This is a genomic window from Mesorhizobium sp. AR10, from assembly GCF_024746795.1.
Taxonomy (GTDB): domain Bacteria; phylum Pseudomonadota; class Alphaproteobacteria; order Rhizobiales; family Rhizobiaceae; genus Mesorhizobium.
In genome coordinates, this window is the sequence record NZ_CP080523.1 from 632,685 (window position 1) to 689,023 (window position 56,339).

The 56,339-nt window shown below is 60.1% G+C and carries 52 protein-coding genes and 7 pseudogenes (2 of these 59 cut by a window edge); 50 read left to right on the forward strand and 9 right to left on the reverse strand.

Features of this window, described 5'->3' with window-relative positions:
* The 3 genes from LHFGNBLO_RS02960 to LHFGNBLO_RS02970 all read right to left on the reverse strand — a co-directional run.
* Nucleotides 1-690: the beginning of an L-aspartate oxidase gene (locus tag LHFGNBLO_RS02960; protein ID WP_258600025.1), read on the reverse strand. The gene continues 852 nt to the left of window position 1, outside the view; 690 of the gene's 1,542 nt are visible here — the first part of the coding sequence; the start codon lies at nt 688-690; its stop codon lies off the left edge, out of view.
* On the reverse strand, nt 687-1,661 hold the full coding sequence (gene nadA / locus LHFGNBLO_RS02965; protein WP_183455238.1) for a quinolinate synthase NadA: 975 nt from the start codon (nt 1,659-1,661) through the stop codon (nt 687-689). Before nadA ends, LHFGNBLO_RS02960 begins: the two co-directional genes overlap by 4 nt.
* A 63-nt stretch (nt 1,662-1,724) precedes the next feature.
* A complete protein-coding gene (locus tag LHFGNBLO_RS02970) occupies nt 1,725-2,684 on the reverse strand; it encodes an NUDIX hydrolase (RefSeq protein WP_258600026.1) in 960 nt (319 codons plus the stop codon).
* A gap of 195 nt (nt 2,685-2,879) precedes the next feature.
* On the opposite strand from LHFGNBLO_RS02970, the pseudogene LHFGNBLO_RS02975 reads away from it, so the two are divergent.
* The 7 genes and pseudogenes from LHFGNBLO_RS02975 to LHFGNBLO_RS33600 form a co-directional block, all read left to right on the forward strand.
* Nucleotides 2,880-3,307: pseudogene (locus LHFGNBLO_RS02975) on the forward strand (pantoate--beta-alanine ligase); the annotation flags it as partial.
* Between the two features lie 110 nt (nt 3,308-3,417).
* The gene (locus tag LHFGNBLO_RS33440) at nt 3,418-3,810 is read left to right on the forward strand and encodes an autoinducer binding domain-containing protein (protein WP_319944156.1); all 393 of its coding nucleotides are present in this window, start codon (nt 3,418-3,420) and stop codon (nt 3,808-3,810) included.
* A gap of 163 nt (nt 3,811-3,973) precedes the next feature.
* A complete protein-coding gene (locus tag LHFGNBLO_RS33445) occupies nt 3,974-4,126 on the forward strand; it encodes a LuxR C-terminal-related transcriptional regulator (protein ID WP_280515988.1) in 153 nt (50 codons plus the stop codon).
* Between the two features lie 486 nt (nt 4,127-4,612).
* Nucleotides 4,613-5,065 carry an acyltransferase family protein gene (locus LHFGNBLO_RS02985; protein ID WP_258600027.1) on the forward strand — a complete coding sequence of 151 codons (453 nt, stop codon included), beginning with the start codon at nt 4,613-4,615 and terminating at the stop codon, nt 5,063-5,065.
* Nucleotides 5,008-5,970: pseudogene (locus LHFGNBLO_RS02990) on the forward strand (acyltransferase family protein); the annotation flags it as partial. The gene LHFGNBLO_RS02985 and the pseudogene LHFGNBLO_RS02990, both read left to right, overlap by 58 nt.
* Before the next feature lie 58 nt (nt 5,971-6,028).
* Nucleotides 6,029-6,487 (forward strand): SGNH hydrolase domain-containing protein, encoded by a 459-nt coding sequence (locus tag LHFGNBLO_RS02995; protein ID WP_258600028.1) that lies wholly within the window; start codon nt 6,029-6,031, stop codon nt 6,485-6,487.
* Between the two features lie 118 nt (nt 6,488-6,605).
* Nucleotides 6,606-6,824 carry a transposase gene (locus tag LHFGNBLO_RS33600; protein ID WP_413774624.1) on the forward strand — a complete coding sequence of 73 codons (219 nt, stop codon included), beginning with the start codon at nt 6,606-6,608 and terminating at the stop codon, nt 6,822-6,824.
* A gap of 58 nt (nt 6,825-6,882) precedes the next feature.
* Here LHFGNBLO_RS33600 and LHFGNBLO_RS03000 read toward each other — a convergent pair.
* Nucleotides 6,883-7,262, reverse strand: a pseudogene (locus tag LHFGNBLO_RS03000) (LysR family transcriptional regulator); the annotation flags it as partial.
* A gap of 324 nt (nt 7,263-7,586) precedes the next feature.
* Here LHFGNBLO_RS03000 and LHFGNBLO_RS03005 point away from each other — a divergent pair.
* The 5 genes and pseudogenes from LHFGNBLO_RS03005 (at nt 7,587) to fabG (ending at nt 10,955) form a co-directional block, all read left to right on the forward strand.
* A complete protein-coding gene (locus LHFGNBLO_RS03005) occupies nt 7,587-8,177 on the forward strand; it encodes a NodA family N-acyltransferase (RefSeq protein WP_258580999.1) in 591 nt (196 codons plus the stop codon).
* 42 nt (nt 8,178-8,219) lie between these two features.
* Nucleotides 8,220-8,339, forward strand: a pseudogene (locus tag LHFGNBLO_RS03010) (polysaccharide deacetylase family protein); the annotation flags it as partial.
* A 110-nt stretch (nt 8,340-8,449) separates the two neighbouring features.
* Nucleotides 8,450-8,731, forward strand: a complete 282-nt coding sequence (locus tag LHFGNBLO_RS03015) for an acyl carrier protein (RefSeq protein WP_183455234.1) — start codon at nt 8,450-8,452, stop codon at nt 8,729-8,731.
* Entirely contained in the window at nt 8,732-9,940 is a 1,209-nt protein-coding gene (locus LHFGNBLO_RS03020; protein WP_183465611.1) for a beta-ketoacyl-[acyl-carrier-protein] synthase family protein, read from the forward strand.
* A gap of 277 nt (nt 9,941-10,217) precedes the next feature.
* Nucleotides 10,218-10,955: a 3-oxoacyl-[acyl-carrier-protein] reductase gene (gene fabG, locus LHFGNBLO_RS03025; RefSeq protein WP_258600030.1), complete on the forward strand. Its 738-nt coding sequence runs from the start codon at nt 10,218-10,220 to the stop codon at nt 10,953-10,955.
* A 403-nt stretch (nt 10,956-11,358) separates the two neighbouring features.
* Here fabG and LHFGNBLO_RS03030 read toward each other — a convergent pair whose 3' ends face one another.
* The gene (locus LHFGNBLO_RS03030) at nt 11,359-12,117 is read right to left on the reverse strand and encodes an IS5 family transposase (protein ID WP_258600033.1); all 759 of its coding nucleotides are present in this window, start codon (nt 12,115-12,117) and stop codon (nt 11,359-11,361) included.
* Between the two features lie 194 nt (nt 12,118-12,311).
* Between LHFGNBLO_RS03030 and LHFGNBLO_RS33450 the strand changes: the two genes are divergently transcribed.
* On the forward strand, nt 12,312-12,962 hold the full coding sequence (locus tag LHFGNBLO_RS33450; protein ID WP_319944165.1) for a nitronate monooxygenase: 651 nt from the start codon (nt 12,312-12,314) through the stop codon (nt 12,960-12,962).
* Nucleotides 12,886-13,251 carry a hypothetical protein gene (locus LHFGNBLO_RS33455; protein WP_319944166.1) on the forward strand — a complete coding sequence of 122 codons (366 nt, stop codon included), beginning with the start codon at nt 12,886-12,888 and terminating at the stop codon, nt 13,249-13,251. The genes LHFGNBLO_RS33450 and LHFGNBLO_RS33455 overlap by 77 nt, the downstream gene beginning before the upstream one ends.
* A gap of 203 nt (nt 13,252-13,454) precedes the next feature.
* Here LHFGNBLO_RS33455 and LHFGNBLO_RS03040 read toward each other — a convergent pair whose 3' ends face one another.
* Both LHFGNBLO_RS03040 and LHFGNBLO_RS33605 read right to left on the reverse strand, forming a co-directional pair.
* Complete coding sequence (locus tag LHFGNBLO_RS03040; RefSeq protein ID WP_258600035.1) at nt 13,455-14,279, reverse strand: IS5 family transposase; 825 nt, start codon at nt 14,277-14,279, stop codon at nt 13,455-13,457.
* 50 nt (nt 14,280-14,329) lie between these two features.
* Nucleotides 14,330-14,493, reverse strand: a pseudogene (locus tag LHFGNBLO_RS33605) (IS630 family transposase); the annotation flags it as partial.
* A gap of 539 nt (nt 14,494-15,032) precedes the next feature.
* On the opposite strand from LHFGNBLO_RS33605, the gene nodB reads away from it, so the two are divergent.
* From nodB to LHFGNBLO_RS03120, 16 genes and pseudogenes are all read left to right on the forward strand, one after another.
* Complete coding sequence (nodB, locus tag LHFGNBLO_RS03045; protein WP_258600036.1) at nt 15,033-15,689, forward strand: chitooligosaccharide deacetylase NodB; 657 nt, start codon at nt 15,033-15,035, stop codon at nt 15,687-15,689.
* Between the two features lie 14 nt (nt 15,690-15,703).
* A complete protein-coding gene (gene nodC / locus LHFGNBLO_RS03050; RefSeq protein WP_183455229.1) occupies nt 15,704-17,056 on the forward strand; it encodes a chitooligosaccharide synthase NodC in 1,353 nt (450 codons plus the stop codon).
* Between the two features lie 232 nt (nt 17,057-17,288).
* Entirely contained in the window at nt 17,289-18,203 is a 915-nt protein-coding gene (gene nodI, locus LHFGNBLO_RS03055; protein WP_183455228.1) for a nodulation factor ABC transporter ATP-binding protein NodI, read from the forward strand.
* Nucleotides 18,204-18,206: 3 nt separating this feature from the next.
* Nucleotides 18,207-18,995 (forward strand): ABC transporter permease, encoded by a 789-nt coding sequence (locus LHFGNBLO_RS03060; protein ID WP_183455227.1) that lies wholly within the window; start codon nt 18,207-18,209, stop codon nt 18,993-18,995.
* Between the two features lie 288 nt (nt 18,996-19,283).
* Nucleotides 19,284-20,030 (forward strand): sulfotransferase, encoded by a 747-nt coding sequence (locus tag LHFGNBLO_RS03065; RefSeq protein WP_258600037.1) that lies wholly within the window; start codon nt 19,284-19,286, stop codon nt 20,028-20,030.
* 223 nt (nt 20,031-20,253) lie between these two features.
* Nucleotides 20,254-20,487 (forward strand): DUF2061 domain-containing protein, encoded by a 234-nt coding sequence (locus LHFGNBLO_RS03070; protein ID WP_183455225.1) that lies wholly within the window; start codon nt 20,254-20,256, stop codon nt 20,485-20,487.
* Nucleotides 20,488-20,682: 195 nt separating this feature from the next.
* Entirely contained in the window at nt 20,683-21,588 is a 906-nt protein-coding gene (gene cysD / locus LHFGNBLO_RS03075; protein WP_258600038.1) for a sulfate adenylyltransferase subunit CysD, read from the forward strand.
* A gap of 2 nt (nt 21,589-21,590) precedes the next feature.
* A complete protein-coding gene (cysN, locus tag LHFGNBLO_RS03080) occupies nt 21,591-23,534 on the forward strand; it encodes a sulfate adenylyltransferase subunit CysN (RefSeq protein ID WP_258600040.1) in 1,944 nt (647 codons plus the stop codon).
* A 437-nt stretch (nt 23,535-23,971) separates the two neighbouring features.
* Nucleotides 23,972-25,414, forward strand: a complete 1,443-nt coding sequence (locus LHFGNBLO_RS03085) for a methylmalonyl-CoA mutase subunit beta (protein ID WP_258600042.1) — start codon at nt 23,972-23,974, stop codon at nt 25,412-25,414.
* Nucleotides 25,411-25,578, forward strand: coding sequence for a hypothetical protein (locus LHFGNBLO_RS03090; protein ID WP_258600044.1), 168 nt, complete (start codon nt 25,411-25,413; stop codon nt 25,576-25,578). Before LHFGNBLO_RS03085 ends, LHFGNBLO_RS03090 begins: the two co-directional genes overlap by 4 nt.
* Before the next feature lie 332 nt (nt 25,579-25,910).
* The gene (locus LHFGNBLO_RS03095) at nt 25,911-26,207 is read left to right on the forward strand and encodes a hypothetical protein (protein WP_258600045.1); all 297 of its coding nucleotides are present in this window, start codon (nt 25,911-25,913) and stop codon (nt 26,205-26,207) included.
* A gap of 95 nt (nt 26,208-26,302) precedes the next feature.
* On the forward strand, nt 26,303-26,959 hold the full coding sequence (locus LHFGNBLO_RS03100) for a papain-like cysteine peptidase (RefSeq protein WP_258600046.1): 657 nt from the start codon (nt 26,303-26,305) through the stop codon (nt 26,957-26,959).
* A 440-nt stretch (nt 26,960-27,399) separates the two neighbouring features.
* On the forward strand, nt 27,400-27,699 hold the full coding sequence (locus LHFGNBLO_RS03105) for a DUF3363 domain-containing protein (protein WP_258600048.1): 300 nt from the start codon (nt 27,400-27,402) through the stop codon (nt 27,697-27,699).
* A complete protein-coding gene (locus LHFGNBLO_RS03110; protein ID WP_258600049.1) occupies nt 27,677-28,087 on the forward strand; it encodes a DUF3363 domain-containing protein in 411 nt (136 codons plus the stop codon). Before LHFGNBLO_RS03105 ends, LHFGNBLO_RS03110 begins: the two co-directional genes overlap by 23 nt.
* Nucleotides 28,088-28,617: 530 nt before the next feature.
* Nucleotides 28,618-28,962: pseudogene (locus tag LHFGNBLO_RS03115) on the forward strand (glutamine--fructose-6-phosphate aminotransferase); the annotation flags it as partial.
* Between the two features lie 267 nt (nt 28,963-29,229).
* Entirely contained in the window at nt 29,230-30,351 is a 1,122-nt protein-coding gene (locus LHFGNBLO_RS03120; protein ID WP_258600051.1) for a beta-ketoacyl-ACP synthase III, read from the forward strand.
* Between the two features lie 88 nt (nt 30,352-30,439).
* On the opposite strand, the pseudogene LHFGNBLO_RS03125 reads toward LHFGNBLO_RS03120, so the two are convergent.
* Nucleotides 30,440-30,900: pseudogene (locus LHFGNBLO_RS03125) on the reverse strand (DDE-type integrase/transposase/recombinase); the annotation flags it as partial.
* A gap of 314 nt (nt 30,901-31,214) precedes the next feature.
* Between LHFGNBLO_RS03125 and LHFGNBLO_RS03130 the strand changes: the two are divergent.
* The 20 genes from LHFGNBLO_RS03130 to scpB all read left to right on the forward strand — a co-directional run bounded on the left by LHFGNBLO_RS03130 (nt 31,215) and on the right by scpB (nt 55,408).
* Entirely contained in the window at nt 31,215-33,173 is a 1,959-nt protein-coding gene (locus LHFGNBLO_RS03130; protein WP_258600053.1) for a hypothetical protein, read from the forward strand.
* Nucleotides 33,174-33,230: 57 nt separating this feature from the next.
* The gene (locus LHFGNBLO_RS03135; protein ID WP_258600055.1) at nt 33,231-35,018 is read left to right on the forward strand and encodes a C48 family peptidase; all 1,788 of its coding nucleotides are present in this window, start codon (nt 33,231-33,233) and stop codon (nt 35,016-35,018) included.
* A gap of 1,082 nt (nt 35,019-36,100) precedes the next feature.
* Nucleotides 36,101-36,994, forward strand: coding sequence for a nitrogenase iron protein (gene nifH / locus LHFGNBLO_RS03140; RefSeq protein WP_258580985.1), 894 nt, complete (start codon nt 36,101-36,103; stop codon nt 36,992-36,994).
* 98 nt (nt 36,995-37,092) lie between these two features.
* Nucleotides 37,093-38,586 (forward strand): nitrogenase molybdenum-iron protein alpha chain, encoded by a 1,494-nt coding sequence (nifD, locus tag LHFGNBLO_RS03145; RefSeq protein WP_258600056.1) that lies wholly within the window; start codon nt 37,093-37,095, stop codon nt 38,584-38,586.
* Between the two features lie 135 nt (nt 38,587-38,721).
* Nucleotides 38,722-40,263 (forward strand): nitrogenase molybdenum-iron protein subunit beta, encoded by a 1,542-nt coding sequence (gene nifK / locus LHFGNBLO_RS03150; RefSeq protein ID WP_258600058.1) that lies wholly within the window; start codon nt 38,722-38,724, stop codon nt 40,261-40,263.
* 63 nt (nt 40,264-40,326) lie between these two features.
* Complete coding sequence (nifE, locus tag LHFGNBLO_RS03155) at nt 40,327-41,817, forward strand: nitrogenase iron-molybdenum cofactor biosynthesis protein NifE (RefSeq protein WP_258600060.1); 1,491 nt, start codon at nt 40,327-40,329, stop codon at nt 41,815-41,817.
* Between the two features lie 8 nt (nt 41,818-41,825).
* Entirely contained in the window at nt 41,826-43,208 is a 1,383-nt protein-coding gene (gene nifN, locus LHFGNBLO_RS03160) for a nitrogenase iron-molybdenum cofactor biosynthesis protein NifN (RefSeq protein WP_258600064.1), read from the forward strand.
* Nucleotides 43,174-43,668: a nitrogen fixation protein NifX gene (gene nifX, locus LHFGNBLO_RS03165; RefSeq protein WP_258600065.1), complete on the forward strand. Its 495-nt coding sequence runs from the start codon at nt 43,174-43,176 to the stop codon at nt 43,666-43,668. The genes nifN and nifX overlap by 35 nt, the downstream gene beginning before the upstream one ends.
* Nucleotides 43,669-43,685: 17 nt before the next feature.
* Nucleotides 43,686-44,165 carry a NifX-associated nitrogen fixation protein gene (locus tag LHFGNBLO_RS03170; protein ID WP_258580979.1) on the forward strand — a complete coding sequence of 160 codons (480 nt, stop codon included), beginning with the start codon at nt 43,686-43,688 and terminating at the stop codon, nt 44,163-44,165.
* Nucleotides 44,166-44,193: 28 nt separating this feature from the next.
* Nucleotides 44,194-44,982: a winged helix-turn-helix domain-containing protein gene (locus LHFGNBLO_RS03175; protein ID WP_258600066.1), complete on the forward strand. Its 789-nt coding sequence runs from the start codon at nt 44,194-44,196 to the stop codon at nt 44,980-44,982.
* A gap of 96 nt (nt 44,983-45,078) precedes the next feature.
* Nucleotides 45,079-45,966: a universal stress protein gene (locus tag LHFGNBLO_RS03180; RefSeq protein WP_258600067.1), complete on the forward strand. Its 888-nt coding sequence runs from the start codon at nt 45,079-45,081 to the stop codon at nt 45,964-45,966.
* 623 nt (nt 45,967-46,589) lie between these two features.
* The gene (locus tag LHFGNBLO_RS33610; protein ID WP_413774625.1) at nt 46,590-46,910 is read left to right on the forward strand and encodes a FixH family protein; all 321 of its coding nucleotides are present in this window, start codon (nt 46,590-46,592) and stop codon (nt 46,908-46,910) included.
* A 403-nt stretch (nt 46,911-47,313) separates the two neighbouring features.
* Entirely contained in the window at nt 47,314-48,471 is a 1,158-nt protein-coding gene (locus LHFGNBLO_RS03185; protein WP_258600068.1) for a TlpA disulfide reductase family protein, read from the forward strand.
* A 362-nt stretch (nt 48,472-48,833) separates the two neighbouring features.
* On the forward strand, nt 48,834-49,529 hold the full coding sequence (locus LHFGNBLO_RS03190; RefSeq protein WP_258580976.1) for a NifX-associated nitrogen fixation protein: 696 nt from the start codon (nt 48,834-48,836) through the stop codon (nt 49,527-49,529).
* The gene (gene fdxB / locus LHFGNBLO_RS03195) at nt 49,526-49,843 is read left to right on the forward strand and encodes a ferredoxin III, nif-specific (protein WP_258600069.1); all 318 of its coding nucleotides are present in this window, start codon (nt 49,526-49,528) and stop codon (nt 49,841-49,843) included. Before LHFGNBLO_RS03190 ends, fdxB begins: the two co-directional genes overlap by 4 nt.
* Before the next feature lie 4 nt (nt 49,844-49,847).
* Nucleotides 49,848-50,189: an exopolysaccharide production repressor protein gene (locus LHFGNBLO_RS03200; protein WP_258600499.1), complete on the forward strand. Its 342-nt coding sequence runs from the start codon at nt 49,848-49,850 to the stop codon at nt 50,187-50,189.
* Nucleotides 50,190-50,212: 23 nt separating this feature from the next.
* A protein-coding gene (locus LHFGNBLO_RS03205; RefSeq protein WP_258599977.1) for an IS3 family transposase occupies nt 50,213-51,342 on the forward strand; the annotation gives its coding sequence in 2 pieces (ribosomal slippage) (nt 50,213-50,471 and nt 50,471-51,342; 1,131 coding nt in all).
* A gap of 452 nt (nt 51,343-51,794) precedes the next feature.
* On the forward strand, nt 51,795-52,808 hold the full coding sequence (locus LHFGNBLO_RS03210; RefSeq protein WP_258600071.1) for a 1-aminocyclopropane-1-carboxylate deaminase: 1,014 nt from the start codon (nt 51,795-51,797) through the stop codon (nt 52,806-52,808).
* An 842-nt stretch (nt 52,809-53,650) separates the two neighbouring features.
* Nucleotides 53,651-54,691, forward strand: coding sequence for a DUF1403 family protein (locus LHFGNBLO_RS03215; protein WP_258600500.1), 1,041 nt, complete (start codon nt 53,651-53,653; stop codon nt 54,689-54,691).
* A gap of 6 nt (nt 54,692-54,697) precedes the next feature.
* Nucleotides 54,698-55,408 (forward strand): SMC-Scp complex subunit ScpB, encoded by a 711-nt coding sequence (scpB, locus tag LHFGNBLO_RS03220; RefSeq protein ID WP_258600073.1) that lies wholly within the window; start codon nt 54,698-54,700, stop codon nt 55,406-55,408.
* A gap of 198 nt (nt 55,409-55,606) precedes the next feature.
* On the opposite strand, the gene LHFGNBLO_RS03225 is transcribed toward scpB, so the two are convergent.
* On the reverse strand, nt 55,607-56,339 hold the 3' portion of the coding sequence (locus tag LHFGNBLO_RS03225; RefSeq protein ID WP_258600074.1) for a hypothetical protein. Its footprint extends 17 nt past the window's final position; only the last 733 of its 750 coding nucleotides appear in the window; the start codon falls outside the window, past its right edge; the stop codon is at nt 55,607-55,609.

Here is a 56,339-nt window from a genome sequence, read left to right on the forward strand (position 1 = left end):
CACGAATTCCAGGTCGGCGAGCTCTGCCCCGGCCCAGGCAGCGAGTGCCAGCCCGTGTCCCCATGAGCCAGGCGGGTTTGTCGTGTCGCAAAACAGGCCGCCGATGCCGCCGGTTGCCAGCACCGCGCGGCGCGTGGGCAAAGCGACCGCACCCGCGTACCCAACCGCGACCACGGCGATGACCGACCCGTCTTCCACGATCAGGCGGCGGACCTCCACGTTTTCGAGAATAGTGATCGAGGCTGTCCGGCGCGCTGCGGCGATGAGTGCGCGGACCAGCTCCCGACCCGTGGCGTCGCCGCCGGCATGCACGATCCGCCGTTGCGAATGTGCTGCCTCAAGCCCGAGCCGCAAAGCGCCTTCAGGGTAGCGGTCGAAGGCGACGCCGAACCGGTCCAGGGTCTTGATCGCATTGGTTGCAGCCCGGACCACTCGCCGCACCGTCGCCTCGTCGCAGAGGCCGTCGCCGGCTGCAATTGTGTCGCAAAGATGAAGTTCGGGGTCGTCGTCGCCGCCGAGACTTGCCGCAAGACCACCCTGAGCGAGCTCGCTGCAGACTCCGGTTCCAAGCGGCGCATTGGACAGAAGCACGACCGGTTCCGGCGCTAGATGAAGCGCCGTCATCAGGCCGGCAATGCCGGCGCCGATGACGACCGGCGCTCCGGCGATGTCGAGGACATCAAGGTTCATATTGAAAGCATGCGCTCGACCGCGCGGCGGGCGGGGTCGGCTATCCCGGGATCGATCCGGATCTCGTACCGGTTCTCCTCGAGCGCGGCGCGAATGTTGGCGAGCGTGATGCGCTTCATGTGTGGGCAAAGATTGCAGGGGCGAACGAACTCGACGTCGGGATGCGCGACCGCGACGTTGTCGCTCATCGAACATTCCGTCATCAACACGACCCGTGCCGGTTTCTCCCGCTCGACATAATCCGACATGGCGGCCGTCGACCCCGAGAAATCCGCCTCTCTGACAACGTCGGGCGGACATTCGGGATGGGCGAGCACGACCACGCCCGCGTGTGCAGCGCGCAGCTCGCGGATATCGGCCGGGGTGAAGCGCTCATGCACCTCGCAATGACCCTTCCAGGCGATGATCTCGACCTTCGTCTGGGCGGCGATGTTCTTCGCAAGAAATTCATCGGGCAGCATGATCACACGCGGCACGCCGAGCGATTCCACTACCGCCTTGGCGTTGCCCGAGGTGCAGCAGATGTCGGATTGGGCCTTCACGGCGGCGGACGTATTGACATAGGTGACAACCGGGACCTCCGGATAGCGCTGCCGCATCAGCTGCACATCTTGTGCCGTGATCGAATCCGCCAGTGAGCAACCGGCGCCCATGTCCGGGATGAGCACGGTCGTGTTCGGATTTAGCAGCTTTGCGGTCTCGGCCATGAAATGCACGCCGGCAACCACGATGATGTCGGCATCCACCGCCATTGCTTTACGGGCCAGTGCGAGGCTGTCGCCGACGACGTCTGCGACGCAATGGAAGATCTCAGGCGTCTGATAATTGTGCGCCAGGATGATGGCGTTGCGCTCCCGCTTCAGCGCGAGGATGGCATCAATGTCGTTTGCAAAGGCCGACCATTCGACTGGCGGGACCACGCGCCGGACGCGCTCGTACAAGGACGCGGCAGTAGGTAACGCCCCAGTCATCAGCGCCTCCGATTATATTCGATCTGATAATAAGGGGATATGTCTACCTTGACTATAAGGTTGTCAAGCCCGCGTCAGCGGCAATTTCGTCCCCGCGACAGCCCTTTCATCGAGGACCCCACGGCGGAAACGATAGAGCTTTGCTGGTCGCCCCCCCGTATCAAGGGAAGTCTCGCCAGTTTCCTCGACCAGCTCCTGCTGCTCAACAAGCCTGCGGAAGTTCGGCTTGTTGATGAGCCTGCCAGCTAAGGCTTCCACCGTTCGCTGCAGCTGCAGCAGTGTGAAAGTCGGCTGCATAAGCTCGAAGACGACCGGCCGGTATTTGATTTTGGAGCGCAGCCGCGCAATGCCGGTCGCCATGATGCGGCGATGATCGGCGACCATGGACTCGCTGGGCACCAGGGGAAGCGGGGTCGCGTCCGTTCCGCTTCCGGCCTCCTGAACCAGGCCTGCTTCGTAAAGCAACTCATAGCGTTGAAGCGCGAGTTCCTCGTTCCAATGGCGATCATCGAAGCCGAACGCTATCGCCGACCGCTGACGGCGTTCGCGTCGCGTGGCTGCGTCGCTTGCGCCATCCGCCCACTCGATCAAGCGCGGTCGCACAAAATCCAGCATCACCGGCGGCGTGCCGGAGCGGTGATCCTCCCATGGAAAATATTCGTACCAACTTCGCCAGCCGCACTCGGTCGAGCTCTGTTCCTTGCGGGTCAGTGCGAGATAGCTGATGGAGATGGCGCGCTCGCGCTCGGCGCCGATGCGGTCCCGATCCGCGAACGTGTAGAGTTGCTCGGTGTACCCAAGCGGATGGCCGGTCTGATGCTCGACCCACCCCCTCAGGCCGGATTGCAGCGATCGGTGCTCGAGCGCAAACGGTCCGGAGGGAAGGGTGTTCATCCGGCCGATTGTTAGGACACAGGGTTCACTGTCATTGACGGCGACGACAACGGCGATCAAATCGACTTTGACTTGGCCGGCCTTGATGGCGGCTCTGTCTTTCCTGGTTCCTGTTTTCTTGTGGTCCATGTCCGCGAAGTGGTTGGCCCAGAGCTAGGGGCGCCTTAATCGATTTAGTGTAAGCGTGGAGGTTTGCGCGTCAACACCGCAGATCCGCAAGTCCGCTTTTTTAGCTCTTCGCATTTGCACAAAAATATGCCAAACGCGACACCCGCAGCGGGTAACGCAAGGGAAGGAGGCGCGGGTTGAGCGCAGCTGGCTGTCGATGGTGTGGCGACGGTCGTGGCCAAGCTCTTTCCGCAGACCGGCGCTGACTTCACGTTTTTTGGCGAGAAGGATTTCCAGCAGTTTCAGACTGTCAGACGCATGGTGAGGGACCTTGATATTGCGCAACGTCCGGCTCTCGCCAGCGGAACGCGTCATCGCCCCAAAGCTGGCATCGGTCCTCTTCGATACGGCCGAGCGGCTTGAGCGCGGCTCTCCCGTCAGCCAACGCTTGATGGAGCGCGTGCAACAATTCTGGCCGCCGGCTATCGCGAGGTCGAATACCTGGAACTTCGCGCGGAAACAGATCTGCGAGCTTTGTCGCGGCTTGGCTGGGCGACACACGGCTCATCGACAATGTGTCAACGTCACCGCCTGGCAATTGGTCAGGTTCGCGGCGTTGTCTTCAAGCAGAGGCAGGAAAGTAATGGGAGCGATGATGGGGACGAGATCCTGCGCGTCGCTTCGATTCGCGATCGTTTAGCCCGAGCCCCGCGCCTGGCATCGAGGAACATCCGCGGAGTTTACGCAAAACCAGATGCATCGGCTATTTGAAAAATTCATCGAGCAACTTTCAGCAAGCGTCGATGCTGCGGATCTCCACGAGGCAATGGCCTCGGCCGCCGCCGGCTTGGAATTTCCGCTCTTCGCTTACTTCACTTACCCGCCAGCCTCCAGCGACACGCCGTTAGTGATCTCGAATTATCCTTCTTCCTGGACCTCCAATTATCTGCGACTGCGCTACCACAGCGTCGATCCGGTGATCCTGCGCGGGCTGCGAGGCTGGGATACTTTCCACTGGGGGCTGGATCGAGATCATCGGTATTTGCCAGCCTCGCAGCAAGAAGTTTTGGAAAACGCAGCTCAGTTTGGCATTCGGTGCGGCTTGACCATGTCCATGCATGATCATCGCGGCCGCTTTGCTGGCTGACCTTCGCTTCAGATGAGGCGCGTCCGCCTGTCTTGCGGTCGCTGGAATGCTACGAAAAAGCCTTGCAGTTGGTAGCGATCAACTTCCACATTCATGTCCGGCGCAGGCTCGCCGGCAATTGCGTGGTGGATGGCGCAAAGACGCGGGAGTTCGAAGCTCTGAAATGGGCGGCGCGGCGTGGGATATCAGCCAGATCCTCGGCCTCTCGAAACGCACCGTGACATTCCATCTGGAAAACGCCAAGGCAAAGCTTGGCGTGCGAACCATCAATCAGGCTGTAGCAAGGATGGCCGCTTCCGGTCACGCCACAACCTGATCGTCTCGTTCGCCTCTATCTGAACCGAGCATCGCCCGCCCCAGTCTCCTTAATTCCGGCAGTGAAGGCGCCCCGGGGGGGGCATGCATCCATCAATTGGATGGGGCCGCATAAACAAAATCGATTTGCTCAATAGCGCGAGGAGACGTTAGTCCGCCGTCGACTGAGTTTTGGTGCCGATTTTTGGAACCGACTACGCAGCATCGCAATGGATCCTCATGCTTCGAAATCACGTCAGGACACCTGGCACAGGATGTTTCTTGGTTCGGCGGGTCAATAGCAGAGAACGCCTTAACCCGAATGCCTTCCCCGAAAATGTCATTGTCCCAGCGAAGGAGGCTGGCGTCGATGACATGGTCATACACGTCCGGAGAGCTTTGCGGGCGACCGGAAGGGGAGTGGCCGCCAAGGGCTGCGGGTACCGACGCCAGCCCAAACTGTGTGCTGCCGACACTCGCCGTGGCCTGTGAACAGAGGACTAATTTAATGACATACAGGCGTGATATCGATGGCCTTCGGGCCCTTGCGGTGTTGCCGGTCGTACTGTTCCATTTCGGAATCTCGGCAATTCCCGGCGGTTTTACCGGCGTGGACATCTTCTTCGTCATATCTGGCTACCTGATCACCGGAAGCCTTCTGGACGACTTTGAACGCGGCGAGTTTTCGATCGTCAGCTTCTACTGGCGCCGTGCCCGACGCATTCTGCCGGCCCTGATCTTTGTCACTCTCCTCACCTGCATCGCGGCATTGTTCATTCTTCTGCCGTCAGATCTGCATGACTTCAGTCTCAGCGTCGTAGCGGCATCGACTTTCTGGTCAAACATCTATTTTTGGAAAAAACGTCAAATTACTTCTCCATCGATGCCGAGCTCCGACCGCTGTTGCACACGTGGTCGCTTTCGGTCGAGGAGCAGTACTATATCTTTGCCCCAATCCTGATGTTCCTGATCCGTCGCTATTTTGCGAAGCGCTGGCTGACAGCACTCCTACCGATCATTCTCGGCAGCTTCGTGCTCGCGGTCATGGCGACATGGCTGGCGCCAAGCGCTGGATTCTACCTGCTGCCGACACGAGTCTGGGAACTCATGCTGGGCGCCGTGCTCGTGCTGAAACGGCCCCCGCCGTTGAACAATCGATTTCTTATGGAAATGGTGGGGCTGGCCGGATTTGGCCTTCTCGCCATCGGGTTCTTCGCGATTTCGGAGAGCGATCCGTTCCCGGGCTACAACGCGCTGTATCCGTGCCTCGGAACGGCCCTCCTTATCTATGTCGGCCAAAATAGCCCCTCGACGATAGCTAGCCGCATACTCGAAGTCCGGCCGCTGGTCTTGATCGGCCTCATCTCCTATTCGCTGTATCTTGTTCACTGGCCGATCAATGCGTTCGCGCGCTATCTTTCGTTACAAACTCTCGACCCGTCGATGACCATTGCGATGACGGTTGCAAGCTTCGCATTGGCTGCATTCTCCTGGAAGTATATCGAGCAGCCGTTCCGGCAGAAAAGGTCCTTCACCGCCCCGTTGCCGATCTTCGCCTTTTCAGTGGGCGCAATCGCTCTTGTTTGCGTTGGCGGGGCGGCCGGGGCGCTCGGCAACGGCTTTCCGCAACGGTTCCCGGAGTATGCCCAGCAGCGGGTTCCTGTCGGGGACTGGATCGAGGGGACCTGTTTCAACGAGGGCTCAAGCCGGATCGAAAGCTGGAACATCGAGGACTGCACACGCACTCGCGGCTTCGCTACGACCGTTTTGTTGTGGGGCGACTCCTTCGCCGCCCACTATGTTTCAGGGCTGGAGGCCAACAAAAAGAAAATTCAAGCCAACGTCGTGGAATATACTTACGCAGGCTGTCCACCGATTCTCTCTTACTTCTCGTATGCACGCCCGGATTGCATACGGTTCAATCATGAAGGCCCTGGAGATCATCCGGGACGCAGGCATCAAGACGGTTGTCCTCAGCGGGCGGTGGACCGACTACGAGGCGAGAAGTTTCGACGGTCTCCAGCAAACGATCGATACGCTTCGTGGCCAGGGTGTGCGCGTGTTCGTCATCGGCCAGTCTCCGCAATTCATAACCGACGTTCGGAAAATCGCATTCTTCGCAAAGCGCAGAAATTCGGATGATACATACTGGCCAATGGCCATGGATCCCGACATCAACAATCGTGTGCGCTCATTTACCAAAGGCGCCACTTTCATCGATCCGCTGAAATTCCTCTGTAGCGCAGGACGCTGCCCCTACGCCGACGCAGGCGAGTTTCTCTATTTCGACTACGGTCATTTTTCTTCCGTCGGCGCCCTTCTGGCAATTTCGAAATACTGGCCGGTTCTAGCCACAGACAATGCCCTTGCTGTGACGAAATAAGCCCGCGGGCGGTTGGCAAAGCACGGGTGCGAGGCGCATTCGCGCGCGTAGCAAAGCTCACACATGTGTTGGGGCAAGTTTGGAGACACTGTCCTCTATTAGGCTTCGTGGACAAAGCTTGACGCTAGACTCGGTCGCTGATTCAAGGCTGTCTTTTGGAGGCAGCGTTGGGCGCGCGGATTGGGTATCGGACGAGGAATGGGCACGGATCGGGCCGCTGCTGCCAGCAGAGTGGGGTCGAGGGTGCCGTCCGGCGCAGGATAATCGGCGCTATTTCGAAGGCAGGATGTGGATGGCCCGAACCGGGGCGCAATGGCCTCATCTGCCTGATGCTTGATGAATATGGCAAGTGGAACAGCGTCTTCCGCCGATACCGGCGATAGGTCGCGACGGGGGTGTTCAAGCAAGAACCATTCCTCGATGGAGGGCTTCAGAATACGCCCGAACCTGACCGAGACGTGCCTCATCGACATGTATCTCTCGAACGTAAGCTGCCGGACAGCTGCTTGTGGTGGACAGCCATAATCGAGCACTGGATGTGCAGAGATCGTCGCGAACCGCGGGGGCAAGTGCTGCCGCACGCGGGGTCACAAAACGTTCGCGGCCGCTCGTCGTAAACAGTTCATCGCCGAAAAAATCGCGCAGCGGGGGCGACGGCCGCACTCATGGCCGGCTGACTGAGGTTGATGGGGCGGGCCGCCGCCGAGAGGCTGCGCTCCACCAGCAGCGCGTCGAGCACAACGAGGAGATTTAGGTCAATCCCTTTGAAACGCATGTCTTTAGCTATCCATAGCGTGGATGCCGTTAATCGAAACAAACGATTTTACCGATTCTGGAGAACGTCGCATAGGGAGAATTCAAGGAAGCACTAAAGGAAAATCGTCGATGTTTGCGTTAGCTCCAAGGAGCATTCTCGGCTCCGAGGAGCATCTTCTGGTGTACGCCTTCCGGCATACGCCGAAACATCAATCAACTCGCATGTCGGTTGCGGCTTGGTTCTTCGGTGATCCGCGCAAGGTCCATCGCGTCAGCTCGACGCGACAAGCTCTCCATGCGTAGGCGCTTATCTCAAAAACAGCAATCAAGATGAGGTATTTCCATGGGCTCTGACGTACGGTGGAAGTTGTGCTGGGAAAATGAATTGCAACTGGCCGACCATGTCGAACTCTCCGATTTCTTTCTAAAGACTTATGGACGGCATGGGGCCTTCCTCGCAAAGCCATTCGAAGGCGGCCGTAGCTGGGCCGGTGCAAGGCCGGAATTCCGCGCAATCGGTTACGACGCGCACGGCATAGCGGCTCATATTGGCATACTGCGCCGCTTCATCAAAGTTGGCGAGGTCGATCTACTGGTGGCCGAAATTGGCTTATACGGGGTCCGTCCGGATCTTGAGGGACTCGGAATCAGCTTTTCACTGAGCGTTGTGTACCCATTGCTGCAGCGGATGGGGGTTCCATTTGTGTTCGGCACGGTTCGGCAGGCAATGCGGAACCACGTTGAGAGGTTCTGCCGCGGCGGTCTGGCGAGCATTGTGTCGGGGGTTGAGGTACGGTCCACCCTCGCAAATATACATCCCGACCTGCCGCCCACCCGCGTCGAGGACTTGATCGTCTTCGTTGCGCCAATTGGACGCTCGATGGACGAGTGGCCGTCCGGCACCCTGATCGACCGAAACGGTCCAGAATTGTAAGCAGGACTACACATGTGAGTGCCGGGTGATGCGCTGACGCCGACCTTTGAGGACTGGCCCAACCCACATTGCATACCGCAGATCCGTCATGTGCTGGCGCCACATCGGGTGCCGGCGACCTTCTTCGTCATCGGAGCCTACGCCGCAGATCGGCCGGAACTCAGCCCGCCCTTATGAGCATGAGCTTTGTCGGTGGCTATTTTCGCAACGCGGCCCGTAGGAGTTGAGCCGCGTCCACGTCAAACCAGCTGAAATCGAAAGGAACAGACAGAATGGCTGATCAACTCGCAACGGAAATCATTACCATAATCAAGAAACGCGTCGAATCTGAGAACTTTGCCGGAGCGTTTCGACCCATAGTCGGCGAAATAACGACCGAGACGGAAGTGACCGCGCTCGGCATCGATTCGCTGGGACTGGCGGACGTGCTCTGGGACCTCGAGCAAGCCTATGGCATTAAGATCGAAATGAACACATCGGAGGCGTGGTCGGATCTCCAGAATGTTGGCGACATCGTGAAAGCCATCCGCGGCTTGCTTGCTGAGGCAGCTTGAATGGACAGGCGGGTCGTCATCACCGGAATAGGCGGGCTGTGCGGGCTGGGCACTGATGCCCCCTCCATCTGGAAAGAGATGCGCGAAGGTCGCTCAGCAATCGGCCCGATTGTCACTTCAGAGCTTCATGGGTTGACCGGCACGATCGGTGCCGAGATCAAGACGCTTCCTGAGCACGACATCGACCGCAAGCAGCTCGTCACCATGGACCGCTTCAGCCTGCTTGCCGTGCTTGCAGCGCGGGAAGCCATGCGACAGGCCGGACTTTCCTGCGATGAACGAAATGCCTATCGCTTCGGTGCGATAGTGGGCGTCGGCGGCAGCGGCTGGGAAGCGATCGAGGCAAGCTACCGCGCTCTCCTTTTGAACGGCGCGCGCCGTGCTGGCGTCATGGACGTACCCAAGGCGATGCCGAGTGCCGCTGCCGGCCAGGTCAGCATGAGCCTCGGCCTGCGCGGGCCGGTCTTCGGCGTCACCTCCGCCTGCGCCTCTGCCAACCATGCGATTGCCTCAGCCGTAGACCAGATAAGGTGCGGCCGGGCCGACGTGATGCTTGCCGGAGGCAGCGACGCGCCATTCGTATTTTGTGTGGTGAAAGCGTGGGAAGCAATGCGCGTGATTGCGCCAGATACCTGCAGGCCCTTCTCCTCCGACAGGAGGGGCTTGGTGCTGGGCGAGGGTGCGGGGATGGCAGTGCTGGAAAGCTATGAACATGCCACTGCTCGCGGCGCAACGATTATTGCCGAGATCGCCGGCATCGGCCTTTCCGCTGATGCCTTCAACCTCGTCGCGCCGGCTGTCGAAGGGCCGGAGGCGGCGATGCGCGCCTGCCTTGCCGATGCCGGGCTGAATGCCCAGGATGTCGACTACATCAATGCGCACGGCACCGGCACCAAGGCCAATGATCGGATGGAGACGGAGGCGATCAAGCGAGTCTTCGGTGGCCACGCCAACTCGATGTCCATCTCTTCCACCAAGTCCATGCACGCGCATTGCCTCGGCGCCGCGAGCGCGCTTGAAATGATCGCCTGCGTGATGGCAATCCAAGAGGGTGTCGTGCCGCCGACCGCCAATTATCGCGAGCCAGACCCGGATTGCGATCTCGATGTCACGCCCAACGTCGCGCGCGAGCGCAAGGTCCGCGTGGCACTGAGCAACGCCTTCGCCATGGCCGGCATGAACGCAGTTCTGGCATTCAGGCAGGTGTAGGACGACATGCCGGCAAGGTCACCTTCCGTATCCCGATGTTTGCGGAATCCCCGATCGGTCCGTAGCGGCCTCCTTGCTCAGGTGGGCTGAAGGGTTGGAGTGCAAGTACTTGCAGTAGCTCAGTGAAGCAGCAGATTGAGGTGATCACGTCGGTCATCCGGCGCCTGGAATTATCGTGGCCGAGACCTCTGCGCTGCGCGAGTTCGCGGCGAGGAAGCTGCCACGAACCGAGACTTCTGGCGCGGCGATGCTGCAGCATTTGAAAAGAGCATAATAAATGTTGAAACTGACTGGCCGCAAGGCACTCGTCACCGGCGCATCCGGGGGCATCGGCGAGGCGATCGCCAGGGTGCTGCATGCGCAAGGCGCCGTCGTCGGCCTGCACGGCACGCGCGTCGAGAAACTGGAAACGCTGGCCGCTGAACTTGGCGACCGGGTCAAGCTGTTCCCGGCCAACCTGTCGAACCGCGACGAGGTCAAGGCGCTTGGCCAGAAGGCGGAGGCCGACCTCGAAGGTGTCGACATCCTGGTCAACAACGCCGGCATCACCAAGGACGGGCTGTTCGTGCGCATGTCGGATGCCGACTGGGACACCGTGCTCGAAGTCAACCTGACAGCCGTGTTCAGGCTGACCCGCGAACTCACCCATCCAATGATGCGCCGCCGCCACGGCCGCATCATCAACATCACCTCGGTGGTCGGCGTCACCGGCAATCCCGGTCAGACCAATTACTGCGCCTCCAAGGCCGGCATGATCGGTTTTTCCAAATCGCTGGCGCAAGAGATCGCCACCCGCAACATCACCGTCAACTGCGTCGCCCCGGGCTTCATCGAATCGGCGATGACCGACAAGCTCAACGACAAGCAGAAAGAGGCGATCATGGCGGCGATCCCGACGCGCCGTATGGGCACCAGCGTTGAAGTCGCGTCCGCCGTCGCCTATCTCGCCTCCAACGAAGCCGCCTACGTCACCGGCCAGACCATCCATGTGAATGGCGGCATGGCGATGATCTGAGCACGGGCTGACCGGAGCTTACCTGTTCCAAAACGCCCTTGCGTCACGGTCCGCGACCTGCGCAACCAGCTATCTGCCACGAAGATCTGGGATTCATCCAGCATCACCGAAGGGGCAGCAATATGCGTGATTTCAGATAGCCCAGCATAGCGGCGTGATCACCCTTGGCCGTCGGCCGCCCCGATGGCCGAGAGCCACAGGTAGTGGCGGCCGAGATTACGCGGGAGATGGGCCACCGTGCGGGTAGGCATCATGCGAGAGGTCTCCACTCTAACGAACTTAGGGGGCGAGTGCTTCCGCACGCGGTATTAGAATACGTTCGCGGCTGTTCATGGCAATATTTCATCGTGGAAAGAATCGTGCAGCCGCACGACGACATGGCCGGTTGGCTTAGGGTCCGGACTCATAACCAGTAGCTGACGATTGCCGCGAGGCAGACGGCGGCGAGGAAGCTCGTCGCCGATCGATCGTATCGTGTGGCAATGCGGCGGAAATCCTTGAGCCGTCCAAACATCCGCTCGATGGCGTTGCGATCGCGGTATAGGAATGGCGAGAAGCAGTTCTTCCAGCGTCGGTTAGCTTTCGGCGGAATGTTCGGCATCGTCCCTTTGCCCTCGACCTTGTGCCGGATGGCATTGGTGTCATAGCCCTTGTCGGCGTGCAGGATCGGGCTCTTCGGCATCTGCTCCAGAAGCAAATCCGCGGCACTGCAATCGGCGACCTGGCCACCGGTCAAAAGGAAAGCGATTGGGCGGCACAGGCCGTCGGTCAGGGCGTGGATTTTCGTGGTTCGACCACCGCGCGATCGGCCGATCGCCTGATTTTGTTCCCCTCCTTTGCCGCCTGAGGCACATCGATGCGCCTTCACCGCCGAGGAGTCGATAAGCACCTCCGCGGGTGGTCCGCTAGCCGAGACCAAGGCATGGAAGATGTCGACCCAGACGCCCTTGGCCGCCCATCGGACGAAGCGATTGTAGAGCGTCTTGCGCGGGCCGTAGGCATCCGGTGCGTCGACCCAACGACCACCTGACCTCAGGACATGCACGATACCGCTGATCACCCGGCGATCATCAACCCGCGGTTTCCCGCGTGTGTCGGTTGGCAAGAGCGCCACGAGCCGCCCAAACTGCTCCTCGGTCAGCCAGAAATAATCGCGATTCATCCGTGTGTCTCCCTTTGGAGACCGTGAATCACGAAGCACATTCCGACGAAATCCCTGTTGATTCCATGCCCCCTTTGGACCACGATCCTTAGATCGGGCAAAGGCCGCGACCGGATGGTGGACTCAGGGGGATCGCAATGCCCAACGCTTTCACTACTCTCGTCGGCATAGAGATCCCGATTGTCCAGGCGCCAATGGGTGGAGCTACGTCTCCGCAATTCGCGGCCGCGGTTAGCAATGCAGGCGGTCTCGGGATGCTCGCCCTCGGCTGGAGTCCGCCCGAAGCGGTACGCGCAGAAATTCGGGCCACCAAGGCCCTGACCGAGCGACCATTCGGCGTCAATCTCGTGTTGACTTATCCGCAGGAGGAGCGCCTCGCGATCTGCTTAGAAGAAGGCGTGGCGGTAGTCTCATTTTTCTGGGGCCAGGCAGGCTCGCTGACGGTTGCGGCGCATCGTGGCGGGGCAACGGTGCTGCATACGGCAGGAAGCGCGGAACAGGCTCGGATATCAGCCGAGGATGGCGCGGACGCAATCGTCGCGCAAGGCTGGGAGGCCGGTGGCCACGTTTACGGTAGAGTTGCCACGATGGCGTTGGTTCCGGCAGTTGTTGACCAGGTCGCGCCGGTCCCCGTTCTTGCCGCCGGTGGCATTGCGGATGGACGCGGTCTAGCCGCGGCGATGGCACTTGGTGCCGCGGGCGCCCTGGATCGGTACCCGCTTTCTCGCGAGCATCGAAGCTCCAATCCATCCGCGCTATCGCGACCGCATCCTCACAGCCAAGGAGACGGACACAGAATACGGGACTGTTTTCAGCGTCGGCTGGCCCGACGCTCCGCACCGTAGCCTCCGCAACAAAACGATTGAAGCTTGGGAGGCGGCCGGACGCCCGCCGGTGGGTGGGCGTCCCAACGAAGGCGCGGTCGTTGCAAAGTCGCCACATGGTGATGTGGTTTCATACCAATCTCACACGCCGGGATCGGGTGACGAGGGCGATATTGATGCCCTTGCCCTATGGTCGGGCCAAGGCGTCAGCCTCGTCCGCCACGCCCAGCCCGCCGCTGAGATTGTCCGCGAAATGAGCGACGAGGCGCGGGCAATACTCGCACGGCTTGGGAACGATCCATCTTTCTAACGTGGGAAGTACCGCCGATTTCAATCCCGGACTTATGGGTCCGGACCCTAGAGCATTTTGATAGAAGCATGCCCACGAGGGTTTGCGAGGTAGTTTGCGCATTCGGTGGATGTGGTTGTGTGGATGAGCTGGCGCATCTCAACCGCTCGCGCCTGAGAAACTGCCAAACCGCATTACGGGACACTAAGAGTCGGTTTGGAAAATCACGGATGGGCGTTTCTGCGTAGCATGATGCCGCCCATGGCGACGAGGATCATGGCCTGCGAGACATCGATGCGCTGCTCGTAATCGCGCACGAGGCGTCGCCACCGGATCATCCATCCGAACGTCCGTTCGACGACCCAGCGACGCGGTAGAACCTTGAAGCCTTTCTGGTCGTCGGAGCGGCGGATGATCTCGACGATGAAGTCGAGATAGCAGGCCTTATCCATCAGCTTGAGCCGGTCATAGGCCCCGTCGGCGAAGAGATACTTGACCCACGGCCAGCGTTTGCGGATGCCGTCGAGTATCGCCTGCGCACCCGCGCTGTCGGAGATGTCAGCGGTGGTCAGGTTGACCATCAGGAGCCGTCCGTCCGTATCGACCGCAATATGGCGCTTGCGCCCGACGATCTTCTTACCCGCGTCGTAGCCTCGTGCTTTTGCATGGGGTGCCTTGATCGACTGACTATCAATCACACCAGCGCTGGGTGAAGGTTCGCGGCCCTGCCGCTCGCGGTCGAGCATCAGTTCCACGTCGTGGATCGTCTGAAACAGGAAGCGCCGTGCCAACTCGCGGAACCAGCTATAGACCGTCTGCCACGGCCCAAAATGAATGGGCAACATCCGCCACCCACAGCCTGAGCGCACCAGATAGCGCACCGCGTTGATTACCTCCCGAAAATCCACCTCGCGGGGACGCCCACGCCGACCAGGAACCGGCATCAGTGGCGCGATCCGCTCCCATTCCTCATCTGTCAGATCACACGGATAACGCTTCGTCTTACGCGCGATCTTGGCAACACGGCCACGGCTCTGTTCGGTCCACATCCACGCTCTGAATCAGACTTCATGCGCAAACGAAACCCCTCAAATCCGATTTTCCAAACAGCCTCTAAGATACCGCGTGCGGCCAGCTTCTGCCGATGCAGCGTCAGATTCGAGGTCTGCTCGATCCGCTCGATGATGATGAACGCCCGATGCTCCAGAACGCTGTGGCGATGGCCACCCCAGGCCGAGCGCTACCCGTAGCTCGATAGCGCTGGACCACACAATGCGACGCCAAAGCGCGCCGCAAGCTGGCGGGCTAGTCCCGAAGATTGTTCGAAAGGGCTCGTGTCATCCGATGCTTCGGCTTACCGCGGCAGTGAGGCCGCGCCCGGCGAGCGCGCGTCGTACACCACGAGGAGATTTACATCGAGCCGTTTGAAAACGCATGTCATCAGCTATCCAAAGCGTGGATGCATCTGATCGAAACAAACGATTTTACCGATTTTGCAGAACGTCGCATAGGGAGAATTCAAGGAAGTCCTAAAGGAACGTTGTCGATGTTTGCGTTAGCTCCGAGGAGCATTTTCTGGTGTACGCCTTCCGGCATACGCCCAACATCAATCAAGTCGCATGTCGATTGCGGCTTGGTTCTTCGGTGACCCGTGCACGGTCCATCGCGTCGACACGACGCGACAACCTCCCCATTCCATCCGGCACGGTTCGGCAGGCGATGCCGAACCATGTTGCGCCAATTCGATGCTCGATGGGCGAGTGGCCGCCCGGCACCCTAATCGATCGGAGCGTTCCGAACCTATGAAAAATGTGGACTACATGTGCGAAGTGCCCAGTGACTGCGCTGACGGCACTCAAGATCGCAGCGTCTATTTGACGTTTGACGACGGGCCCAATCCAGTTTGCACACCGCAGATCCTCGATTTGTTGGCGCAACATCGGGTGCCGGCGACGTTCTTCGTTATCGGTGCCCACGCAGCAGACCAGCCGGAACTCATCCGACGAATGATTACAGAAGGGCACGAGGTAGCCAATCACACGATGACTCATCCGGACCTGTCCAGATGCGAACCCGGCGAAGTCGAACGTGAAATAGTCGAGGCAAGCAACGCCATCAGGATGGCGTGTCCCCAGGCCACGGTGCGGCGCATGCGCGCGCCGTATGGGGTCTGGACCGAGGACGTGCTCACTACGTCGGCGCGCGCTGGATTGGCATGCGTCCATTGGTCAGTTGACCCGCGAGACTGGGCTCGCCCTGGCGTCGACGCGATTGTCGATGAGGTGCTCACCGGTGTTGGGCCGGGCGCAATTGTGCTCTTGCACGACGGGTGGCCCGAGGAGTTGAAATCGGCCACTTACGCCAGTCTGCGTGACCAGACTGTCACGGCGCTATCCCGTCTGATTCCAGCGCTGCATCACCGCGGTTTTGTAATCCGCCCGCTCCCTCAACATCACTGAACATACGAGATCCCATGGACCTGCTTACCACGACCAGTACTGTCGCCGTCGCGTGCTATGCACTGCTCTCGACTGTTTATAAGGGCATGCAGGCGGTTTATTCCCTGCCGCCAACCGTTGCACCGGCGTCGGAAGACCTGGTCGGCTCCGACCTCTGGCCGAGCGTGGATGTCATCATCCCCTGCTACAACGAAGGCCCGCTTACGCTCTCGGCGTGCCTAGATTCCATTGCAAACCAGGAATACGCCGGAAAGCTACGTGTCTACGTGGTTGATGACGGTTCTGGAAATCGCGACGCCGTCATTCCCGTTCACGACAATTACGCCGGCGACCCGCGATTCGACTTCATTCTGCTCCCAGAGAATGTCGGCAAGCGCAAAGCGCAGATCGCCGCGATACGTCGCTCATCTGGAGATTTGGTGCTCAACGTCGACTCGGACACGACACTTGCGTCCGACGTCATCAGGAAGCTTGCACGGAAGATGCAGGATCCAGCAATCGGCGCTGCCATGGGCCAGTTGACGGCAAGCAACCGGAGCGACACTTGGCTGACCCGATTGATCGATATGGAGTACTGGCTGGCCTGCAACGAGGAGAGGGCGGCGCAAGCCCGCTTCGGTGCCGTCATGTGCTGTTGCGGCCCCTGTGCTATGTACCGCCGATCTTCGCTGCTTTCGCTGCTAGACCAGTACGAGACGCAGATGTTCCGGGGCAAGCCAAGCGACTTCGGTGAGGATCGCCATCTTACGATCCTCATGCTGGAGGCAGGCTTTCGAACCGAGTACGTTCCGGACGCTATTGCTGTAACGGTGGTTCCCGATAGGTTAGGACCTTATCTGCGCCAACAACTGCGCTGGGCACGGAGCACTTTCCGCGACACGCTGCTTGCGCTGCGCCTGTTGCCCGGCCTCGATCGCTATCTTACATTGGACGTCGTCGGACAGAATCTTGGCCCGCTACTTCTTGCCCTGTCGGTAATAGCCGGGATTGCGCAGTTTGCACTGACAGCCACGCTGCCGTGGCCGACAATCCTGGTTATTGCAGCAATGACCATCATTCGGTGCACCGTGACAGCATGTCGAGCTCGGCAAGCTCGATTTATCGGCTTTTCTCTGCACACTTTTATCAACATCTTTCTGTTACTCCCCTTGAAAGCCTATGCTTTGTGCACCTTGAGCAATAGTGATTGGCTTTCACGCAAGACTGCCACCCTGCCCAACGCAGACAAAAAGCAGATCATCGTCGCAAACCCGATTGCCGGAGTTGGTACAGGCAGTTCGGGAAGTGCTGAGGCAATTCGAAGAACGGATCTTCCGCGCGATTCTTCAAAGTTGGTGAACGCGGACAGCGTTTGCAGCGCTGAGTGATCGAGTGCGTTGGCTGGATGGACACGTTGTGAGCTTGGGCAACATCCATCAATTGTCAGCAACGGCGATCGATTGCATCTCGACTTTAATCCGTCCGGTGAGGGCGACACACGCTTGCTTCGGCTGTGACTATCCAAAGGGGCCGTCACAATGCGATGGCCGGTTCTGCCAAGAAATATTCGCAAATTAGCTACCGGCCGGCTGATCGGCCTCTTAAGACTGAGATAGACACATGTCCAAAGTAGCAATCGACCTTGCCGGCGTGAAGAAGTCCTTCGGCGACAAGCTTGTTGTGAACGGGCTGTCGTTCACCGTTGCGTCGGGAGAGTGCTTCGGCTTGCTGGGGCCGAACGGTGCGGGCAAGAGCACGATTGCGCGTATGCTCCTCGGCATGACAGTGCCTGATGCGGGCAAGATCACGGTTCTTGGAGAGCCAGTGGGTGCGCGGAGTCGCTTGGCACGCAAGAGCATCGGCGTGGTTCCGCAGTTCGACAACCTTGACCAGGAATTCACCGTGCGAGAGAACCTGTTGGTGTTCGGGCGCTACTTCGGCATGAGCACACGCAAGATCAAAGAGGTCATCCCGTCGCTCCTCGAGTTTGCCCGTCTTGAGAGCAAGGCGGATGCACGTGTCGGCGAACTATCCGGCGGCATGAAACGGCGTTTGACACTGGCACGTGCGCTGATCAACGACCCCCAGCTACTCGTGATGGACGAGCCGACGACCGGCCTCGACCCGCACGCGCGACACCTGATTTGGGAGCGTCTGCGTTTCCTGCTGGGGCGCGGTAAGACGATCATTTTGACTACCCATTTTATGGAAGAGGCCGAGCGTTTATGCGATCGGCTGTGCGTTCTGGAGCATGGACGCAAACTCGCCGAAGGCAGCCCTCATGCCCTGATTGAGGAACACATCGGGTGCCAGGTGATCGAGATCTTCGGCGGGAATCCCCAGGAGTTGGTTTCGCTGATCAGGCCATACGTGCAGCGCGTCGAGGTGAGCGGCGAGACGCTCTTTTGCTATACGGCCGATCCGGAGCAGGTTCGCGTACAACTGCGCGGGCGCGCGGGTCTGCGCCTTCTGGAGCGTCCACCCAGTCTGGAGGACGTTTTCTTGCGGCTGACCGGACGCGAGATGGAGAAGTGAACGATGGGTAAAGGTTTTTCGGCGGCTCTACCCGCCAACGCTTGGAACTGGATTGCGGTATGGCGCCGCAACTATCTGGCATGGACGAAGGTCGCGCTCGCGTCGATTCTCGGTAACCTCGCCGATCCTATGATCTACCTGTTCGGACTCGGCACTGGTCTCGGAATGATGGTAGGTCGCGTTGAAGACGCGTCGTACCCTGCTTTTTTGGCAGCCGGCATGGTCGCGACAAGTGCGATGACCGCGTCCACCTTCGAAACAATTTATGCGACTTTCCCTCGCATGAACGAACAGCGGACCTGGGAAGCGATCCTGCACACACAACTTACCCTGGGCGACATCGTTCTCGGTGAGTTGGTGTGGGCAACCACAAGGGCCTTTCTGGCCGGTACGGCAATTGCGATGGTGGCCGTCATAGCGGGCTACTCAGCATGGTCGTCCGTCCTCTATGTGCTACCAGTCATCGCTCTCACTGGGTTGGCCTTTGCGAGCCTGGCGATGATCGTAACCGCGCTTGCGCCCAGTTACCACTACTTCATATTCTACCAGACGCTCTTCCTCACACCCATGTTGTTCCTGTCCGGCGCTGTCTTCCCGGTCACTCAACTGCCAAGCACCTTTCAGCACATAGCGGGCATCTTACCGCTGGCGCATTCGATCGACCTGATTCGTCCGGGCATGCTTGATCGCCCGGCTGGGGACATCGCCCTGCACATTGGTGCGCTTTGCATATACGCGGTAGTGCCGTTCTTCCTCTCGATGGTGCTGCTTCGCCGGCGCCTGCTGCGTTGATGCTGCTTTCGAATACAAGAAGGAGAACGAGAGTCAGCATCGCGAACGGCTACAGCCGCGAGCGTGCTTGGCCCAGCGACTGTGAGTTGGGGACAGCAGAACACACAAGCTGAGGCGCACACGCGACTGGACGCAGCCTTGCACGCCGGTCTGCGATACCAGAACCTCATGGCGCGATCCGGCTGCATGAGCGCGGATTGCATCCGTCCGCGTCTAGAGATCACATCCAGTGTTCTTGTCCTGGGCGCCCCTGAACCGTCGAAACTATCATCAGCTGGAACACACACCATGACCCACATTTCACCGACACCTGAGCCTTTTGCCATCCTTGCTATGCCAAGGACCGGGACACACTACCTGGAAGTATTGCTAAACGAGCATCCGAACATATTGAGTAACGGTGAGTTGCTCAACGAGTACGACACCAACTGGCCCGATAAGGATCGCTTGCTGCTCGGCGATCGCGAGCTCCTAGAGCTTGCTTACGTGCGCTGTCCCACTTCGAGCGACAAGACGGTGACGCATGTTGGCTGCAAGGTCAACGAACCTCAGTTTCACGATCATCCGGGCTTTTTTGCGGAACTGGCTCGGTGGCCAGGACTCAAGATCATCCTCGTGGTCCGGAGAAACATACTGGAATCGCTAAGGTCGCTGGTGCAGGCACGGCAAAGCGGCCAATGGCTGAAGTTCAGTTCGGACAAGGAGGGGGCTCCGCCACCACGGGTCAGATTGCCAATCGCCAACTGCGAGGCGTACTTCAAAACCGCCGACGCTTTCTACGCTCGAGTTGCGCACGCCTTCGCGCCGTCCAACGTGCTGGTAATCGAATATGAGAGCCTTCTTCAAGAACCCGCCGCATGTTTGGGAGCGGTTTGGGATTTCTTGGGGGTTCCGGGGCTTCAGCTTTCCGGTCGCGCCATCCTTCAGCGCCAGGAAGCGCGACCGCTCGACGAAACGGTAGAGAACTTCGACGAGTTGCGGCTTCACTTCGCAAACGGACCTTATGCGAGGTTCTTTGACGTCGCTGCCGTGTGACTGGCCTTCGCAGCCAGTAGCGGGCTTGCTCCACGACGGGGCTGCCACTTGGCCGCGATTGGCATCAACTAAGGGCGTTCTTGTTGCAGACTTGCCAAGAAGGGCATGACCGCCAACGTACTTCCTCCCGACCTGATCGACAGGCAGGATCAAGAACGTTCCCACCATCAAACCAAGCTGACCAAATCAGGTCGGTTTTGACGTCCCCCTGGAGCGATTGCGCATGTTCATTCCTGTTCCCGAGACCCACGGCAGATCCATAGCCAAGGCTGTCAGTTGGCGCATCACAGGCAGTGTCGATACGTTCGCGCTGAGCTGGCTCATAACTGGAAACGTCGTTTCCGCGGGATCGATCGCCAGTGCTGAAGTTATTACAAAAATCGTGCTGTACTATCTCCACGAACGGGCATGGTCGTTCATTCCGTTTGGCCGGCGCATGATATTGCCGGCTGATTGAACAGCACACCATTGGGGCAATCTCTCGGATGTCTCAGATCGTCGCGATGACGAAAGCTGTGATCATATGGTTTCAGCAAGCGTCGAACGTCCGGCGCACATTCGCGCTTGCAAGGGCCCGCTTCGGGGATGACTGGCAGTTCTGCCCGGGGCGGCGCTTTAAGCGCCGTCAAAGGCTGGATTAGAAAGTGCCGACATGAATGTTCCTTTGACGCACCTGCAACGTCTGGAGGCCGAGTCCATCCACATCTTCCGGGAGGTTGCGGCCGCCTTCACCAAGCCGGTCATGCTTTATTCGGTCGGCAAGGATTCGTCCGTGCTGATGCATCTGGCGATGAAGGCGTTTTATCCCGCCAAGCCGCCATTCCCCTTTCTTCACGTCGACACGACGTGGAAATTCCGCGAGATGATCGCCTTTCGCGATCAGATGGCGAAAAAGCTCGGCTTCGATCTGCTGGTCCATGTCAACGAAGATGGCGTTCGCGACAACATCAATCCGTTCGATCACGGTTCCAACACGCACACCCATGTGATGAAGACCGTGGCGTTGCGCCAGGCGCTCGACAAATACGGTTTCGACGCGGCCTTTGGCGGCGCCCGTCGCGACGAGGAGAAATCCCGCGCCAAGGAGCGCATATTCTCCTTCCGCAACGCGCAGCATGTGTGGGACCCGAAGAACCAACGGCCCGAGATGTGGAAGATATTCAACACCCGCATCGCATCGGGCGAATCGATCCGCGTCTTTCCGCTGTCGAATTGGACCGAGCTCGACATCTGGCAGTACATTCTGCAGGAAAACATCCCGATCGTGCCGCTCTATTTCGCCAAGCAACGGCCCGTCGTCGAGCGCGACGGCATGCTGATCCTGCGGGATGACGAGCGCATGAAACTGCGCCCCGGCGAGACTGTGGAGGGCCGCCTTGTGCGGTTCCGCACGCTCGGCTGCTATCCGCTGACCGGCGCCATCGAATCGGATGCCGACACGCTGGAAGCCATCGTCGGCGAAATGCTGACCGCGCGCACCTCCGAGCGGCAGGGTCGCCTGATCGATCGCGATGAAGCCGGCTCGATGGAAAAGAAGAAGCGCGAGGGGTATTTCTGACCATGCGCCACATCTTGGCCAAGAGCCTCGCCCCCACCGACGGCGTCCGCGACTATCTGGCGGCTCAGGAAAGAAAGTCGCTGCTGCGCTTCCTAACCTGCGGCTCCGTCGACGACGGCAAGTCGACGCTGATCGGTCGCCTGCTTTCCGATACCAAGCAGATTTTCGAGGACCAGCTTGCCGCACTCGAGCGCGATTCGCGCAAGCACGGCACGACCGGCGACGACATCGATTTCGCGCTGCTCGTCGATGGCCTCGAGGCTGAGCGCGAGCAAGGCATCACCATCGATGTCGCCTATCGCTTTTTCGCCACGCCGAAACGCAAGTTCATCGTCGCCGACACGCCCGGCCACGAGCAGTATACGCGCAACATGGCGACCGGTGCCTCGACCGCCGATCTCGCCATCGTGCTGATCGATGCCCGCCAGGGCGTGCTGCGCCAGACCAGGCGCCATTCGATCATCGCTTCGCTGCTGGGCATTCGCCACATCGTTCTGGCGGTCAACAAGATCGATCTCGTCGGTTTCGATCAGGGCGTCTTCGAACGGATCATCGAAGATTATCGGCAGTTCTCGCACAAGCTCGGCTTCCAGACGATCGTGCCGATCCCGATGTCTGCCCGCTACGGCGACAACGTCACCAGCCGCTCGGACAAGACAAAAGAATGGTATTCCGGCCCGACGCTGATCGAACATCTGGAAACCGTGTCGGTCGATGAAGCCGCGGTCGAACTGCCGTTCCGCTTTCCGGTGCAGTATGTGAACCGCCCCAATCTCGATTTTCGCGGCTTTGCCGGCACGATCGCGTCGGGTTCGGTTGCACCGGGCGACGAAGTCGTTGTCGCCAAATCCGGCAAGTCCTCTCGCGTCAGGCGCATCGTCGCGCATGGCGGCGATCTGAGCCAAGCGGTCGCCGGCCAGGCCATCACCCTTGTCCTCGACGACGAGGTCGAGGTTTCCAGAGGCAATATGCTGGTGTCGCCGGCGGCACGGCCGCAGGTCGCCGATCAGTTCGCCGCCAACATCGTCTGGTTCGACGAACATGCGCTGCTGCCGGGCCGCTCCTACATCCTGCGCACCGAGACCGACCAGACCAGCGCCACCGTCACCGACCTGAAGTACCGGGTCAACGTCAACGACTTTGCCCATGAGGCGGCCAAGTCGCTGGAAATGAACGAAGTCGGCATCTGCAACATTTCGACCCGATCACCGATCGCCTTCGATACGTTTGCCGAGAACCGCACCACCGGCGCCTTCATCCTGATCGACCGCATCACCAACGCCACCGTCGGCGCCGGCATGATCCTGCATTCGTTGCGCCGCGCCGAAAACATCCACTGGCAATCGCTCGATGTCGGCAAGCACGGCCGCGCCGACATGAAGCACCAGCGGCCTGCCGTGTTCTGGTTCACCGGACTTTCAGGCTCTGGCAAGTCGACCATCGCCAATTTATTCGAAAAGAAGCTCTTCGCCACCGGGCGCCATACCTACATCCTGGATGGCGACAACGTCCGCCAAGGCCTCAATCGCGATCTTGGTTTCACCGACGCCGATCGCGTCGAAAACATCCGCCGCGTCGCCGAAGTGGCGCGGCTGATGGCCGACGCCGGGCTGATCGTCATCGTCTCCTTCATTTCGCCGTTCAGCGCCGAGCGGCGCATGGCCAGGGAGTTGATGGCCGACGGTGAATTCATCGAGGTGTTTGTCGACACGCCCTTCGAGGAATGCGCCAGACGCGATCCGAAGGGTCTCTACGCACGGGCACTGAATGGCGAGATCAAGAATTTCACCGGTGTGGATTCGCCATACGAAGCGCCGGAGAACCCGGAAATCCATCTCAAGACACTCGGCAAATCGGCCGAAGAGATGGTAGAGGCCTTGGAACTCTGGCTGATCGAGCGCGACATTGCGCAACCACCTCCTGCCGACAATGGTGGATCCATCTGATGACAAGGCAGTCGTTGCCCTGTTCGAAGGGTCGGCACTGGCCGCGAGTGGCGCCATTCGGCTGTCTTTGATTTAGCCATGAGAGGAAGGCGGACGCCTCGCCCCCACCCGCAGGGATTGTTGAGCCGGGGTCGCACACAACAGTTCGATGTCGGTTGCAAACTCAAAAACAACGAAACAGCCGGAGACCACCCACCTGATCACGCAGCATCGCCCTGAACTATGCGCTTCCCGACCAGATGGATGGAGCTCGTGGGTTGCTGCCGACATCGTCAATTTTTCCGGTATGTGGCAATCGGCCATGGTTTGTGCCACAGGCTGACATAAATCCGATAGGCCGAATTCAGATCCAACAAGTGCATTGCATTACGATATCGGACCGGGAACCGTAGACTGTGTTCCAGGCTGATGCGGACGCATAAAAACGAGGAAGAAGGATGGGAGCTGGAGCCTTGACCAGGGATGTTGAACCCAAGAATGCCGAGCGCCAGCGATGGCTGGGCCTGGCGGAAAAGGCGTTGGCCGGCGCATCCTTCGAGGAAAAGCTGGTCTCCCATACCGACGACAACATCCGCATCGAACCGCTCTACGAGCGCAGCATCGCAGCCGAACCAACCGTGCGCGCAAACCCGAAATCGCCCTGGATCGTCAGCAAGCGCGTCGATGATCCGGATGTCGGCCGCGCCAGAGCCCAGGCTCTGGAGGACGTAGCGCAAGGCGCGACGGGATTGTCGCTTGTCTTCGAAGGGGCGCCGAACGCATTCGGCTACGGCCTGCCGAGAACGGCGCAGGCGCTGGAGACGGTGCTGGACGGCGTACCGCTCAATCGCATCCAGATCCGCATCGATGCGCATCCCTGGAGCCGCGCCGTGGCCGACTGGCTGGTGGCGTTCCTGAGCAAGCGCCGTTCAGACCCGGCAAAGTTGAACCTCTCCTTCGGCATCGACCCGGCGGCGATCTTTGCCGGAACCGGCCGGCTGCGCATGTCGATCGAGGCGCTACAGGCCTCGATGCCGCAGTCGCTGGCGCATTTCTTCTCGATGGGTGTTCCAGGCGTGCTGCTGGAGGCGGACGGCCGTGTGTTCCACAATGCCGGCGCCACGGAAGCGCAGGAGCTTGGCATCATGCTGGCTTCAGCGGTCTCCTATCTCAGAATGTTCGAGACGGCGCGGCAGCCGCTTGTCTATGCCGCACCGCATATCGGCTTTGCGCTCAGCGTCGACCAGGACCAATTCCTGTCGGTGGCCAAGGTTCGGGCACTGCGCAGGCTCTGGGCACGGCTGCAGGAAGCCTGTTCGATCCCCAATTCCACCGCCAATATCCACGCCGAGACGTCGTTTCGCATGATGACGGCATTGGACCCCGAAACCAACATCCTGCGCACCACGATTGCCTGCTTTGCGGCAGCATCAGGCGGCGCCGATTCGATCTCAATCCTGCCGCACACGATCGCGCATGGCTTGCCGGCGGGTTTTGCCCGCCGCGTTGCCCGCAACGCGCAACTGATCATGGCCAATGAAAGCCATATCGATCATGTCGCCGATCCTGCCTACGGATCCGGCGCGGTCGAAGCGCTGACCGCGGAACTGTGCGAGACAGCCTGGACGGAATTGCAGACAATCGAGGCCGAGGGCGGCGTCTTGTCCAGCCTTCAGGGCGGACATATCCAGGCACGCGTTCATGCCGCGGCAGCGCGGCGCAATGCAGCCTATCAGGCAGGCGAGCGAGCCATCATCGGCACCACGCTCTATCCGTTGAAAAGCGAACGTCCGGTCGAGACGCTGGCAGCGGAACGGCGGCCCGCCTTCACCGAAGGCGTTGCCGTCTGCGAGCCCCTGTTTCCGGTCCGCATCGACCAATCAATCGGAGCCGCCTCTTGATCCCGGATTTCAGCCAGATCGGCTGGGTGCCGCCACGCCGCGCACCCATCGAGGTCAAAGGCCAGCGGATGACGCCGGAAGGCCTTGTCAGCATTGATGCTGTCTCCACGACGCAGGCTCCGGTCAGGCGAATCTTGACCGTGTCGTTCGCTAGCAAGCTGTAAAGGTCTATAGGCTGCATCAATGAGGGCTTTGCCCTTCGATGGCGGAAACACATCCCGCATGGAGGCGACGCATGTGCCAACGACGTCCTGCTGACCGAGCAGGGATGCAGCACGTGCTGCTGCGACAGGATTGCCAGAGTTTGCAGATCGCCGTTTCCGGCGCCTCCGTGCTCCGCCCGTTGCGGCTATGCGTCGACGCCATCGTGCCTACGCGGCGTCTGAAGTACCATCTTGCTGCCCTCCGGTGGCTGAATGACATCCACGGCGGCAGCCGCCCGATGGCCAGTGCCTCGCCAGCCGGTCCCTGTCACGGCCGATGGTGATCACTGTCGATGTTCAAGCAGGCGATCAAGGACACGGTTGCCACCAGGGTGTCGCCAGACACGCTGCCCCACGACTGCAGCTTGTATCTGCTTCCGAAATTGAATGACCTCCATTTTCGACGATTTCGTTTCGCCCGCACGGCCAGCGAGCCGCCGCCGATAGAGAGTGCGTTCGCTTACCGCTGCCTCCATTGGGCGAGGAACGAACCCACCGGTAACAGCCTATCGCGGACAAAGATCCTAAGCCGCGCGATGATGACCGGCTTGGACAGTTTGATGCTGCGTGTTCCATATCCGCAGCGCTGATGGTCCGTATCAATACAATCGATTTGCCCTATCTTTCGAAATGCTGGAAAGCATCGCTCTTTCACTCCCATCTGGTACCACCTAAGGACCGGGCAATGCCTTACGAAGCTATTTTTAGCCTTGGATCTGACTGCACTCCTGCGACGCAAATCAGGCGCTATTTCAAACGGCGCCCAAGCAGCTGTTTTGATTGGATTGTGACACCTATAGCCTCCATCGAGGAAATAATGGCAGATGATGGAGCGCGATTTGGGCTTCGTGTATCAGCCTGCTTCAATGGGACGTCAGCTTTTTGCGAAAATTACGGGGTAGTTTACCACCATGAATTCGATCGGACCACGTCCAAAGCAGTGATATTCACGCCGGAAGCGTTACGGTCCTGCCGAGAGAAGCTGATTTACAAATACAATAAGATGCTCGACATCGCTCGGACACGAAAAACGTTGTTTGTGCGTTATGTCTCGGCGACGGATGCTCCGGGGGATCAGCAGATGGGAAAGACGTTTGGCGTAGACGATCTCCAGGAGATGGTCACTCTACTTGAGAAAAAATTGGGACACTCAAGGTTCCATGTGGCCTATTTCCGCGCCATCGGGAATGCATATGATAGGTCGAAGTTCACAGGGCCAGTCCCGGAGCGCTGCAGTATCCATCAGGAGAACCATGTTCCTGATCAACTGGGCGAGGTTGAGGTATGGAACGTGTTCTTCTCGAAAATGGGTCTTTCGCCAAACCGTCCACCGTTGCTGTAGTCTTCAAGAGTTGACCAGAAGCATTTTCGCGGCCATCCAAGGCGGATAGTCGGCGCGTCGATGTGGACGGATCCTCGACCTCGCCGAAACGATCGGTTTTCGATCCACATGAAATATTGCGCATGCTGGGCGAAGATTTCGAGCACAGGATCAAGCCCCCAAGCCCCACTATCGCAAACCCGTCCTATTGACGTTGGCGGGCGCCCGCGCGCCTCATGACGCGCGCGGGCTCTCGTGAACCGAGCCCGCTTCATTCGCTCTGCTCACGGCGGTCTCGGCCCTTCGGGCTTTGATCCCTGGCCATAACAACCCTTTGGTTGTCCAGCGGAGCCGCTTTCGTGTCACTCCGAGCAACACCGAGCCAAAACAGGTTGACCGTACGATCGCGGACATCGTGGCCGCCCATAACGGGCGCTACAACATCGACATCCATCTGAAGCATGACCCGTCGGTCACCGAACCTTTCGGCGAAACGCAACGTCCGGCGCCTTGAAGCGATCCGCCACGCCACGGGTGGAGTGAAGCGCGAGCCTGACGGCACCTGGGTCATCGGGCCGGACGATCCCAAACGCGTCGTCGTCTACGAGTGTCAGCGTGCCAGGGAAGAACCTGTCACGGTCGAGAAGCTCTCCTCATTATCGCTTGAGCAACAGATTGGTTTCGACGGCGCCACCTGGATTGACCGCGAGCTGGTCTCTGACAGACCGGAGGCTTTGCATGGCTCGGGTTTCGGGCCGTGATGTGCGGGCCGCGCAGGCACGCAGGCGGCAGTGGCTGCTCGTGCAGGGTCTCGCGAGTGAAGAGCAGGACCGGATAGTTTATCGCGCCAACATGATTTCGATCCTGCGTCAGCGTGAGCTGAACCGTGTTGTCGGTCAGCTTTCGCAGGAACTTGGGCTCTCGTATGCCGAAGCCCGGGCAGGAGATCGAATAGAAGGTACGCTGCGCCGATTGGTTGAGCTCGCCTGCGGCAAATATGCCGCGATCGAGAGGTCGCGCGAGCTCACGCTGGTGCCATGGCGGCCGGTGCTCCAGCGGCCCATCGGCAAGGAGGTTTCTGGCGTGGTTCAGCGCGAGGCGATCTCCTGGAACACCGGTCGGCAAAGGGGTGGGCCCAGCGTTTCATGACGACGCAGCAGCGATGCTTCATGCAACGCCCGATCGACCCGTCGCGCCGCGAAGCGCGGCGGGTTTTTCTCTTGAGCACTTGTTTTTGGTCGCGGGACGTTTGCTGCCGTAGTGTCCAGCCTGGGCCTTGCAATAGCGCCCAACTATCGATTGTGCTCGACGGAGCCTGCAGCGAAGGGGGTGCCATGCCGATTTCGTCGAAATGCTGGCGCAATCCGGCGTCTTCAGTCCCTCCGATCGGCGTTGCTGGGGCGCGTCTTCGATCATTAGACATTGAGGGCCAATCTGCGTGAGGTGCTCGCGTCCCGGATCGTTCAGGAACCCGTATCGCCGAGATGAGCTGTCTCGCCGCCGGATGATCGAGGACGTCGCCCAAACGCGTCCTAGCCCCATCCACTGGGTGGATGACAGTTATCCCAATAATCGATTTTACCAGTCGTACCGAATTCCCCTAGGAGGCTCTGAATAGAAACGGCCGGGCGGGTGTCCTTCCGGTCGACCCAGGCTGCCGGGAGAAATCGGAGACGAGCATGTGCGGGATTGTTGGCATCGTTGGGCAACAGCCAGTGTCGGAGCGGTTGGTCGACGCGTTGAAGCGTCTGGAATATCGCGGCTATGACTCAGCCGGCGTTGCGACGATCACCGAGGGCGCCTTGCACTGCCGGCGCGCCGAGGGCAAGCTTGTCAATCTCGAGGCGAGGCTGAAGGAAGAGCCGCTGGGCGGCACCATTGGCATCGGCCACACGCGCTGGGCAACTGGGGCACTGACTGAACGCAACGCGCATCCGCACTTTAGCGATGGTGTGGCCGTCGTCCATAACGGCAATATCGAGAATTTCGCCGAGTTGAAGGACGAATTGGCGGCTGCGGGGGCTGCCGGCAGTCGACGAGACAGTCGCGCCGATGATTTTCTCGCTGCCGATACAGCTTCTTGCCTATCACACGGCGCTGGTCATGGGCACAGATGTCGACTAGCCGCGCGATCTCGCAAAATCGGTCACCGTCGAATGATTGTGGGAGCTGACATGGCTGACTGGTCCGCCGCCCTCTATGTCAAATTCGAGGATGAGCGAACGCGGCCGGCGCGCGAATTCGACGCCCACGTGAGAGCCGCAGCGCCTGCGCGTGCGACGGACTGAAACATGCATCGCGTCATCATCAGAGGCATCGGCGTTGAAGTCCCTGAAGCCAAGATCACCAATGAAGAACTGGTCGCCAGCTTCAATGCCTGGGTCGACATGGAGAATGCGCGCCGCCAGGAGACCGGCGAGCCGCCGCTGCCGAAATCGGACAGCGACTTCATCGTCCACGCTTCAGGGGTGCGCGCCCGCCATGTGATCGAGCGCGAAGGCATTCTCGACCCGACCCGCATGGCACCGCGCATCCCGGCGCGGCCTGATGACGCGCTGTCGCTGGAGGCCGAGTTCGGCATCGCTTCGGCAAGGAAAGCCCTCGACCATGCCGGGCTGAGGCCGTCCGACATCGATCTGGTGATCTGCTCGGCCTCGCATCACCAGCGACCCTATCCGGCGATCGCCATCGAAATGCAGCAAGCGCTGGGCACCAAGGGCGCCGGCTTCGACATGGGGCTTGGCTGCTCTTCGGCTGCCGCTGCCTTGCACATCGCCGTCAATTTGGTGAGGTCGGGCGCGCACAAACGCATTCTGGTGACGACACCGGAGATCATCACCGGCCATCTCAATTTCCGCGACCGGCAGACGCATTTCATCTTCGGCGACGCATCCGTGTCCATGGTGGTGGAGGGGCTTGCCCAGGGCGAGAAGCGGCCGGAACGATTCGAGGTGCTCGACACGCGCATCTGGACGCAGATGTCGAACAACATCCGCACCAATCTCGGCTATCACACCCGCACCGCCCAGGATGATCCTTACATGATCAATCTGGAAGGTAATCTGATCAAGCAGGTCGGCAACAAGGTGTTCAAGGAAGTCACCGTCGCCGGGCAGAAGTTCATCGTCGAATTCCTCGCCGAGCACGGGCTGACGCCGCAGGCGGTCAGGCGCTTCTGGCTGCATCAGGCCAATGCGCGCATGAACGCGATGATCCTGAAACTGTCGTTCGGCCACGAGGTCGACCATGATCGCGCGCCGATGGTGCTGGAGCGACTGGGCAACACGGCGGGCGCCGGCGCCATCATCGCGCTGTCGGAGAACCACGCCGACATGAAGCCCGGCGATTTCGGCCTGATCTGCGCGTTTGGCGCGGGGTATTCGATAGGCGGCGCGCTGCTGAGGATGCTCTAAGATCGGCGGTTTCAGGCTGGTGCGAACGGCACCAGCATGGGCACCGCTCCTCCAGTCTTGCCTTCATGCAGCTTGCGGATCGCCAGATCCTCGCCTGTCGTCTTTGCATCATGTGGATCATCTCGATCCCGTCCAGCGTTCCGATCGCGCTGGCGCGTGATTGAAACCGAGCATGGGCCGTACACGACACTTGATGCGCCGATGGTCCTGCTTGATCGATTGTTGAGGTATTGGCTCTGCGGATCTGGATCGGCGTCAGTCTGCGCCGCGAACGGTCCCGGAGGGGGGTTGGTCGTGTTGTAGGAAACAATGGCCGCCCGATTGGTCCGCAAGCCATTTGCCGGTCACGGCACGTTTGCGCCCATTGAAGCGTTTCAGCAGCAAGGGCGAGTAGCGAACGACCCAGCGATAGATCCTCGAATGATCGATGGCCTGATGCCACGTTCGGGCCATCATTTCCTTCAAATTGCCAGGGCTCAAGCCGTAGGCCAGATACCAGCGAACGCAAAGCAGGATGACGGACTGGTCGAAATGGCGACCGTTGAACATCTGAACTCTCCGGCGAAACACCGGAGACCATGCCATGCCTCTGGTTGCCGAAAACTTAGCAACCCATCCGTCTTGACGGGCACGTTGTCGTCGTCAGGTTCTCGACAGCTTCCCTGTGTCAAATCCAAGCCCAGTTTCAAACGGGCTTGTATTGCTGAAAGTGAGAACGGATGGACTTCACCTCGACCAAGCGGGTGCGTGGACAATCGAACAGGGCTGGCCCGCAAGAGAGCTCACCCGCGGCTCCGTCCGCAGGTGCGGCGGCCTTTGAGCGGCAACTGAGCGAGGTCGCCAATACAGGTGGAGGTGGAGCAATGCCGGCCGGCTCGGCGCCGCAGCCGGCTCAGTCAACTCAGTTTTTGAAAAGGGTCAGCAAGCGCCCTCTTCATTTCAGGGATGAAGACTTTATCCTCAACCTTGAGGAGGCCCTCATCAAAGGCGGGGCCGCCGAGCAAACCGCCAAGAACAATGTAAGTACTCTTCTCCGCTTTGGCCATTGGCTCTTCGCAAATAACAAAGATCCCATGAAGGGTCGGCTCGACAAGCAGTCGCTGACCGATGATGCGCGCAAATTCATCGGAAATGGTGATCCCGAGAGGCTGTCTGCGGCAATAGGTCATCTCCGGACCTCGCAGTCGACGGGGGGCGTCGTGCCGGTCGCAGGCCGCGCTAAGTTGACTCCGCATCCGGAGGACGCGGCTCTGATCAAAGAGTACAGAAAGGAAGCAGCGACAGATATCGGCAGTACGAATGCAACTGCTCTTAGGAGCTTCAGTGCCTACCTACGTCAAAACAACAAGAAGGGCATTGCTGGTCGGCTTTCCGGCGAGGCATTGGATGGAGATGTCAAGGGCTTTAAGGAGGAGGTCGGTGGTCATCGGTACATCGGTGACGCACTAGTTTGTCTCCGAAAATCGCACGCCGGCGTTAAAGCGATGGAGCTCGAGCGCCGTGTTCCCCCCGTTCCTGATCCCGACGACGCGGCACTGAGAGAGCCGAGGCGGGTCGGCGACGCCGCTGGGCAGCACAGCGCGTGGCAGGAAGCTGGCAGTTGGCCAAAGGAGCTTCCTGCGGCAGCCCACGATCAGGATGTGCGTTTGGAGCTGATGGAAAAACCCGGCCCGTCGTCCTCGGCGCTGCGGCCAGCCCGGTCAACTCGGCTTCGCAGGCCGCCGCCGCCTCTCTATCCCCAGGATGCTTCCCTTATTCTGGGGCTTGAGGAGGCCCTCATCAAAGGCGGGGCCGCCAAGCAAACCGCCAAGAACAATGTAAGTGCTCTTCTCGGCTTCGGCCACTGGCTCTTCGCAAATAACAAAGATCCCGTGAAGGATCGGCTCGACAAGCAGTCGCTGACCGATGATGCGCGCGAATTCATCGGAAAGGGTGATCCCTCGAGGCTGCTTACGGCAATAAGTCATCTCCGGACCTCGCAGTCGACGGGGGGAATCGTGCCGATCGCAGGCCGCGCTGAGTTGACTCCGTATCCGGAGGACGCGGCTCTCATCAAAGAGTACAGAAAGGAAGCAGCGACAAATATCGGCAGTACCAATGCAACTGATCTTAGGAGCTTCAGTGACTACCTACGTCAAAACAACAAGAAGGGCATTGTTGGTCGGCTTTCCGGCGAGGCATTGGATGGAGATGTCAAGGGCTTCAAGGAGGATACCGGTGGTCATCGGAACATCGGTTTCGCACTGGCTCATCTCCGAAAATCGCAGGCCGGCGCTAAAGCGATGGAGCTCGAGCGCCGTGTTCCCACCGGTCCTGATTTCGACGACGCGGCCCTGATTAAGCCGAGGCGGGTCGGCGACGCCGCTGCGCAGCTAAGCGCGTGGCCGGAAGCTGGCAGTTGGCCAGAGGAGCTTCAAGGACAGCAGGATAATCAACCAGCCCCGTCATTTTTCATTGCTCCAGGGAAGTTGCCCGCTGGACTGGATAACCTCAACAGCATAGGGGCGGGCGCTTTTGGAGCAGCCGGCTCTCGGCAGGCTGGGGTTCAGGCTGCCACCCGGCTGTTGTTAGCGGTCAGCGAACAGCAGATTCGGCGCTCGCCTGGCGCGATTGACAGGGGCAACCTCCTGCCAACCGAATGGGTCATCATCAACAATGAACATTCCACAGCGCTGTTGAGGCCAGCGAAGCGGCAGAGGACCCTGAATGCGCCGTTAACCGTCGCCATTCAGCAGCAGCTGAGCGAGATCGGCAATTCAGGCGGCCGCATGCCGATGCAGCCCTCCACCTACCAAGTGAACGCATTGCCATTGGAAGGATAGCCCGCTATGCGGGAGAGAGAGGTTGAATACATCCCAAGGTTGTATGCGGAAACTAGCGTGATCGGAGGCGCCACTGCGCAGCACAGTGCCACGCATGAAGCTATCGCTTTGCCACCCATGGAAGATTACGATCAGGATCTGCTTTGGGGGGGATTGGATAAGGCCGGCCCACAGCCATTTCTCGGGTCAAGCGCGCGCCATCATCAGCCGCCGGATTCCGCAGAAGCCGTTCATCCTTTGAACTGGCGCAACGACCACCAGTCGGCCGCGGACGAGTTGGCCGGGAGCAACGTCCTGCCGAGCCGGCAGGACGGCGGGTTTGAGGCAACGGTTCATCAGAATCCGCCCACATCATTCGAGCTTAACGCTTGGGTTCCATCGCCTGCCTTTCCGCCGCTGTTTACCGGGCCAGTACCTGGTCGTTACGAGGGCGCTCGACAGCCCGGCTCGCCGCAGGAGCTTTCTCTTGTGCCAGCCTCCTCGGACGATGAAGCCTTGGCGTGGTTGAGCGAGGAGTTGGTGCGGCGGCGGATGCAAGAACCGGCGTTGCCATCAACTGCCAGAGCTCAGGATCTCTATCCTGGCTTTGAAGCATTGGTTGATCCAGATCCGGCTGAGTTGGGTTACAATGCTCACTTTGCGCCGGCGCCTTCTGCCAGAGCTCCCTCAGACATCTACGGCGATCTTGATTCTCTAGTTGATTTGCCGTCCACACCGGTCGACCTGCGCGACGATGCTCATTCTGCACCGGTGCGTCCGCGCGGGCAGATGGTCGGGACGGAGTGGCAGCAGATGATGCAAGGGACAGGGTCCGCCGCCGTATTGAGGCAGGGAGGCCCCGATGACGTTCAGCTCATCCATCACACTCGACCTCGGCCCATGAGTGAAGCTGCGCCAGGGGCACCGGCAAGGGCTCCAGGACCCGGCTGGCCAGTCACCGCCAAGCTGCCAGACACCTACCGCGGTCTTCCAGTGGTTGATGTGACTACGTCCACGACCACCTCCTCCGATGCCCAGATCGGGGCGTTGGATCCGACAGCCTCGTCCAATGTCACCAACGGGTCGGTGCTCGGAGCCACCGAGTGGCTGAGCGACGCCCATGTGCAGAGGGATTACGATTTCGTAGAGCAGCAGCTGCAGGGGATCAATCCGATGCTCGCCGCCCGGACACGGCTAGTCTGTCCGTCGGTGTCCCATCTACTGCGCCACATGGAGCCGCAAAACGCGCGAGGCACATTGCAGTCCATCTATAATCAAAACGACGCTCCAGCCGACTTCCTGTTCCTGCCATTGAACAATGGCACTCCCAATAGCCCCGGCACCCATTGGTCGCTGCTGCTCGTTGATCGCCGCAACCTGGAAAGGCGGTTCGCCTATCACTACGACTCCCTTCAGCGAGAGGGATACAACGACGTGCCTGCAAGACAACTCGCAAGACTGCTGAACGCCACCTTGACGCCAGCCCGCATGCCGCGACAGCCGAACCATTATGATTGCGGCGTCTTTGTGCTGGAGGGCACGTGGGCGCTGCTTCAACGATTGGTGGACGGGCAGCGGCCGGACCACGAGCCGCTGCACCTCGACAACCTCATCGCCGATCGGCAGGCGCTGCAAAACCGACTCAGGGGGCTCATGCCGCAGGAGGAGGAGCCCCGGCAGCTGTTGGATGATGAACCCGCCTCCCCACCAATGATGGCATTCGACCCGGCGGAACTCCGGCTACTGTTGGATGATGAGCCTGCATCCTCTTCGCCAAGAGTTAATTCGACCCCACATGCGCGAACGGACGGTGTTCATCAGTCAACCCAGGCGCCGTGGCTCCCTGAACGCAAAAGATCAGCATGAAGTCGAATTTGAAACGTTTTGCCCAAGCAACTGCGATCGCCTCGCTCTGGGCGGTAACCGCCACGTCGGCGAACGAAGGGATGTGGATCAAAGGGCAGGAAAACCCTTCCTGTAGCAGCGCAGGCCCGGTCCGAACTATGGTGGCAAGCAGCAAGAACACGTACAGCGCCTGCCGCCCGACATTGCCGGGAAGATGTGGTCTGGGGTTGGACCGCTCCCGAAAGCTGCTCGACCTCGCCGCATCGGCAAAGACGCCGACACGATTTACGCCGCGACTGAAGGAGGCCTGTCGGTCAGTAGGAACGGAGGCCTGATCTGGGAAACGGTCGTCGATGGCGCGCCCGTCAATCTCGGAGCTGACGGCCGACGGTTCCGTCTAGGCCTCCGTGCCCTTTATCCCGATGATATAATAGAGACCTTCGACCACGTCCGATCCGAGGAGGTCTTCAAACTGTTTGGTGAGATGGCATGTGCCGGTCAGGTGATCTACCTGACGCATCACTGACACCTGTGCGAGATCGCCAAGGCAGCTATTCCCAGCGTGACGATCCATGAGCTCGGACAGTTGTGCTCGGTTTCCGTTGGTGCAAATGACCGCCTTGGGGTCAATCCAAGCGTATCAGCAGAAATGGCAGCCAAGCCTACAGTAACAGTTGTGACGTCTGGTGCGAAGAAGCAAACCTCGCGATCGAGAAGACAAAGGCTGAACCGCGCGGGATCAAAAGCAGCCTGGAGCGATACACAGCTACGCGTGGACCGAAGTCTCTGCAGCAGGTCTCACGACCAAAGTCGCGTTAACTCGCTGCTCCAACTTGCTCCGGACACCGAGGTCAACCTGTAGCGGTCTCGAGCAGCGCCATCCGATCTTTCTGTCGCCTTTGTCGCGTCCGCTACACGGGCTTGTTCCGACAAGCACAGTTTGCCCTCAGGCTAAATAGCTGAAAAGCAATATTAAAATTTTTCTTCTGTCCGATCAAGCCAATTGGCACGCATCTTGAGACCCTTTGGGTGTGAGGCGGCGAGAGCTGCCGACCGGCATGTCGCGGGCAGCCGCGATGGATGGAACGAAGGAAGGAAGCTACATGTCAGGTCTGCGTCAGATCGCATTCTACGGCAAGGGGGGCATAGGCAAGTCCACCACCTCCCAAAATACGCTCGCCGCACTTGTCGACCTTGGGCAGAAGATCCTCATCGTCGGCTGCGACCCCAAAGCCGACTCCACCCGCCTGATCCTGAACTCGAAGGCGCAGGATACGGTCCTGCACCTCGCGGCAGAGCAAGGTTCGGTCGAAGACCTCGAACTCCAGGACGTGCTCAAGGTCGGCTATAAAGGCATCAAGTGCGTGGAATCCGGCGGTCCCGAGCCGGGTGTCGGCTGCGCCGGGCGCGGCGTCATCACCTCGATCAACTTCCTCGAGGAGAACGGCGCCTATGACGATGTTGACTATGTCTCCTACGACGTACTCGGGGACGTGGTGTGCGGCGGCTTCGCGATGCCGATCCGCGAGGGCAAGGCCCAGGAAATCTACATTGTCATGTCCGGCGAGATGATGGCGCTCTATGCCGCCAACAACATCGCCAAGGGCATTCTGAAATATGCCCATTCGGGCGGCGTGCGGCTCGGCGGCCTGATTTGCAACGAGCGTCAAACCGACCGCGAGCTCGACCTCGCCGAAGCACTGGCTTCTAGGCTCAATTCCAAGCTCATCCATTTCGTGCCGCGCGACAACATCGTCCAGCACGCCGAGCTCAGGAAGATGTCGGTTATCCAGTATGCGCCGGACTCCAAGCAGGCGGGGGAATACCGCGCGCTGGCCGAGAAGATACATGGCAATTCGGGGCAGGGCACCGTGCCGACCCCGATCACCATGGAGGAGCTCGAGGACATGCTGCTCGACTTCGGCATCATGAAGACCGACGAGCAGATGCTTGCCGAGCTTCAGGCCAAGGAAACGACGAAAGCGGCCGCCCAGTAACGAGCGCTGCCGCCACGAGGCGCCGCCTTGAGCTGACGCGCCTTTCAAAGAACGGCGCCTCGTCGGTGAGGCGCCACTCGAACCTTTAAAGGGGTCCCATGAGCCTGGATTACGAGAATGACGGCACTCTCCATGCGAAGCTTATCGAGGAGGTGCTGTCGCAATATCCCGACAAGGCGGCGAAGCGCCGCAAAAAGCACCTCAGCGTCGCAAAGAGTGGGGACGAGGCTGGCGAGGTCGTCTCCGAATGCGACGTCAAATCGAACATCAAGTCCATTCCGGGCGTGATGACGATTCGTGGCTGCGCTTATGCCGGCTCTAAGGGCGTGGTGTGGGGTCCAATCAAGGATATGGTCCATATCTCGCACGGCCCGGTCGGCTGCGGGCAATATTCCTGGTCGCAGCGCCGCAACTACTATGTAGGCACGACGGGCATCGACACGTTCGGGACAATGCAGTTCACCTCCGATTTCCAGGAGAAGGACATTGTTTTCGGCGGTGACAAGAAGCTGGAACAGATCATCGACGAGATTGAGGGACTGTTTCCCCTCAACAACGGCATGAGCGTGCAATCCGAATGCCCGATCGGCCTGATTGGCGACGACACCGAAGCAGTATCCCGCAACAAGGCCAAGGAGCACGGAAAGACGATCGTGCCGGTGCGCTGCGAGGGCTTCCGCGGCGTCTCGCAATCGCTCGGCCACCACATCGCCAACGACGCGATCCGCGACTGGGTCTTCGAGAAGAAGGACGTGGAGTTCGAGGCCGGCCCGTACGACGTCAACGTGATCGGTGACTACAATATCGGCGGCGACGCCTGGGCCTCGCGTATCCTGCTCGAGGAGATAGGGCTGCGCGTGGTCGGCAACTGGTCGGGCGACGCCACGCTCGCCGAAATCGAGCGCGCGCCGAAGGCCAAGCTCAATCTCATCCATTGCTACAGATCGATGAACTACATCTGCCGGCACATGGAGGAAAAGTATGGCGTCGCCTGGATGGAGTACAATTTCTTCGGCCCCTCCCAGATCGAAGCCTCCCTGCGCAAGATAGCCAGGCATTTTGGCCCTGAAATCGAGGAGAAGACTGAGAAGGTTATCGCCAAGTACAGACCGCTTGTTGATGCCGTCATCGCCAAGTACCGGCCGCGCCTCGAAGGCAATACTGTCATGCTCTACGTCGGCGGACTGCGCCCCCGCCACGTCATCACAGCATACGAGGACCTCGGCATGGTGATCGTCGGCACAGGCTACGAGTTCGCCCACAACGACGACTATCAGCGCACAGGCCATTACGTAAGGAACGGCACGCTGATCTATGATGACGTGACCGGTTACGAGTTGGAGAAGTTCATCGAGGGGGTTCGCCCTAATCTCGTTGGCTCGGGCATCAAGGAAAAATACCCCGTGCAGAAGATGGGCATACCGTTCCGCCAGATGCACTCCTGGGATTATTCAGGACCGTATCACGGCTATGACGGCTTTGCCATTTTCGCCCGCGACGTGGATCTTGCCATCAACAACCCGGTCTGGGGCCTGTACGACGCCCCTTGGAAAAAAAGCCCGAGCCGTGGGCGGGCGATGGCTGCCGAATAACACCCGGCCTTAGCCTGGTCTCCCCCAAGGGAGACGATTAACGCCCGCGGCCCCGTGGCCCGCGGGACACCTGAAACGTCTCGACGTCCCTGAGCTGCCTTTTGGGGCGGCCAGATGAAAAAGAGGTAATCACCAATGCCGCAGTCGGCTGAAAAAATTCTCGACCACGCTCCCCTGTTCCGCGAGCCGGAATACAGGCAGATGCTCGCGGAGAAGAAGCTGAATTTCGAATGTCCGCACCCGGATCAGATCGTTACCGATCAACGCGAATTCACCAAGACGTGGGAATACCGCGAAAAGAACCTCGCCCGCGAAGCGCTTGTCGTGAACCCCGCCAAGGCCTGCCAGCCGCTCGGCGCGGTGTTCGCGGCCGCCGGCTTCGAACGAACCATGTCCTTCGTTCACGGCAGCCAGGGCTGCGTAGCCTATTACCGCTCACACCTGTCGCGCCATTTCAAGGAGCCTGCTTCGGCGGTTTCCTCCTCGATGACCGAGGATGCGGCAGTATTTGGCGGCCTGAAGAACATGGTCGACGGGCTCGCCAACACCTACCAGCTCTACGATCCGAAGATGATCGCCGTCTCGACGACTTGCATGGCGGAGGTCATTGGTGACGACCTGCACAGCTTCATCGAGAACGCCAAGGACGAAAACTCGGTCCCGCGCGACTTCGACGTGCCCTTCGCCCACACGCCGGCCTTCGTCGGCAGCCATGTCGATGGCTATGACGTAATGGTCAAGGGCATTTTGGAGCACTTCTGGAAAGGCCAGGAGCGCACGGAAGCCGGGGGAACCATCAACATCATTCCCGGTTTCGACGGCTTCTGCGTCGGCAACAACCGGGAACTCAAGCGCCTGCTCGAACTGATGAGCGTGTCCTACACCTTCATCCAGGACGCCTCCGACCAGTTCGACACGCCGTCGGACGGTGAATACCGCATGTATGATGGCGGCACGAAAATCGAAAACGTGAAGGAGGCACTCAACGCCGAGGCGACACTTTCGCTACAGTATTACAACACCCGAAAAACGCTGGACTACTGCGAGCAAGTCGGGCAGGCGACGGCCTCGTTCCATTACCCGCTCGGCGTCCAGGCGACGGACGAATTCCTGATGAAGGTCTCGGCGATTTCCGGCAAGGAGATCCCCGAGACAATCCGCCTTGAGCGCGGCCGACTGGTTGACGCCATGGCGGACAGCCAGTCCTGGTTGCACGGCAAGAAATATGCGATCTACGGCGATCCGGACTTCGTCTACGCCATGGCCCGCTTCGTCATGGAGACCGGCGGCGAGCCGACCCATTGCCTCGCCACCAACGGCAGCTCGGCATGGGGAGCCGAGATGAAGGAACTGCTTGCATCCTCGCCCTTCGGCAAGGATGCCCAGGTCTGGGCCGGCAAGGACCTGTGGGCGATGCGCTCGCTGCTCTTCACCGAGCCGGTGGACCTGCTGATCGGCAATTCCTATGGCAAGTATCTGGAGCGCGACACCGGCACGCCGCTGATCCGACTGATGTTCCCGATCTTCGACCGGCACCATCACCATCGCTTTGCGCTGATGGGCTACCAAGGCGGGCTGCGCGTCCTGACGACGATCCTCGACAAGATCTTCGACAAGCTCGATCGCGAGACAAGCGAGACGGGTGTGACGGACTATTCCTACGACCTCACCCGCTAGCAGCGGCGGCCGGCCTTTCGCCGAGGCTGGCCGCCTTCCAATGCACTTTTGGAGACCGACGCAATGTCCTTGCTCAGCGCCAAAATCCAGGATGTCTTCAACGAGCCCGCCTGCGATAAAAACCGCGGCAAGGATGCCAAGGCGCGCAAAGAGGGTTGCTCGAAGCCGCTGACCCCCGGCGCGGCAGCCGGCGGCTGCGCCTTTGACGGCGCCAAGATCGTGCTGCAGCCGATCACCGACGTCGCGCACCTGGTCCATGCGCCGCTCGCCTGCGAGGGCAATTCCTGGGACAACCGCGGAGCGGCTTCGTCCGGAGCAACGCTTTGGCGCACAAGCTTCACAACCGATCTGACCGAACTCGACGTGGTGATGGGGCAGGGTGAGCGCAAGCTTTTCAAGGCGATCCGCGAGATTAGGGAAGCCTATGCGCCGTCAGCGATCTTCGTCTATTCGACCTGCGTGACGGCGCTGATCGGCGACGACATCGAGGCCGTGTGCAAGCGTGCGGGGGAAAAATTCGGCTTGGCCGTGGTGCCGGTCAATGCGCCGGGCTTGGCCGGCTCCAAGAACCTCGGCAACAAGCTCGCCGCCGAGGCGTTGCTCGATCACGTCATCGGCACAGTAGAACCCGACGACGCCGGGCCGTACGACATCAACATCCTTGGCGAATTCAACCTCTCCGGCGAGTTCTGGCTGGTGAAGCCGCTGCTTGATCGGCTGGGCATCCGGGTGCGCGCCTGCATTCCGGGCGACGCGCGCTACCTTGACGTTGCTTCCGCGCACCGCGCCCGGGCGGCTATCGTCGTGTGCTCGACGGCACTCATCAATCTTGCCCGCAAGATGGAGGAGCGCTGGGACATCCCGTTCTTCGAAGGCTCCTTCTACGGCATTACCGACACCTCGGAAGCACTTCGCAACATTGCTGAGCTGCTCGTGAGGAAGGGTGCCGATCGCGAGATCCTCAACCGCACACAGACGCTGATCGCAGTGGAAGAGGCGATTGCGTGGAGGAAGCTCGAAGCCTACCGGCGGCGGCTTCAAGGCAAGCGCGTGCTGCTCAATACAGGCGGCGTGAAGTCCTGGTCGATCGTCCACGCGCTGATGGAGATCGGCATGGAGATCGTCGGCACCTCGGTCAAGAAATCCACAGTCGAAGACAAGGAGCGCATCAAGCAGATCCTGAAGGACGACAACCACATGTTCGAGCAGATGGCAGCGAGCGAGCTTTACGCCATGCTCTCAGAACACAAGGCCGATATCATGCTGTCGGGCGGGCGCACGCAATTCATCGCGCTCAAGGCCAAGACACCCTGGCTCGATATCAACCAGGAGCGCCAACACCCTTATGCGGGCTATGACGGCATGGTGGAACTCGTACGCCAGATCGACCTCGCCATTCATAACCCGATCTGGTCCCAGGTGCGCGTGCCGGCACCGTGGGATTGCCAGCCTGCGGTCGAGGACGAACTGCCGGGCACGAAGAGCGAGACCGCGACGTTGCACGCTGTCCAGGAATTTGCCGGCACGACGGCCGACGATTGCGGCGAGCGTTGAGGAAGCCTATGGCCCGCATTCTTTCCCAGACCAAATCGGCAGCCGTCAATCCGCTGAAGTCGTCACAGCCGCTGGGTGCGGCCTTGGCCTTTCTTGGGGTCGAGGGCGCGATGCCACTGTTCCACGGCAGCCAGGGCTGCACCAGCTTCGCGCTCGTGCTCTTCGTGCGGCATTTCAAGGAAGCGATCCCCTTGCAGACCACCGCGATGGACGAAGTGACGACGATCCTCGGCGGGGCGGACAATCTGGAAGAGGCGATCCTCAACCTCAAGGTCCGCACAAAGCCAAAGCTGATCGGGGTCTGCACGACGGCGCTGGTGGAAACCCGTGGCGAAGATTGCGCAGGCGATATCGCCAGCATCAGGCTGAAGCGCGCGGAAGAGATCGCGGGTACGGAGATCGTGCTGGCCAACACGCCGGATTTCGACGGCGCGATCGAAGAGGGCTGGGCCAAGGCTGTCACCGCGATGATCGAAGGCATTACACGCCCTGGCGAGCAGGTGCGGCAGTCAAAGAAGATCGCGATCCTGCCCGGCTGGAACCTCACTGTGGCTGACATCGAGCATTTGCGTGAGATGGTTGAAAGCTTTGGGCTGAAGCCGGTGATTTTGCCGGACGTCTCAGGCTCACTCGACGGTACTGTGCCCGACCGTTGGGTCACGACCACCTATGGCGGCACCAGCGTCGAGGATATCCGCGAGCTTGGCACGGCCGAGCACTGTATCGCCATCGGCGAGCATATGCGCCGCCCCGCCGAGATGCTGCAGAAATTGACCGGCGTGCCTTACGTCTTGTTCCAGTCGCTGACCGGATTGAAGGGCGCTGACCGGTTCGTCTCGCTGCTGTCCGCGATTTCAGGCGCGTCGGTGCCGGCCGGGGTGCGCCGTCGCCGGGCGCAATTGCAGGATGCGTTGCTCGACGGGCATTTCCATTTCGGAGGCAAGAAAATTGCGATCGCTGCTGAACCAGACCAACTCTATCAACTCGCAACCTTCTTCGTCGGCATGGGCTCCGAAATCGCGGCGGCGGTCTCCACGACCGATATGTCGAAAATTCTGGAAAAAGTACCGGCGCAGTCGGTTCAGATCGGCGATCTCGGCGATTTGGAAGCTCTTGCCGCGGGCGCTGATCTTCTCGTCACCCATTCCCATGGCCGCCAGGCGGCGCAGCGCCTTGGCATTCCGCTCATGCGCGTCGGCTTCCCGGTCTTCGACCGGCTCGGCAGCCAGCACAAGCTCACAATCCTCTATCAGGGCACCCGCGACCTGATCTTCGAAGTTGCCAACATCTTCCAGGCCAACCAGCACGCGCCGACGCCTGAGGCACTTGATCCACTCCGTAAGCGAGAAATGCCAGATGAGCTCCGTTCGTCGCCTCTCACTCGTCACTGACGAGGTTCACGCACCGATGCCGGAAAGACGAGCAGGCGCATTGCGCGTGGCCATCGCCACGCACGACATGAAGGACCTCAATGCCCATTTCGGGTCGGCCAAGCGCTTTGCTGTCTACGACGTGACGCGCGTGGAATGGAACCTCGTGGAAGCCGTGGCCTTCGATGACGTTTCCGACGAGAGCGGGGAGCATCGGAGCGAGGGCGATGACCGCATCATGCCGAAGGTGGAGGCGCTGAAGGGCTGTCATCTCCTGTTCTGTCTGGCGATCGGCGGGCCTTCGGCGGCCAAGGTAGTTTCGGCAAAAATCCATCCGATCAAGGTGCCGCACCCCCAACCCATCCAGGAGGTGCTGTTGCGCACGCAGATGATGCTCAGGACGTGTCCTCCCCCCTGGCTGCGCAAGGTGCTGGCGGAGGCAGGCGTCGCCGAGAAGAAACCGTCCTTCGAGGATGACTGAAATGAGGAGAAGGCGAAATGTCAGATACCGCGGCTAGCACTGCTGTCGCCGAGGACGAGGCGGCGCTTGCCACCCCGTTCGTCAAATGCCTCGTGCGGCTGATCCGTGCTCAGGATTCCTACGGGTCATGGGAAGGCAAACCGGATGCCGAGCTTCTGGGCGACTTCATCATCACCAGGGAACAGCGCCGTGCGATCCCGATCATCGGCGATCCCGATCCGGACGTGCTGTGGAGGCTCGATAAGTTCTATGCCGCCGTCGGGCTTGCGATCGAGGAGCGCTGCGGCCTGATGGCATCGCCGATGATGGAGATGAGCCATGAGGGCTTTGGGCGCGTGCTCTTCACGGCCGGACGGCTGGTCGTGCTTTCGAAGACCCTGCGCGACGTCCACCGGTTCGGCTTCGAGACGTTCCGGAAGCTCGCTCAGGCCGGCACGAAACTGGTCGGCGACGCAATCGCTACCATCGAGACCTATCCCGAGGTGGCGCGTGCGTGATGAAGCGGATCTTCGAGCAAGGGGGGCCATGACAATCTTGAGCGAGCGCGATAGCCAGCCCACGGAAGCCGAGGCGGGCCAGGTCGATGAGGGGGCTCTTGGGGTAGCGCCGAAGAAGCCACTCGTTTTGATCTGTTCGCAAGATGCGGAGTTCTATCTGAATTATAGCCACATTCTGGAGGCGGACCGCTTCGCGAGTGAGCAGGCAGGCTGCGCGAAGGAAGCATTTGTATTGGCCGAACAACGGGAGTTCCACGCCGTCGTGCTGGACTGCGTGCCAGCAAGCGCGACGGGAGCCACAATCTGCGCCCGCCTCAAGGAGGAGCCGCGGACGGCCGACCTGCCCGTTATTGCCCTGATCGCGCGCGGCGCCGAGGACCAGCACCTCGATCTCCTGAAAGCTGGCATTGACGAGATCTTTGTGCGGCCGATCGACCCGGCCAAGCTGCTCGACTGTCTACGGGCGAGGCTGGCGCTGCCGAAGCGGGGCGCAAATGGTCTTGAAAACGGCGGCTGGCTCACCTGTGGCGGCCTCGAGATGAAGCTCGATGCCCGCCGGATTCGCGGCAATGGCCACGACATTCACCTCGGACTCATCGAGTTCAACGTGCTGCGGCTTATGATTGAAGCTCCCGGCAAGGTCTTCAGCCGGGAGGAGCTTATCGGCAGGGCCTGGGGGGACAACATCCATGTCGAACCACGCACCGTCGATGTCCATATCAGCCGGATCAGAAAAGCCCTGAAGTCAGCTTCGCCCGACAGCGACATTCGCACCGTCAGGTCGGCCGGCTACTTGCTCGAGAAGCCGGCCGACTGAATCAAGTGCCGGGTGTGGTGGCACTCCCACCCTCGCCGTGAGCCGGTCTTGCGGCCTGAAACGCCCCTAAACGCATACTCAGGAAGAAGCAGGCAAATGGGTTTTAAAACCGTACTCTGTGTGACCGGCGCCGACCATTCCGATCAGGACATCAGAACTGCTGCCGGCTTGTGTGCCGAAGTCGGCGCGCACCTTTCCGTACGGATTATACCGGCTCCGATGCTCGCTATGTCATATCCGCCGATCGGAGATGGTATCCCCGAGTGGCCTACGGGACGTGGACAGACAATTGCCAGATTGAACAATCGGTTTCGGCAAATCGACAGGTTTTCACAGGAGGTGGCCAGACAGGAAAAGCGCTCCAAGGATATCCAGAAGCTGCTGAGAGCCATGTGCCTTTCCTATGACGTCGATACCGATTATTGCGATGCGACCGGCGTGGGTGAGGTTGTGCGACAGCGGGCGCTCTGCGCCGACCTGACAATTGTTGGCCCCGCACTTCTCAACGACAGTATTCTCGGACCTCTTGTTATAAACGGCAGCTTATTCGATACGGGAAAGCCGGTGCTTATTGCGCCGAAGGGCGCTGAGGCGACCCTGTGGCCACGGCGCGTCCTGGTCGGTTGGGATTCACGACTCGAGGCGTCCCGTGCTGTTCGGGAAGCGCTGGGTCTCCTATGCGTTGCTGAGGAAGTTCGTGTCGCCCTGGTCGATCCGAAGGCGAACTACAACGGGAACGGCGCGGAGCCTGGAGCCGACATCGCTGCCTATCTCACTCGGCACGGTGCTCGGGTGTCGGTTGACCTACTGCCAAGTGCCGGCAAACCGGCGGCCACGGTGCTTGCGCAGCACGCAATCGACATTTCTGCCGACATGATAGTCATGGGCGTTTATGGCAGCCGCCGGCTGCGTGAGCGGCTCTTTGGCGGTGCGACGAGATGGATCTTTGAGAAGCCGACATTGCCGCTGTTTTTGGCTCGATGACTGGTTCGGGAGTTGCACCGATGCTGTTCAAAGCTCGACTCTCCTGGTCACCGATCCTGCTGCCAATTGGGAGAAGGGTCACGGCAAACGCGGGAAATTTCGCGAAGCTCCTCGGAGCCAATGTGCACGCGCCGTCGCCGAGACCATCGGACGTGTCTAGCGCGCTCTCGGGGGTTCTCTTCGCCCGGAGATGATCCGCAACGCGGAGACCGGTCGGGCAGAGGTACAGAGCGCTCTTAAATGCACTCAAAAGCACGCTTCGAAGGTCGGCGTCGGATCGAGAAGGAGAGTCGTTTCAGCGCGGCAGGCCCGACTTCGGACCCGGCATCGCATGCGCGCTATCGCGATCTCCTTCACTGGCTGGGAGCTGAACCACGCAATGACCGTGCCGTGGCCGAGGCCCCAACTTCAAGTCGAGACGGTTGTTCTCTTGGCCGTAGTCGGCGGGAATCTATGGCATCAATTACGTTATCATCGCCTGGGACGGTAGCCAGTAGCGGCGAGGGCGGCTGCATTTTCAGCGTTTTCAGCCGGCCCGGCCCGACCCGCGTGGCGACCGGGCGGTTTTCGGGCTGGTCAATTCCGACAACGCTCACATTCGCATCAGGCGGTCCCTGTAGCGCCTGAGCACAGGGGACACAGAAGATAACGACACGAGACCAGAAAAATCCCGGAGAGAGCTCGCCGGACGGTACATGCCGCCACTCATCCTGGGCTTTTTCGCCACGATCATCATCGTCAATCTGGCGATGGCGGTATTCGCGAGCCGCAGCTGGACCGGCTTCGTCGTAAGAACTCCTATGCCGCCAACTAGGAATTCAATCGCCCAGGCGGAGCGAGGAGGGCACACGCGGTCGGATCGAGCAGCCACCTTGCAATCGCAAGTGGCGAGATCCGCAATAGCCGGCCGGACCGGAGCAAGAAGCTCGGGCCAGGTGGCGTGAAGCGGACGATGATAGGAGCATGGCGTGGCCCGCGCAGTCATGATGTCCATCTGCTCGTCCCTCAATCCGAATATATGTTGCGTCGTCCGAGGCCACGCTTTTTCCGGCGGCGCGAAGCGCGTGATGCGTGTCCAAAACCTGACAGCGGCAGAAAATATGTCGGGTTCAATACAACCGGACATCTTGGACACTTGGGGTTTTTCAAAGCGCAATCATGGGCTTATTGCGCGCTGAGCGTGCTGGCACGGCCTTTGCGAATTGAGATGCGGCAACACTGAGTGAAGGCTGACTGCATGCAGACGAACAAGACGAGCGATGCTCTCCTTTCCCGTGTTGCCCCGCCTGAGGGAAACAAGCTCGCGCATAAAGCGCGCAACCTTTGGCAATAGCTTTGGAGAGCAACATGGTATTGCAGATGGAGTCCCCGGCTCCTTCGATCAAAGTGGAGGACTGGCCGCGTGGCCAGCCCCTCACGAACTTCCAGCCCGGCAAAGTGTACATCGTCGAATTTTGGGCAACTTGGTGCGGACCATGCGTGGCGGCGATGCCCCACCTGGTGCAGCTGCAGGAGAAATACAAGGACAGCGGACTTGAGGTCGTCGGAGTCGCGACTTCTGAAGGCGCTCCAACGGCCGAAGAGGCCCGCACCAAGTTGGACGCGTGGTTGACCGAAAAGTGCTCGAATCTGAACTATCGGATCGCGTTCGACCACACAGGCGAAATGAACAAGCTTTGGATGGAACCCAGCTTGTCCGTCGGGATTCCGGCCTCGTTCGTGGTCGACCGAGACGGCCACATCGCCTTTATCGGCGACCCGGCGGACCTCGAGGACGTTTTGCCGAAGGTTCTTAACGGCAGCTGGCGCAGCAGCGATGAAGCGAAAGCCGCCGATACACGGCGAGTCGCTAGTAACCAACGCACAGCACGCGAACTATCGCTGACCATGCCGATATACGCCAAACTTCGGCCGGCGATGGAGGCCGAGGATTGGATGGCGGCACTCACGGCCATCGAAGAAGGCCTCGCCTTAATGCCAGATGATAGCGGGTTCCGGGAAACTCATGCGAATCTACTGCTTCACAAGCGGCGCGACATGCGGGCCGGCTTGCCAGCCATGCGCCAATTAGTCGAGGACGCGATCGACAAAAAATTCGAGGCCGTGTCTTGGATGGTCATGGCCCTGAACCAACTCTTCGATCCGGAAATGGACAACTCCCATCTCCCCCGTGCTGAGCGCTTTGCGATGGGCGACAAGCTCTCGGAACAGATCCTGACACTGAATCCCCCACAAGGCGACGGACCCCTTAAATTCCGTTGGTACCTCCCGGTCGCTCAGTATTATTACGAGAGCGGCAACAAGGATCGCGCGATGGAGTTGATCGAGGTGGCATTGAAATCTCTGGGTGATCCGGAGACAATGCCGGACCACTTCAAACAGTACTACCTTAGCCCATTGCTCCAAGCCCTGGCCAACTACACGGGTGAGCACGCCTGTTACGCGGATCTTTGCGTGGTTCCGCAAAACAAGACTTCCGAAACTCAAACCGCAGTCGCCTCATGAGCAAAGATCGCAAAGGGATGACAATTGGAATTGAACCCTGGCCAATTCGTCCAGTTTCTGCGGCGGGCCCGCGGTAAGTATGTCCATTGCAGCACAGGGCGCATCGCTTGCCGCAGGTTGGAGTTCAAAACTTGCGATGCCCTCCGGCTGCATCGCGGGAGACGGGATACTCGACGCGATTCTGGCCGCGGTGGAAGACCCCGCAGTCGAGGACCTCTTCAAGATCGGCCAGCGGGACATAAATTGCGTGGAATCGGCCGCCCGGAGCCGGACGTCGGCTGCGCAAGTGTGCCCGAAGCAGGGGTCCCCGAAAACAGAAATCCTCCTTCGAGGACGAGGACTGAAATTGAGGAGAAGGTGAAATGTCTGATGCCGCGGTTAGCCCTGCTGTAAACGAGCACGAGGCGGCCCTTGCCACCCCGTTTGTCAAATGCCTCGTGCGGCTGATCCGTGCTCAAGACTTTGACGGCTCATGGCGAGGCAAGGCTGACACCGAGCTGCTGGCCGGCTTCATCATCACGAAGGAACAGCGCCGTGCCATCCCCATCATCGGCGATCCTGATCCGGACGTGCTGTGGAGGCTGGACATGTTTTACACCGCCGTCAGTCTTGCGATCGAGGAGCGCTCCGGCCTAATCACATCGCCAATGAAGGAGATGAAACCGATGGGGGCTTCGGGCGCCTGGTTTCCACGGCCGGGCGGTTGGTCGTTCTGTCGAGACGTCCACCGGTTTGGCTTCGAGACGTTCCGGAAACTCGCGGAGGCCGGTACGAAACTGGTCGACGATGCGACTGCAGCTATTGGCTTCCCGCCGTGGCGCGGCCGTGAAGAAACTGATTTCGAGGAAGGATTTATGTCAAACCTGGATGAGATGGGGAAGAAAGTCCGAAAGCTTCAGCTGCGTGCGGCAGTTGCGAAGATGAAATTGCGCGACCTTGCAGAGGATCTCCCGGTCCAATGGACTGAGATAGAGGAGGTTGCCGAGAAAGCGTACGCCGTTTTTGCCGAGTTGGATGATGCCAAGAGAGAGCTCGCTGCAATGAAGAATTTACGATGAGGAGCACATTCACCACCCGCGACGGCTCCATATGGCTGCCGGAATATCTGACTGCTATAGATGGCAGGACTTGTATCGGCTGCGGGCGCTGTTTCAAGGTCTGCTCGCGCGAGGTCATGCACCTTCACGGCGTCGATGACGCGGGTGAAATCCTCGGCGTCTGCGACGGCGAGGACGACGACTTCGATGGCGAGCTCAATCGCATGATCATGGTTGTCGATAATGCCGGCCGCTGCATTGGCTGCGGAGCCTGCGGCCGCGTTTGCCCGAAGAACTGCCAGACCCATGTTGCGGCCGACCAGGTCGCAGCATGACTTGATGGGACAAACCAGGAGAACGGCGTTGCCCTTTAGAATTTTTCATCGTGTCCTGTGGTTGGTCCTATGCAGCAACGCGCTGACTGTCTACTTCGCTTCTCATTCCATCCGTCTAGTGGTCGTCACGACGCTGGCTTGTTCGCTGCTCCTTCAGGTGGGCTATTTCGCAAGCGTGTTCTTTCTGATCTGGCGGTCTGGCTGCGCTAGCAGAGCTGGCCAAAGGACTGAGCATTTCGGTAGTTGCAAGGAAGTTCGATCCCAGCCGGCAGACCATGATGAGGAGAGGTGGCTCGGCAAAATTGGACAGGGTGATAAGTGGAATTTCTGCCTGAGATCGGCATGAGTGCCGGAACAGGAGAATCACGAATGAGCAGACGACCACGCCGGAACCACAGCCCGGCTTTCAAGGCGAAAGTTGCGCTTGCGGCGATCAAGGGAGAAAAGACGCTGGCCGAGCTGGCGCAGCAATATGATGTGCATGCGAACCAGATCACGGATTGGAGAAAGCAGCTTCTGGACGGGGCCTCGAACGTGTTTGGCGCGGCGGAGAAATCGGAGCCGACGGTGGACATAAAGGCCCTCCATGCCAAGATCGGAGAGCTGACGCTGGCCAATGATTTTTTAGGCTCGGCGCTCGGCAAGGCCGGCTGGTCGGGGAGCGCAAGACGATGATCGACCGGGAACATGAACTGCCGATTGCCAAGCAGGCGGCCGAACTGGGGATCAGCCGCGGCAGCGTCTACTCCCTACCCAAGCCGACATCGGCGGCAGACCTGAAGCTGATGCGGCGCATCGACGAATTGCACCTGGATTACCCGTTCGCGGGCAGCCGCATGTTGCAGAAGCTTTTGAAGCGCGAAGGCTATGAGACGGGTCGCCTGCATGTGCGCACCTTGATGAAGCGCATGGGTATCGAGGCGCTCTACCGCAAGCCGCGCACTTCGAAGCCGGGCGACGGGCACAAGATCTATCCGTATTTGCTGGGCAAGCTGGCGGTGACGCGGCCCAACCAGGTCTGGGCGACGGACCTGACCTATATCCCGATGGCCCGCGGCTTCTGCTACCTGGTTGCTGTCGTCGACTGGTTCACGCGCAAGGTACTGAGCTGGCGGCTGTCGATCACCATGGATGCGGCGTTTTGCATTGAAGCCCTCGAGGAGGCGCTGGCGACATACGGCAAGCCCGAGATCTTCAACTCCGATCAGGGCAGCCAGTTCACCAGCCATGACTTCACCAAGGTCCTGCTCGACCGGGAGATCAGGATCAGCATGGATGGCAAGGGCGCCTGGCGCGACAACGTCTTCGTCGAGCGTCTCTGGCGGTCGGTGAAATATGAGGAGGTCTATCTCAAGGCCTATAACAGCGTTCGCGAAGGGCGGGCGTCGATCGGAAAATATCTCGATTTCTACAATCGGCGACGTCCGCATTCCAGCCTTGACGGCAGAGCGCCAGATGAGGCCTACTTCACCCCGCTACCGCTTCCCGAGGCGGCCTAACCAGAGGCAGTGTTCCACTTATAAATCGGGAATTCCTGTCCAAACAAACCGAGCCACCTCTGAGGTGAGGAATGAATCTTCAGATGTGCCTCAGCTTGGCCCGGCATTTCCCTGCCCCCGGCGAGGCGTCGTGATCCATGGGAAATCTACGCCACTTTGGATCAACTAGGGACATCGTGCTGACCGTCCAAGCATTGGTGTGCTTGAAATGGGCAGAGATGACCGCATCCTGGCCCGTCTAGCGTCAATCCAGCTGTTTGGGTTCGGTTGACACATAATAGCCGTCACAGCACGCCATCCCACGCGGGTGGCTTTGTCTCGATGACGAACGCGGCGCTGGAAAGAAAAATGGGAGCCTTCTGCAACGTCCGACGACACAGCTGGCTTCAAATCAAAAGCCCATGAGCGAGGGCGGAGTTGGTTCAGCTCAATCACGTGTTGCAGGAGAGAACATGCTGGAAAAGTTCGAACGCTATCCGCTCACCTTTGGACCCACACCCATCGAGAAGCTCGATCGCCTCGGCAAGCATTTAGGAGGAAAGGTTGAAATCTACGCCAAACGCGAGGACTGCAACTCCGGTCTCGCGTTTGGCGGAAACAAGCTGCGCAAGCTCGAATACATCATTCCCGACGCGATCGCGTCAGATGCCGATACGCTCGTCACCATCGGGGGCGTGCAGTCCAACCACACCCGCATGGTCGCCGCGGTCGCCGCCAAGATCGGCATGAAATGTCTCCTGGTTCAGGAGAGCTGGGTACCCCATGAGGATGCCGTCTACGACCGGGTCGGCAACATTCTCTTGAGCCGCATCATGGGAGCAGAGGTGCACCTGGTCGACGAGGGCTTTGACATCGGTATCCGCCGCAGTTGGGAAAAGGCTCTTTACGAGGTCAAGGCAAGGGGCGGCAGGCCGTATGCGATACCTGCCGGGGCGTCTGTTCACCCGAATGGAGGCCTCGGCTATGTGGGATTCGCCGAGGAGGTGCGGGCTCAGGAGAAACAGCTTGGGTTTGCCTTCGACTACATTGTCGTTTGCACGGTCACCGGTTCGACGCATGCCGGGATGCTCGTCGGATTCGCCGAGGACGGTCGACAGCGCAACGTGATCGGTATCGATGCCTCTGCCATCCCCGCTAAGACCAAGGCGCAGGTGCTAAGCATTGCCCAACATACAGCGATGCTCGTCGAGCTCGAAACGGAACTCGTCGAGGATGACGTTGTGTTGCTCGAGGAGTACGCGTACCCGTGTTATGGCATTCCGTCCGAGGAAACCAAGGATGCCATCCGCCTGTGTGCGCGTCTTGAGGGTATGATTACCGATCCCGTCTACGAGGGCAAATCGATGCAAGGGATGATCGACCTCGTCCAGAAAGGCTTCTTTCCAGAGGGATCGAGGGTCCTCTACGCGCATCTCGGCGGCGCGCCGGCGATCAACGGGTACGGTTACACCTTTCGCAACGGCTGACGCGGTTGCGCCTTCCTGCCGTGCCGACGATGCGCTCAAAGTTCGTTCGAGGCCGCTTAGCCGGCTCTCTGGCCCAGAGGATGCCAGCATTCTGAGGCGGTCGCGCGGCCGTCCCGTGCATGCGAAGGTACGCGTCGCTACGAGCGGAAGACTTCAGGGAGATCGTGAGGGGTGATCCACGGGGCCGCACGAAAGCCACGCCGATGATTCAGATCGCTGATCTTGGTACTTTATCCTATGGTGAAGGGTGGATACGATCCCTCGTACCGACCATATAAGGTGCCGTTGTGGGATTGTCTGATCGACCTTGTCTGCTTTACGAAGTTATCGAACTATCCTTCCCATGTCGCTCTTGCTGCTGGCTTGATGCACTAGATGCAGTGCGCCGATCTGCAGACGAGGCACCTGCTCCAACCATTTCAGCCATATCGTCTCGATCCCGGCTAGCTTCGGCGGAGACCGCTCTGACGCAGCCGACCCGTCCCGGTATTCGCACGCAATATCAGCTTTTAGGAAGACATTGGGGCGCAAAGCTGACCTTGAGGTAGCAAGTTCAAGCTTAATGCGTGTTCGTAATTCTCGCTTCGAAAACCGCATAAGATTGCAGTAAGGAACGGCGTGTTTCGTTTACAGAAATTAAGCACTCCGGCGATTTACACGAACAAACTTGCAACAGACGTTACGACACGTCTGATGTAATATAGGTTATAATAAGTCAATAATCGAAACCAGCAGAACGATTGATAGTGCAACATTATCGGTCGTTTTATCAGAACGACAGGTGCGGCGGTTTTTGCGCAAATCAATTGCCAAAAGCGCCGCGATGATTCATCGTGATTGCGATGATTCTGCGTCCCAAACCCGCTCCGCGCCACTACGCCACGCTTGCCGGCGCCCCTTCGACCGCGCCGCTGGCAACGGTGCCGGCCTGGCTGCGCCGGGCCACCGCGGATGCGCAAAGCCTTGCGGGAAAAGGCGCAGGGCCAAATGCCCTTGAGGACGTCGCGCTCGCCGCAGGCGCCGCCATCGGCGCGCTCGATGCAGTGGTCCGCCGGCACGAGCGGTGGGCGGGGGCCTGGCGGCAGCGCCTGGCGCTTGCGGCGGCCGCGGCAACGGCGAAGCAGGCGGGCCGCGTCGAAGATGAAAATGCGCTGCGCGACGCCGTGCTGCTCACACGCCCGGGCGATTTTTTGTCTGTCGGCCCGGCCGGATCGATGCTGCTGGCTTGGCGCCGGCTGGCAGCCCGGCCCGCCGAGGAGCTTCTCACGAAGAGAAGTCTCGCCGCGATATTGGAAGAGTTCGGTTACGCCCGCGACGACGAGGCGGTCAGCGATCTGGTGGACGAACTTCTGCAGCTTGCCGCCAACGCCGGGACGGTCGAAACGCTGGTCGGGGCCTTCGCGGCCGCGGAGATTTACGGCTTCGGACGCACGGTCGGAGCCTGGCTCGCCGACGCACTGCTGGCGCAGCGGCTGGGTTGGGCGCATGCGGTGCCTTTGCTGGGTGCGGAGAAGGCTTTGGGAGTGGGTAAGGGCCGGCCGCGTCGACCGGCGACTGCCGACCAGGCTGCGGGTGCCGAGACGGAAGCCGATTTGGCCAAAAGTCTGCTTGCCGCACAGGCGCGCGCTGCGCTGCGTGCGATTGATCTTTCCGCTGAAATCGAGCGCCGCGCGGACCGGCTGCTTGCCGTTGCGCCGAAACTCAGGGCCAAGGCGGCGGACGCTGTTGTCGACAAGCTCCTGTCCGACGATGCGATCGTTGCCTCGGAAAAGATCGCAGGCATGAGTGACCGTGGGCTGCGCCGCCTGTTCGACCGGCTGGTCGAACTCGGCGCGGTGCGTGAACTGTCCGGTCGCCCGACCTTCCGCATCTACGGGCTTTGAGAGCAAATGGTAGAAGCGGTGCGGACAAAAAGAGGCAAAGGGCGGTCCGACGATGGTCGATCAAATGACCATTTGTTCGACCGCGAGCTGGATCACCTGCCGCCGGAAGCGCGTTGGCGCGAATGGATGAACCGTGTCGAAGCAACGATTTTTGCGGCCAGCGAGCCGGTCAACCGCGAAACGCTCGCCCGCATCGTCGGAAAAAGCTGCAGCATTGATCTCCTCATCGACGACATCCGCGAAGAACTGCGCGGTCGACCCTATGACCTCGTCGCCGTCGCCGGCGGCTGGAAACACCTGACCCGGCCTGCCTATGCAGACGCCATCCGCGCCGCGGTCGGCGGCAACGAGCGCGCGGCGGACCTGACGCAGTCAGAGGTGCTCGTGCTGATGTGCATCGGCTACTTCCAGCCGATCACCCGCGCCGAGCTGTCGTCTTTCTTCGGCAAGGAGATCAGTCGCGATTTTATTGGTCATCTGCGCGGTGCCGGCCTGATCGCTTCCGGTCCGCGTAGCCCGACGCCGGGCGCGCCATACACCTACGTGACGACAAAAGAGTTCCTTCTGGAGTTCGGGCTCGACACGCTGCGCGACCTGCCGGATTTCGAGGCGCTCGAGGATGCCGGACTGCTCTCAAAGGAGAAGCTGCTGGCTGGTGACATCATGCCCGACTTTGCCGACGGCCAAGAGGACATCGGAAGCAGGACGGGCGAATAGCTGCGCTTGACGGCGGAACGATCGCCGCGCTTGCTTAGCTGCTGTGCAACCGCGATCTGGAACTCGTCCCGGTCAGCATCTGACATCTTCTTCGGCTGGGGCTCGATGTCATCGATTGTGATGTGGACGCGCCGCCGCTTACGCGCGTGGTAGCGCGCCTGCGGCCAGCATCGCCCGCGATGAAATCCCTGAAATCGCTCACCGCCGGCCCAGCTCCCATCTCGACACAGTCTCTCGCTTCCGCCTCGCCGTCACAAGCTGGTTGCCGAGGGAGCGATATCGAGAGAGGCTCCGCCTACTGATCTCACTCGCGCCGCGCAACGACCCGAGTTGGTCCATGGGTCCATGCACGTCCGCATCGGCGTAGGTATCGGTCGAAAGCTGAACCTGGTCTGTGAGGAACGCATCGAAGATGACTGCGATTTCGGCCGGCGTGAAGTGGAACAGGTTGATCTTGCGCTGCGTGTCGGAGGCGACGAGCAACCCGTCCGGCAGATAGGTGCTACCGGACAGCACACCGATGACCCTTGCGTGGAGCATCTTGTCCGCGATGACTTTGGGTGTTCGCCGCTCGATCTTGCGCACGCGCACATCGTAGTTGTCGAAGATCGCCCCCGCGGTTTCGCTCAAGAAAGTCTCGCGCCATTCGACACCGGCCCGGGCCGGTACTTCGTGCACCTCCAACTGCGACTCCCGGAAGCGGTCTGTTACCAGCCGACATTCGATTAACCGCCGCATGCATACTGCCGCAACACCGATAGCCCGCTCCAGCATGTGGTACGGATTGTGCTTCATCTCAGCTTCAGCGAACACCTCCTCCAAGTGAAGGCCTATGCGCCGTTTCTGCTCGGCAAGCTCATTCTTCCACGTATAGGATTGCCAGCGGGACGAGCTGACGGAGCCGAGCCGCATGGCCTCTACAATTCGCTCG

What these genes read in the sequence shown, in the direction of transcription:
- LHFGNBLO_RS03130 (WP_258600053.1), top strand. Translation starts at nt 31,215, where the DNA reads ATGCCGGCCGGCTCGGCGCCGCAGCCGGCTCAGTCAACTCAGTTTTTG.
- LHFGNBLO_RS03070 (WP_183455225.1), top strand. Translation starts at nt 20,254, where the DNA reads ATGTTCATTCCTGTTCCCGAGACCCACGGCAGATCCATAGCCAAGGCT.
- LHFGNBLO_RS03190 (WP_258580976.1), top strand. Translation starts at nt 48,834, where the DNA reads ATGTCTGATGCCGCGGTTAGCCCTGCTGTAAACGAGCACGAGGCGGCC.
- LHFGNBLO_RS03200 (WP_258600499.1), top strand. Translation starts at nt 49,848, where the DNA reads ATGGGACAAACCAGGAGAACGGCGTTGCCCTTTAGAATTTTTCATCGT.
- LHFGNBLO_RS33450 (WP_319944165.1), top strand. Translation starts at nt 12,312, where the DNA reads ATGGGTGGAGCTACGTCTCCGCAATTCGCGGCCGCGGTTAGCAATGCA.
- LHFGNBLO_RS33440 (WP_319944156.1), top strand. Translation starts at nt 3,418, where the DNA reads ATGCATCGGCTATTTGAAAAATTCATCGAGCAACTTTCAGCAAGCGTC.
- LHFGNBLO_RS03180 (WP_258600067.1), top strand. Translation starts at nt 45,079, where the DNA reads ATGGGTTTTAAAACCGTACTCTGTGTGACCGGCGCCGACCATTCCGAT.
- nadA (WP_183455238.1), bottom strand. Translation starts at nt 1,661, where the DNA reads ATGACTGGGGCGTTACCTACTGCCGCGTCCTTGTACGAGCGCGTCCGG.
- nodI (WP_183455228.1), top strand. Translation starts at nt 17,289, where the DNA reads ATGTCCAAAGTAGCAATCGACCTTGCCGGCGTGAAGAAGTCCTTCGGC.
- nifX (WP_258600065.1), top strand. Translation starts at nt 43,174, where the DNA reads ATGAGCTCCGTTCGTCGCCTCTCACTCGTCACTGACGAGGTTCACGCA.
- LHFGNBLO_RS03015 (WP_183455234.1), top strand. Translation starts at nt 8,450, where the DNA reads ATGGCTGATCAACTCGCAACGGAAATCATTACCATAATCAAGAAACGC.
- nifE (WP_258600060.1), top strand. Translation starts at nt 40,327, where the DNA reads ATGTCCTTGCTCAGCGCCAAAATCCAGGATGTCTTCAACGAGCCCGCC.
- LHFGNBLO_RS03030 (WP_258600033.1), bottom strand. Translation starts at nt 12,117, where the DNA reads ATGAATCGCGATTATTTCTGGCTGACCGAGGAGCAGTTTGGGCGGCTC.
- nifH (WP_258580985.1), top strand. Translation starts at nt 36,101, where the DNA reads ATGTCAGGTCTGCGTCAGATCGCATTCTACGGCAAGGGGGGCATAGGC.
- LHFGNBLO_RS03185 (WP_258600068.1), top strand. Translation starts at nt 47,314, where the DNA reads ATGGTATTGCAGATGGAGTCCCCGGCTCCTTCGATCAAAGTGGAGGAC.
- LHFGNBLO_RS03005 (WP_258580999.1), top strand. Translation starts at nt 7,587, where the DNA reads ATGGGCTCTGACGTACGGTGGAAGTTGTGCTGGGAAAATGAATTGCAA.
- LHFGNBLO_RS02970 (WP_258600026.1), bottom strand. Translation starts at nt 2,684, where the DNA reads ATGGACCACAAGAAAACAGGAACCAGGAAAGACAGAGCCGCCATCAAG.
- LHFGNBLO_RS03210 (WP_258600071.1), top strand. Translation starts at nt 51,795, where the DNA reads ATGCTGGAAAAGTTCGAACGCTATCCGCTCACCTTTGGACCCACACCC.
- cysN (WP_258600040.1), top strand. Translation starts at nt 21,591, where the DNA reads ATGCGCCACATCTTGGCCAAGAGCCTCGCCCCCACCGACGGCGTCCGC.
- LHFGNBLO_RS03095 (WP_258600045.1), top strand. Translation starts at nt 25,911, where the DNA reads ATGTTCAAGCAGGCGATCAAGGACACGGTTGCCACCAGGGTGTCGCCA.
- LHFGNBLO_RS03170 (WP_258580979.1), top strand. Translation starts at nt 43,686, where the DNA reads ATGTCAGATACCGCGGCTAGCACTGCTGTCGCCGAGGACGAGGCGGCG.
- LHFGNBLO_RS03085 (WP_258600042.1), top strand. Translation starts at nt 23,972, where the DNA reads ATGGGAGCTGGAGCCTTGACCAGGGATGTTGAACCCAAGAATGCCGAG.
- nodB (WP_258600036.1), top strand. Translation starts at nt 15,033, where the DNA reads ATGAAAAATGTGGACTACATGTGCGAAGTGCCCAGTGACTGCGCTGAC.
- LHFGNBLO_RS03175 (WP_258600066.1), top strand. Translation starts at nt 44,194, where the DNA reads ATGACAATCTTGAGCGAGCGCGATAGCCAGCCCACGGAAGCCGAGGCG.
- nifN (WP_258600064.1), top strand. Translation starts at nt 41,826, where the DNA reads ATGGCCCGCATTCTTTCCCAGACCAAATCGGCAGCCGTCAATCCGCTG.
- fdxB (WP_258600069.1), top strand. Translation starts at nt 49,526, where the DNA reads ATGAGGAGCACATTCACCACCCGCGACGGCTCCATATGGCTGCCGGAA.
- LHFGNBLO_RS03215 (WP_258600500.1), top strand. Translation starts at nt 53,651, where the DNA reads ATGATTCTGCGTCCCAAACCCGCTCCGCGCCACTACGCCACGCTTGCC.
- LHFGNBLO_RS03060 (WP_183455227.1), top strand. Translation starts at nt 18,207, where the DNA reads ATGGGTAAAGGTTTTTCGGCGGCTCTACCCGCCAACGCTTGGAACTGG.
- nodC (WP_183455229.1), top strand. Translation starts at nt 15,704, where the DNA reads ATGGACCTGCTTACCACGACCAGTACTGTCGCCGTCGCGTGCTATGCA.
- LHFGNBLO_RS03105 (WP_258600048.1), top strand. Translation starts at nt 27,400, where the DNA reads ATGACCCGTCGGTCACCGAACCTTTCGGCGAAACGCAACGTCCGGCGC.
- scpB (WP_258600073.1), top strand. Translation starts at nt 54,698, where the DNA reads ATGGTAGAAGCGGTGCGGACAAAAAGAGGCAAAGGGCGGTCCGACGAT.
- LHFGNBLO_RS33445 (WP_280515988.1), top strand. Translation starts at nt 3,974, where the DNA reads ATGGGCGGCGCGGCGTGGGATATCAGCCAGATCCTCGGCCTCTCGAAA.
- LHFGNBLO_RS03040 (WP_258600035.1), bottom strand. Translation starts at nt 14,279, where the DNA reads ATGTGGACCGAACAGAGCCGTGGCCGTGTTGCCAAGATCGCGCGTAAG.
- LHFGNBLO_RS03120 (WP_258600051.1), top strand. Translation starts at nt 29,230, where the DNA reads ATGCATCGCGTCATCATCAGAGGCATCGGCGTTGAAGTCCCTGAAGCC.
- LHFGNBLO_RS03110 (WP_258600049.1), top strand. Translation starts at nt 27,677, where the DNA reads ATGGCTCGGGTTTCGGGCCGTGATGTGCGGGCCGCGCAGGCACGCAGG.
- nifK (WP_258600058.1), top strand. Translation starts at nt 38,722, where the DNA reads ATGCCGCAGTCGGCTGAAAAAATTCTCGACCACGCTCCCCTGTTCCGC.
- LHFGNBLO_RS03100 (WP_258600046.1), top strand. Translation starts at nt 26,303, where the DNA reads ATGCCTTACGAAGCTATTTTTAGCCTTGGATCTGACTGCACTCCTGCG.
- nifD (WP_258600056.1), top strand. Translation starts at nt 37,093, where the DNA reads ATGAGCCTGGATTACGAGAATGACGGCACTCTCCATGCGAAGCTTATC.
- cysD (WP_258600038.1), top strand. Translation starts at nt 20,683, where the DNA reads ATGAATGTTCCTTTGACGCACCTGCAACGTCTGGAGGCCGAGTCCATC.
- LHFGNBLO_RS03065 (WP_258600037.1), top strand. Translation starts at nt 19,284, where the DNA reads ATGACCCACATTTCACCGACACCTGAGCCTTTTGCCATCCTTGCTATG.
- LHFGNBLO_RS02995 (WP_258600028.1), top strand. Translation starts at nt 6,029, where the DNA reads ATGAAGGCCCTGGAGATCATCCGGGACGCAGGCATCAAGACGGTTGTC.
- fabG (WP_258600030.1), top strand. Translation starts at nt 10,218, where the DNA reads ATGTTGAAACTGACTGGCCGCAAGGCACTCGTCACCGGCGCATCCGGG.
- LHFGNBLO_RS03020 (WP_183465611.1), top strand. Translation starts at nt 8,732, where the DNA reads ATGGACAGGCGGGTCGTCATCACCGGAATAGGCGGGCTGTGCGGGCTG.
- LHFGNBLO_RS02985 (WP_258600027.1), top strand. Translation starts at nt 4,613, where the DNA reads ATGACATACAGGCGTGATATCGATGGCCTTCGGGCCCTTGCGGTGTTG.